Annotated in this window: 60 protein-coding genes and 1 pseudogene (1 of these 61 cut by a window edge); 31 read left to right on the top strand and 30 right to left on the bottom strand. The window is 66.1% G+C overall.

Annotated features, from left to right (window positions below):
• A protein-coding gene (locus ON32_RS10835) for an FAD-dependent oxidoreductase (protein WP_051133111.1) crosses the window boundary here: on the bottom strand, positions 1-352 show its 5' portion. 833 nt of this gene lie to the left of the window's left edge; only the first 352 of its 1,185 coding nucleotides appear in the window; it begins with the start codon at positions 350-352; its stop codon lies beyond the left edge, outside the window.
• A gap of 72 nt (positions 353-424) precedes the next feature.
• Here ON32_RS10835 and ON32_RS10830 point away from each other — a divergent pair, with 72 nt between their 5' ends.
• Complete coding sequence (locus ON32_RS10830) at positions 425-1,021, top strand: TetR/AcrR family transcriptional regulator (RefSeq protein WP_040790724.1); 597 nt, start codon at positions 425-427, stop codon at positions 1,019-1,021.
• A gap of 54 nt (positions 1,022-1,075) precedes the next feature.
• On the opposite strand, the gene ON32_RS10825 is transcribed toward ON32_RS10830, so the two are convergent.
• From ON32_RS10825 to ON32_RS10815, 3 genes are all read right to left on the bottom strand, one after another.
• Entirely contained in the window at positions 1,076-1,738 is a 663-nt protein-coding gene (locus ON32_RS10825) for an O-methyltransferase (RefSeq protein WP_040790723.1), read from the bottom strand.
• 139 nt (positions 1,739-1,877) lie between these two features.
• Positions 1,878-2,300: a tautomerase family protein gene (locus ON32_RS10820; RefSeq protein WP_040790722.1), complete on the bottom strand. Its 423-nt coding sequence runs from the start codon at positions 2,298-2,300 to the stop codon at positions 1,878-1,880.
• A 61-nt stretch (positions 2,301-2,361) separates the two neighbouring features.
• Complete coding sequence (locus ON32_RS10815) at positions 2,362-3,063, bottom strand: SDR family oxidoreductase (protein WP_040790721.1); 702 nt, start codon at positions 3,061-3,063, stop codon at positions 2,362-2,364.
• 87 nt (positions 3,064-3,150) lie between these two features.
• Here ON32_RS10815 and ON32_RS10810 point away from each other — a divergent pair, with 87 nt between their 5' ends.
• From ON32_RS10810 to ON32_RS10790, 5 genes are all read left to right on the top strand, one after another.
• Positions 3,151-3,813, top strand: a complete 663-nt coding sequence (locus ON32_RS10810; protein WP_245550946.1) for a TetR/AcrR family transcriptional regulator — start codon at positions 3,151-3,153, stop codon at positions 3,811-3,813.
• 118 nt (positions 3,814-3,931) lie between these two features.
• Complete coding sequence (gene ctaD, locus ON32_RS10805) at positions 3,932-5,689, top strand: aa3-type cytochrome oxidase subunit I (RefSeq protein WP_083874312.1); 1,758 nt, start codon at positions 3,932-3,934, stop codon at positions 5,687-5,689.
• A gap of 78 nt (positions 5,690-5,767) precedes the next feature.
• The gene (locus ON32_RS10800; RefSeq protein WP_040790720.1) at positions 5,768-6,673 is read left to right on the top strand and encodes an ABC transporter substrate-binding protein; all 906 of its coding nucleotides are present in this window, start codon (positions 5,768-5,770) and stop codon (positions 6,671-6,673) included.
• The gene (locus tag ON32_RS10795; protein WP_040790719.1) at positions 6,670-7,596 is read left to right on the top strand and encodes an amino acid ABC transporter permease; all 927 of its coding nucleotides are present in this window, start codon (positions 6,670-6,672) and stop codon (positions 7,594-7,596) included. Before ON32_RS10800 ends, ON32_RS10795 begins: the two co-directional genes overlap by 4 nt.
• Positions 7,593-8,372: an amino acid ABC transporter ATP-binding protein gene (locus ON32_RS10790; RefSeq protein ID WP_083874310.1), complete on the top strand. Its 780-nt coding sequence runs from the start codon at positions 7,593-7,595 to the stop codon at positions 8,370-8,372. Before ON32_RS10795 ends, ON32_RS10790 begins: the two co-directional genes overlap by 4 nt.
• A gap of 30 nt (positions 8,373-8,402) precedes the next feature.
• On the opposite strand, the gene ON32_RS10785 is transcribed toward ON32_RS10790, so the two are convergent.
• Entirely contained in the window at positions 8,403-9,707 is a 1,305-nt protein-coding gene (locus tag ON32_RS10785; RefSeq protein ID WP_040790717.1) for a serine hydrolase domain-containing protein, read from the bottom strand.
• Between the two features lie 48 nt (positions 9,708-9,755).
• Between ON32_RS10785 and ON32_RS10780 the strand changes: the two genes are divergently transcribed.
• The gene (locus ON32_RS10780; protein WP_040790716.1) at positions 9,756-9,944 is read left to right on the top strand and encodes a hypothetical protein; all 189 of its coding nucleotides are present in this window, start codon (positions 9,756-9,758) and stop codon (positions 9,942-9,944) included.
• On the opposite strand, the gene ON32_RS10775 is transcribed toward ON32_RS10780, so the two are convergent.
• A complete protein-coding gene (locus ON32_RS10775) occupies positions 9,941-10,594 on the bottom strand; it encodes an AIM24 family protein (protein ID WP_040790773.1) in 654 nt (217 codons plus the stop codon). The two genes, ON32_RS10780 and ON32_RS10775, sit on opposite strands and share 4 nt — an antisense overlap.
• 165 nt (positions 10,595-10,759) lie before the next feature.
• On the opposite strand from ON32_RS10775, the gene ON32_RS10770 reads away from it, so the two are divergent.
• Together ON32_RS10770 and ON32_RS10765 are read left to right on the top strand one after the other, a co-directional pair.
• Entirely contained in the window at positions 10,760-11,362 is a 603-nt protein-coding gene (locus ON32_RS10770) for a ClpP family protease (protein ID WP_040790715.1), read from the top strand.
• Complete coding sequence (locus tag ON32_RS10765) at positions 11,359-11,949, top strand: ClpP family protease (protein WP_040790714.1); 591 nt, start codon at positions 11,359-11,361, stop codon at positions 11,947-11,949. The genes ON32_RS10770 and ON32_RS10765 overlap by 4 nt, the downstream gene beginning before the upstream one ends.
• Positions 11,950-11,955: 6 nt before the next feature.
• Here the strand turns inward: ON32_RS10765 and ON32_RS10760 are convergent, their stop codons facing one another.
• Positions 11,956-12,348, bottom strand: a complete 393-nt coding sequence (locus ON32_RS10760) for a helix-turn-helix domain-containing protein (protein ID WP_040790772.1) — start codon at positions 12,346-12,348, stop codon at positions 11,956-11,958.
• Positions 12,349-12,580: 232 nt separating this feature from the next.
• Here ON32_RS10760 and ON32_RS10755 point away from each other — a divergent pair, with 232 nt between their 5' ends.
• Positions 12,581-13,969, top strand: a complete 1,389-nt coding sequence (locus ON32_RS10755) for an aspartate aminotransferase family protein (RefSeq protein WP_373284290.1) — start codon at positions 12,581-12,583, stop codon at positions 13,967-13,969.
• A gap of 184 nt (positions 13,970-14,153) precedes the next feature.
• Entirely contained in the window at positions 14,154-15,383 is a 1,230-nt protein-coding gene (gene speD / locus ON32_RS10750) for an adenosylmethionine decarboxylase (RefSeq protein ID WP_040790713.1), read from the top strand.
• Positions 15,384-15,443: 60 nt separating this feature from the next.
• Here the strand turns inward: speD and ON32_RS10745 are convergent, their stop codons facing one another.
• The 3 genes from ON32_RS10745 to ON32_RS30815 all read right to left on the bottom strand — a co-directional run bounded on the left by ON32_RS10745 (position 15,444) and on the right by ON32_RS30815 (position 18,699).
• Positions 15,444-16,184, bottom strand: a complete 741-nt coding sequence (locus ON32_RS10745; protein ID WP_040790712.1) for an SDR family oxidoreductase — start codon at positions 16,182-16,184, stop codon at positions 15,444-15,446.
• 251 nt (positions 16,185-16,435) lie between these two features.
• On the bottom strand, positions 16,436-18,226 hold the full coding sequence (locus ON32_RS10740; protein ID WP_040790711.1) for a thiamine pyrophosphate-requiring protein: 1,791 nt from the start codon (positions 18,224-18,226) through the stop codon (positions 16,436-16,438).
• 134 nt (positions 18,227-18,360) lie between these two features.
• Positions 18,361-18,699: a hypothetical protein gene (locus tag ON32_RS30815; protein ID WP_051133110.1), complete on the bottom strand. Its 339-nt coding sequence runs from the start codon at positions 18,697-18,699 to the stop codon at positions 18,361-18,363.
• A gap of 329 nt (positions 18,700-19,028) precedes the next feature.
• Here ON32_RS30815 and ON32_RS10730 point away from each other — a divergent pair, with 329 nt between their 5' ends.
• The 4 genes from ON32_RS10730 to ON32_RS10715 all read left to right on the top strand — a co-directional run bounded on the left by ON32_RS10730 (position 19,029) and on the right by ON32_RS10715 (position 23,952).
• Positions 19,029-20,180, top strand: a complete 1,152-nt coding sequence (locus tag ON32_RS10730) for an aminoglycoside phosphotransferase family protein (RefSeq protein ID WP_245550945.1) — start codon at positions 19,029-19,031, stop codon at positions 20,178-20,180.
• Between the two features lie 203 nt (positions 20,181-20,383).
• Entirely contained in the window at positions 20,384-21,643 is a 1,260-nt protein-coding gene (locus tag ON32_RS10725) for a cytochrome P450 family protein (protein ID WP_040790709.1), read from the top strand.
• Positions 21,644-22,096: 453 nt separating this feature from the next.
• Entirely contained in the window at positions 22,097-23,179 is a 1,083-nt protein-coding gene (locus ON32_RS10720) for an alpha/beta hydrolase (protein WP_306307653.1), read from the top strand.
• 197 nt (positions 23,180-23,376) lie between these two features.
• On the top strand, positions 23,377-23,952 hold the full coding sequence (locus ON32_RS10715) for a hemerythrin domain-containing protein (RefSeq protein WP_040790707.1): 576 nt from the start codon (positions 23,377-23,379) through the stop codon (positions 23,950-23,952).
• Between the two features lie 88 nt (positions 23,953-24,040).
• Here ON32_RS10715 and ON32_RS10710 read toward each other — a convergent pair whose 3' ends face one another.
• On the bottom strand, positions 24,041-24,718 hold the full coding sequence (locus ON32_RS10710; protein WP_040790706.1) for a winged helix-turn-helix transcriptional regulator: 678 nt from the start codon (positions 24,716-24,718) through the stop codon (positions 24,041-24,043).
• A 107-nt stretch (positions 24,719-24,825) separates the two neighbouring features.
• Here ON32_RS10710 and ON32_RS10705 point away from each other — a divergent pair, with 107 nt between their 5' ends.
• Complete coding sequence (locus ON32_RS10705) at positions 24,826-25,641, top strand: class I SAM-dependent methyltransferase (RefSeq protein ID WP_040790705.1); 816 nt, start codon at positions 24,826-24,828, stop codon at positions 25,639-25,641.
• A 65-nt stretch (positions 25,642-25,706) separates the two neighbouring features.
• Here ON32_RS10705 and ON32_RS10700 read toward each other — a convergent pair whose 3' ends face one another.
• From ON32_RS10700 to ON32_RS10690, 3 genes are read right to left on the bottom strand one after another with little or no spacing between them, the layout of a single operon-like run.
• Positions 25,707-26,732, bottom strand: a complete 1,026-nt coding sequence (locus ON32_RS10700; protein WP_040790704.1) for a sensor histidine kinase — start codon at positions 26,730-26,732, stop codon at positions 25,707-25,709.
• Positions 26,725-27,435, bottom strand: coding sequence for a response regulator transcription factor (locus ON32_RS10695; RefSeq protein ID WP_040790703.1), 711 nt, complete (start codon positions 27,433-27,435; stop codon positions 26,725-26,727). Before ON32_RS10695 ends, ON32_RS10700 begins: the two co-directional genes overlap by 8 nt.
• Before the next feature lie 5 nt (positions 27,436-27,440).
• The gene (locus ON32_RS10690; protein ID WP_085995166.1) at positions 27,441-28,784 is read right to left on the bottom strand and encodes a hypothetical protein; all 1,344 of its coding nucleotides are present in this window, start codon (positions 28,782-28,784) and stop codon (positions 27,441-27,443) included.
• Positions 28,785-28,908: 124 nt separating this feature from the next.
• Here ON32_RS10690 and ON32_RS10685 point away from each other — a divergent pair, with 124 nt between their 5' ends.
• From ON32_RS10685 to ON32_RS10665, 5 genes are all read left to right on the top strand, one after another.
• Positions 28,909-29,580, top strand: a complete 672-nt coding sequence (locus ON32_RS10685) for a glycosyltransferase family 2 protein (RefSeq protein WP_040790702.1) — start codon at positions 28,909-28,911, stop codon at positions 29,578-29,580.
• Positions 29,581-29,588: 8 nt separating this feature from the next.
• The gene (locus ON32_RS10680; RefSeq protein WP_085995165.1) at positions 29,589-30,335 is read left to right on the top strand and encodes a TIGR04282 family arsenosugar biosynthesis glycosyltransferase; all 747 of its coding nucleotides are present in this window, start codon (positions 29,589-29,591) and stop codon (positions 30,333-30,335) included.
• Between the two features lie 143 nt (positions 30,336-30,478).
• Positions 30,479-31,525 (top strand): molybdopterin-dependent oxidoreductase, encoded by a 1,047-nt coding sequence (locus ON32_RS10675; RefSeq protein WP_306307654.1) that lies wholly within the window; start codon positions 30,479-30,481, stop codon positions 31,523-31,525.
• A complete protein-coding gene (locus ON32_RS10670; protein WP_051133109.1) occupies positions 31,522-31,929 on the top strand; it encodes a hypothetical protein in 408 nt (135 codons plus the stop codon). Before ON32_RS10675 ends, ON32_RS10670 begins: the two co-directional genes overlap by 4 nt.
• Before the next feature lie 363 nt (positions 31,930-32,292).
• A complete protein-coding gene (locus ON32_RS10665; protein ID WP_169331609.1) occupies positions 32,293-33,981 on the top strand; it encodes a tetratricopeptide repeat protein in 1,689 nt (562 codons plus the stop codon).
• Between the two features lie 109 nt (positions 33,982-34,090).
• On the opposite strand, the gene thpD is transcribed toward ON32_RS10665, so the two are convergent.
• The 8 genes from thpD to ON32_RS10625 all read right to left on the bottom strand — a co-directional run bounded on the left by thpD (position 34,091) and on the right by ON32_RS10625 (position 40,265).
• The gene (gene thpD, locus ON32_RS10660; RefSeq protein ID WP_040790700.1) at positions 34,091-34,966 is read right to left on the bottom strand and encodes an ectoine hydroxylase; all 876 of its coding nucleotides are present in this window, start codon (positions 34,964-34,966) and stop codon (positions 34,091-34,093) included.
• Between the two features lie 19 nt (positions 34,967-34,985).
• Positions 34,986-35,381 (bottom strand): ectoine synthase, encoded by a 396-nt coding sequence (locus ON32_RS10655; RefSeq protein ID WP_040790699.1) that lies wholly within the window; start codon positions 35,379-35,381, stop codon positions 34,986-34,988.
• Positions 35,382-35,418: 37 nt separating this feature from the next.
• A complete protein-coding gene (gene ectB / locus ON32_RS10650) occupies positions 35,419-36,678 on the bottom strand; it encodes a diaminobutyrate--2-oxoglutarate transaminase (RefSeq protein ID WP_040790698.1) in 1,260 nt (419 codons plus the stop codon).
• On the bottom strand, positions 36,675-37,241 hold the full coding sequence (ectA, locus tag ON32_RS10645; RefSeq protein ID WP_051133108.1) for a diaminobutyrate acetyltransferase: 567 nt from the start codon (positions 37,239-37,241) through the stop codon (positions 36,675-36,677). The genes ectB and ectA overlap by 4 nt, the downstream gene beginning before the upstream one ends.
• 71 nt (positions 37,242-37,312) lie before the next feature.
• Positions 37,313-38,512 carry a HAMP domain-containing sensor histidine kinase gene (locus tag ON32_RS10640; protein ID WP_245550944.1) on the bottom strand — a complete coding sequence of 400 codons (1,200 nt, stop codon included), beginning with the start codon at positions 38,510-38,512 and terminating at the stop codon, positions 37,313-37,315.
• A gap of 4 nt (positions 38,513-38,516) precedes the next feature.
• Positions 38,517-39,227: a response regulator transcription factor gene (locus ON32_RS10635; protein ID WP_040790697.1), complete on the bottom strand. Its 711-nt coding sequence runs from the start codon at positions 39,225-39,227 to the stop codon at positions 38,517-38,519.
• Positions 39,228-39,385: 158 nt separating this feature from the next.
• Positions 39,386-39,697, bottom strand: coding sequence for a hypothetical protein (locus ON32_RS10630; protein ID WP_051133106.1), 312 nt, complete (start codon positions 39,695-39,697; stop codon positions 39,386-39,388).
• A gap of 145 nt (positions 39,698-39,842) precedes the next feature.
• Positions 39,843-40,265 carry a ChaB family protein gene (locus ON32_RS10625; protein ID WP_040790696.1) on the bottom strand — a complete coding sequence of 141 codons (423 nt, stop codon included), beginning with the start codon at positions 40,263-40,265 and terminating at the stop codon, positions 39,843-39,845.
• Positions 40,266-40,446: 181 nt separating this feature from the next.
• Between ON32_RS10625 and ON32_RS30680 the strand changes: the two genes are divergently transcribed.
• Positions 40,447-40,812 carry a membrane protein gene (locus ON32_RS30680; RefSeq protein ID WP_040790762.1) on the top strand — a complete coding sequence of 122 codons (366 nt, stop codon included), beginning with the start codon at positions 40,447-40,449 and terminating at the stop codon, positions 40,810-40,812.
• On the opposite strand, the gene ON32_RS10615 is transcribed toward ON32_RS30680, so the two are convergent.
• The 3 genes from ON32_RS10615 to ON32_RS10605 form a co-directional block, all read right to left on the bottom strand.
• Positions 40,806-41,945, bottom strand: a complete 1,140-nt coding sequence (locus ON32_RS10615) for a PP2C family protein-serine/threonine phosphatase (protein ID WP_051133105.1) — start codon at positions 41,943-41,945, stop codon at positions 40,806-40,808. The genes ON32_RS30680 and ON32_RS10615 overlap by 7 nt on opposite strands.
• A 132-nt stretch (positions 41,946-42,077) precedes the next feature.
• Positions 42,078-43,451: an FAD-dependent oxidoreductase gene (locus ON32_RS10610; protein WP_040790695.1), complete on the bottom strand. Its 1,374-nt coding sequence runs from the start codon at positions 43,449-43,451 to the stop codon at positions 42,078-42,080.
• A 117-nt stretch (positions 43,452-43,568) separates the two neighbouring features.
• Positions 43,569-45,119 (bottom strand): flavin-containing monooxygenase, encoded by a 1,551-nt coding sequence (locus ON32_RS10605; RefSeq protein ID WP_040790694.1) that lies wholly within the window; start codon positions 45,117-45,119, stop codon positions 43,569-43,571.
• 142 nt (positions 45,120-45,261) lie between these two features.
• On the opposite strand from ON32_RS10605, the gene ON32_RS10600 reads away from it, so the two are divergent.
• Complete coding sequence (locus tag ON32_RS10600) at positions 45,262-45,891, top strand: class I SAM-dependent methyltransferase (protein ID WP_051133104.1); 630 nt, start codon at positions 45,262-45,264, stop codon at positions 45,889-45,891.
• Here ON32_RS10600 and ON32_RS10595 read toward each other — a convergent pair whose 3' ends face one another.
• The 3 genes and pseudogenes from ON32_RS10595 to ON32_RS29990 all read right to left on the bottom strand — a co-directional run.
• Entirely contained in the window at positions 45,892-46,773 is an 882-nt protein-coding gene (locus ON32_RS10595) for an LLM class F420-dependent oxidoreductase (RefSeq protein ID WP_040790693.1), read from the bottom strand.
• Between the two features lie 88 nt (positions 46,774-46,861).
• Positions 46,862-47,587, bottom strand: a complete 726-nt coding sequence (locus ON32_RS10590) for a Rossmann-fold NAD(P)-binding domain-containing protein (RefSeq protein WP_373284289.1) — start codon at positions 47,585-47,587, stop codon at positions 46,862-46,864.
• A 172-nt stretch (positions 47,588-47,759) separates the two neighbouring features.
• Positions 47,760-47,948, bottom strand: a pseudogene (locus tag ON32_RS29990) (NAD-dependent epimerase/dehydratase family protein); the annotation flags it as partial.
• 49 nt (positions 47,949-47,997) lie between these two features.
• Between ON32_RS29990 and ON32_RS10585 the strand changes: the two are divergent.
• From ON32_RS10585 to ON32_RS10570, 4 genes are all read left to right on the top strand, one after another.
• The gene (locus ON32_RS10585) at positions 47,998-48,615 is read left to right on the top strand and encodes a TetR/AcrR family transcriptional regulator (RefSeq protein ID WP_085995162.1); all 618 of its coding nucleotides are present in this window, start codon (positions 47,998-48,000) and stop codon (positions 48,613-48,615) included.
• A 7-nt stretch (positions 48,616-48,622) separates the two neighbouring features.
• On the top strand, positions 48,623-49,762 hold the full coding sequence (locus ON32_RS10580) for an alkaline phosphatase family protein (RefSeq protein ID WP_083874306.1): 1,140 nt from the start codon (positions 48,623-48,625) through the stop codon (positions 49,760-49,762).
• 125 nt (positions 49,763-49,887) lie between these two features.
• The gene (locus ON32_RS10575) at positions 49,888-50,202 is read left to right on the top strand and encodes a hypothetical protein (protein WP_040790692.1); all 315 of its coding nucleotides are present in this window, start codon (positions 49,888-49,890) and stop codon (positions 50,200-50,202) included.
• A 476-nt stretch (positions 50,203-50,678) separates the two neighbouring features.
• Positions 50,679-51,083: a DUF779 domain-containing protein gene (locus ON32_RS10570; RefSeq protein WP_040790691.1), complete on the top strand. Its 405-nt coding sequence runs from the start codon at positions 50,679-50,681 to the stop codon at positions 51,081-51,083.
• 16 nt (positions 51,084-51,099) lie between these two features.
• Here ON32_RS10570 and ON32_RS10565 read toward each other — a convergent pair whose 3' ends face one another.
• Positions 51,100-52,653 (bottom strand): succinic semialdehyde dehydrogenase, encoded by a 1,554-nt coding sequence (locus ON32_RS10565; protein ID WP_040790690.1) that lies wholly within the window; start codon positions 52,651-52,653, stop codon positions 51,100-51,102.
• Between the two features lie 176 nt (positions 52,654-52,829).
• Between ON32_RS10565 and ON32_RS10560 the strand changes: the two genes are divergently transcribed.
• From ON32_RS10560 to ON32_RS10545, 4 genes are read left to right on the top strand one after another with little or no spacing between them, the layout of a single operon-like run.
• On the top strand, positions 52,830-55,247 hold the full coding sequence (locus ON32_RS10560) for a sensor histidine kinase (protein ID WP_040790689.1): 2,418 nt from the start codon (positions 52,830-52,832) through the stop codon (positions 55,245-55,247).
• Positions 55,248-55,670 (top strand): roadblock/LC7 domain-containing protein, encoded by a 423-nt coding sequence (locus ON32_RS10555; RefSeq protein ID WP_040790688.1) that lies wholly within the window; start codon positions 55,248-55,250, stop codon positions 55,668-55,670.
• A 16-nt stretch (positions 55,671-55,686) separates the two neighbouring features.
• Positions 55,687-56,061 carry a DUF742 domain-containing protein gene (locus tag ON32_RS10550; protein WP_040790687.1) on the top strand — a complete coding sequence of 125 codons (375 nt, stop codon included), beginning with the start codon at positions 55,687-55,689 and terminating at the stop codon, positions 56,059-56,061.
• Positions 56,042-56,665, top strand: coding sequence for a GTP-binding protein (locus ON32_RS10545; protein ID WP_083874304.1), 624 nt, complete (start codon positions 56,042-56,044; stop codon positions 56,663-56,665). Before ON32_RS10550 ends, ON32_RS10545 begins: the two co-directional genes overlap by 20 nt.
• 117 nt (positions 56,666-56,782) lie before the next feature.
• On the opposite strand, the gene ON32_RS10540 is transcribed toward ON32_RS10545, so the two are convergent.
• Positions 56,783-57,016: DNA mismatch repair protein MutT (locus ON32_RS10540; protein ID WP_040790685.1), on the bottom strand; the 234-nt coding region annotated here is incomplete at its 5' end.

Here is a 57,016-nt window from a genome sequence, read left to right as displayed (position 1 = left end):
GCAGGATGGTGAAGAGGTCGGATCGGGAGATCATCACCGTCGAGCCGTAGCGTCGGGCCATTTCGTCGGTATCGGTTCGGATCAGCCACCGACCTCGAGGGTCGCGAATACCGGCGGTGGTCTCCGTTATCGCACGCTCGCGCACCGCCGCCCCCAGGTCCATCGCGTCCAGGGCGCGCAGCCCGTTCGGCCACAATGTCAACCCCGAACCCGCTTCACCGACCGTATCGGCCCGTTCGAGGACCTCGACATCCCAGCCGCGCCGACTCAGCGCCACCGCTGTCGCCAGACCGCCGATTCCGGCGCCGGCGACAATCACCCGCCGCGGACCTCGGCCATTGCTCGCGCCCACGAAACCTCCACTACATTTGTAGTTGACAATAACTACAGTTGTAGTCAACCCGACCTACGAAAGGAATCACGGGTGACCGAAACCACCGATCGCCGCACTCTCCTGGCCGATGCGGCGATCGAGACATTGGCCGCGGCAGGAATGCGCGGTTTCACCCACCGCGCCGTCGACCGCACCGCGAATCTGCCGGAGGGTTCCTGTTCCAATGTGTTCCGCACGCGACAGGCGCTGCTGCACGCCACGGTCGACCGACTCACCGAACTCGACGCGCGCGAACTGACAGCGCTACCCGATCTCGCCACCGCCGACAGAGACACATTCGTCACGGCGGCGGTCGATCTCCTCCGACACTGGACCACAACCGGCCGCACCCGAATGCTCGCCCGCTACGAACTGGCCTTGGAATCGACCCGCCGTCCCGAATTGCGCATCGCACTGGCCGCGGCCGGAACACGCATCCGCGCCCTGGCCGAACACATGCTCGCCGCCGCCGGCGCCCCGGACCCGGCCGTCGGGGCCGAACTACTGGTCGCTCACCTCGACGGGCTCGTCTTCGACCGACTCGCCGGGGCGGGCGCCCTCGAACTCACACCCGAGCAACTGACCCCATATATCGGCCGCCTCATTCGGACGATGGTCACCCCGGATGAGCCACACGGCACCCCTTGACCCCCCGGTCACAAGGCGCACGAACGCCGCCCGAGGCGCTCGGATCGTCGTCGGTCAGACCACGACCGCGAAGGCGAATCCGTCCCATCCCTTCGAACCGACGGTCTGCAATACGGTGGCGTCCAGGCGCGGTTCGGCGGCGAGCAGTTCCACCAACTCACGACTCGCCTGCGCGGACGGATCGGCGGACTCCTCGTCGGCCAAGGCGCCTCGACGCACGACATTGTCGACCACGATCACCGAACCGGGCCTGGTCAGTCGTAGCGCCCAACGCACATAGTGCGAGTTGTTCACCTTGTCGGCATCGATGAACACCAGATCGAACGGCTCGGTGTGTTCCGCCTCCAATACCGGGAGATTCTCCAGGGCCGCGCCAACTCGAATCTCCACCCGGTCCCCCACACCGGCCCGGTCCAGGTTCTCCCGCGCCACCTGCGCATGTCGCGGTTCGTATTCGAGTGTGATCACCCGCCCCTTCTCACCCACCGCACGGGCCAGCCACAGCGTGCTGAATCCGCCCAGGGTGCCGATCTCGAGCACCCGCTCCGCTCCGGTCGACCTGGCGAGCAGATACAGGAATTTGCCCTGGGCGGCCGAGACGTCGATAGGGGGGAGGTCCGCGGCCGCGTTCGCCTCGAGTATCGCCGTCGTCGTCGGATCGGTCACCAGGTGATCCACCACGTAACGATCCACGGCCACCCAATCGGAGTGCGTCATATCAGCAGTCTGCCATTACGGTGCACGGCAGCGTATTTCCGCACGCGGCCTGTCCGCCGGAGCCGTCGCGGTGGCGAAGAGGTGGCACTCGCCGGCCGCGATCGGTTATGGGTCCACCCGGGGATACACTCCCCGGCTCTCAGTACGGTAGTGGCGCGTTCTCCCGGGCCCAGACCTTCTCGGCCTCGGTTCCGGGGCCGGGCGGGAACTGTCCGGCGATCATCCACAGATCTCGCGGCGACTCGTAGGTGTGGAACTCCCAGTGCAGTCCCCGGTCCCCGGTATAGGGAACCATGATCGAGTTGAGCCGCTCGGTCGAGCGTTTGCGCAGCTTCGGGTCCTCGAGATGGCGGGCGAGGTGTTCGACGACAATGCGCACGGTATTGCCGGAGGGTTTTCCACCGACGAAGAACGCGTTCTCCTCCACTTCCCGAAACAGGACCATCACATAGAACGCCGGTAGTCCGAACCCGGTATAGAACTCGGTGATATCTCTCGCGAAATCCTTTTTATCCTGGTCGGAGTAGGTGTTGACCGGATGGTAGATATGCCACAGCGGCATCGGGGCACCCCTTGTGTCTCGATGGTCGGGTTTGTCTCGACGGCCGGGAAAATGTGATGGGTCAGCGGGCGAAGGAGAGCGCAAGCCGTTCCACCGGTCCCGAAAGCGCCGCTTTCATCTCCCGGCTCACCTCGTCGACGAGGACCTCGTGTGCGCCGCGTTCCACCCCGTCGAAGACGGCGGCGGCGACTTGGGACGGTGCAATCTTGTCGACCGGAAGGTGCGTGACCATATCGGTGTCGGCGAATCCGAGATGCACGCCGACCACCTGGGTGCGTTGCGCGGCCAGTTCGACACGGAGGGAATTGGTGAGCGACCAGAACGCCGCCTTCGACGCCCCGTAGGCCCCCGCGCCGGCACCCCATGACAACACCGAATGGATGTCGACGAGGACGCCACCGCCATTGGCGGCCAGGATCGGCGCGAATGCCTGCGCGACGCGCAGGGGGCCGAAGACGTTCGTCTCGAAGGTGGTCATCACATCGGAGAGATCGGCGGTGAGCAGCGGGGCGGACAGAAGCACCCCCGCGTTGTTGACGACGATATCGACGTCGCCGGCCCGGTCCGCGGCGGCAGCGACGGAAGCGGGGTCGGTGACATCCAGCGCGAACTGCTCGACGCGCGGGTCCGCATCGGGTTCCGGTCGCCGACCGGTCGCGTAGACCTTGGCCGCGCCGCGACGCAGCAGTTCATCGACGAAAGCACGTCCGAGTCCACGTCGTCCGCCGGTGACCAGCGCGATCGCGCCTTCGATTTCGGTCATGTCTTCCCTTTCGATTCGCCCCCGCGTCGGGCGCTCGCCGGATCGGCCGGGGAGTCGGGAGCGGTACCGCTCGATACGTTTTAGATTATGAACATAATCTATTTACATGCGCAAGACTGGTACCGAACCCCGCGACCCACCGAGGGCGCGAATACGACGAAAGGGGACGAGGTGCCGCGAGCATCCCGAGCACAGGCGGAATCACACCGCAAACAGGTCCTCGACGCGGCCGCGGCGCAGGTACGCGAACGTGGGGCCGCGGCAACGACCGTGCCCGAACTGATGGCCGCCGCCGGCCTGACCCACGGCGGCTTCTATCGCCACTTCCGCTCCAAGGAAGACCTGATCACCCAGGCGTGCGCGGCCGCCTATGCCGAGAAGATCCGCGAAATGGACCAGATCCGCGCCGACAGTCCCGACGGACCGGCGGCGCGGCGGCGATTCATCGAACGCTATCTGTCACCCGAGCACCGCGACGCTGCCGGCCAAGGCTGCGGTATCGCGGCCTTGGCCTCCGACGTGGCGCGCAGCGAACCCAGCAGCCCACTGCGGCGGGCATACCTCGACGGTATCCACACCATGATCGACAAACTGGTCGAGTTCGGGGAATCCCCCGATGCGGGCGAACAGGAGGCTATCGTGGAACTGTCGGTGATGGCGGGTGCGTTGATGTTGGCCCGGGCCACCGCCGGCGACGCTCTCTCGGAACGGATCCTCGAGGTCGCCAAGAGCTTCCTCGCCGGAGATTGATCCCGCCCGGGCGGCACCTCGATACGGAACCACCTCAATACAACCACCACCCGCGTTCCGGGACGACGAGCGCGGGTGGCCATGCGGCGAAAACGAGCGGACCGGCCCTGGAGGAGCTATGACCGCAGCGCCAACTCAACGTGGTACCACGCTCACGGCATCCCGACCTTTCCCCGCCCGGGTCGGCCCGAAAGGTTCGGCCGTCTACAAGTTGGTGACCACCACCGACCCGAAGATGCTCGGCATCATGTACCTGGCATCGGCGACCGCGTTCTTCCTCGTCGGCGGCCTGATGGCGCTGCTGATCCGCGGGGAACTGGCCCGTCCCGGACTTCAGTTCCTCTCCCCGGAACAGTACAACCAGTTGTTCACCATGCACGGCACGATCATGCTGCTGTTCTACGCCACCCCGGTGGTGTTCGGATTCGCCAATGCCGTGCTACCCCTGCAGATCGGCGCACCCGATGTGGCCTTTCCGCGGTTGAACGCCTTCAGCTATTGGTTGTATCTGTTCGGCGCCACCATGGCGACCGCCGGGTTCGTCACCCCGGGTGGCGCCGCGGACTTCGGTTGGACGGCATACACCCCCCTCAGCGACGGATTGCACTCCCCCGGTGTCGGTGGTGACCTGTGGATCATGGGTCTGGCCGTCTCCGGTCTGGGCACCATCCTGGGTGCGGTCAACATGATCACCACGGTGGTGTGCCTGCGCGCCCCCGGTATGACCATGTTCCGGATGCCCATCTTCACCTGGAACATCCTGATCACCAGCATTCTGGTGCTGCTGGCCTTCCCCATTCTCACCGCCGCGCTCATGGCTCTGGCCTACGACCGGCACCTGGGCGGCCACATCTACGACCCGGGCACCGGCGGCACCATACTGTGGCAGCACCTGTTCTGGTTCTTCGGCCACCCCGAGGTGTACATCATCGCGCTGCCGTTCTTCGGCATCATCTCCGAAGTCATTCCCGTCTTCAGTCGTAAGCCGATTTTCGGCTACACCGCCCTGGTCTTCGCCACCCTGGCAATCGGCGCGCTGTCCATGGCGGTGTGGGCGCACCACATGTACGCCACCGGCGCCGTGCTGCTGCCGTTCTTCTCGTTCATGACCTTCCTCATCGCGGTCCCGACCGGTGTGAAGTTCTTCAACTGGATCGGCACCATGTGGAAGGGACAGCTGACGTTCGAGTCGCCGATGTTGTTCTCCATCGGCTTTTTGGTCACCTTCCTGTTCGGTGGTCTGTCCGGTGTCATCCTGGCCAGCCCACCGCTGGACTTCCACGTCACCGACTCGTACTTCGTGGTCGCGCACTTCCACTACGTGCTCTTCGGCACCATCGTGTTCGCCACCTTCGCCGGCATCTACTTCTGGTTCCCCAAACTCACCGGCCGGCTCATGGACGAACGACTGGGCCGCCTACATTTCTGGACCACCTTCGTCGGCTTCCATACCACCTTCCTGGTGCAGCACTGGCTGGGTGCCGAGGGTATGCCGCGCCGCTACGCCGACTACCTGCCCAGCGACGGTTTCACCGGCCTGAACACCATCTCCACCATCGGCACCCTCATCCTGGGCGGGTCCATGATCGCCTTCGTGTGGAACGTCTTCAAGAGCTACCGTTACGGCGAGGTCGTCACCGTGGACGACCCGTGGGGTTACGGCAACTCGCTGGAATGGGCCACCACCTGCCCGCCGCCGCGGCACAACTTCTACGAACTGCCGCGGATCCGTTCCGAGCGTCCCGCGTTCGAACTGCACTACCCACACATGTCGGAACGGATGCGCAAGGAGGCCCATGTCGGGCGCACGCATCTACCCGGGTCCGACGATCGTGCGGCCGCGGAGGTCGGTCCGACCGATACCGCCCAACGCTGAGGAGCACCTCATCCACTCCGGTCGCTTATTGTGACTTCACGGCTTTCCCGAATATCGGCGATCGGTAGTGGAGGCACGATGGCTGGTCGAGCACGCTCCGGTGCCCGAGCGCGGCTGTGGTCGGTACTCACCGGTGCACTGCTGTTGGCCGCCTGCGTGACCAATATCGAGGACACCGGTCCGATACCGGAGAAGGTTCCGGTGACGAAGGTGGAGGCGCTCGCGGCGCGGATACCGGCATCGATCGCCGCCGCCGGGGAACTGGTGGTCGGGGTGAACGTGCCGTATCAGCCGAATGAATACCGGGACCGACACGGCAATATCGTCGGATTCGACATCGATCTGATGGATGCCGTCACCGGGGTGCTCGGTCTCCGCGCCCGCTACACCGAATCGGCGTTCGAAAAGATCATCCCCGCCGTCCAGGCCGGAACCTACGACCTGGGCATGTCTTCGATCACCGATTCGCTCGAACGGGAGAAACAGGTCGATTTCGTCACCTATTTCCGCGCCGGAGTGCAATGGGCCCAGCGCACCGGCCGCGATATCGATCCCGAGCACGCCTGCGGTAAACGGGTCGCGGTCCAGGCCACGACGGTGGAACACACCGAGGAGGTACCGGCCAAGAGCGTGGCCTGCGTCGCCGCCGGCCACGACCCCATCATCATCGAGGCATTCGAGGAACAGAGCGCCGTCACCAATGCGCTGGTCCTCGGGCAGGTGGACGCCATGTCCGCCGATTCCCCGGTCACGGCGTACGCGATCAGACGAACCGAAGGCAAGATCGAACCGGCGGGACCGATATTCGATGCCGCCCCGTACGGGTGGGCACTCGCCAAGGGGTCACCGCTGGCGCCGATTCTGCGCGACGCCGTCCAACACCTCATGGACAACGGCGTCTATCGGCGGATTACCGAGAACTGGGGTGTCCAGGAGGGCGCGATCGACACCTCCGTCATCAACGGCGCGAGGAGCCGGACATGACCATCGAACCGAAATCCCTCGAGCAGGCCGAGCCCGAACCGATCCGGGCGATCCCGCTGCGCCGCCCCGGACGCTGGGTCGCCGCGATACTCATCCTCGTACTGGCGGGCCTGTTCCTGTACGGCGCGGCCACCAACCCCGCCTACCGCTGGGACGTCTATCGGCAGTATCTGCGTGATTCCCGGATCGCGGCCGGCGCCGTGGTCACCCTCGAACTGACCGTGCTCGCCATGGTGATCGCGGTGGTCCTGGGCACCCTGCTGGCGGTGATGCGGCTGTCGCCGAACCCGGTCTTTCGCGCCACCGCCTGGGTGTACCTGTGGATTTTCCGCGGCACCCCCGTCTATGTGCAGCTCGTGTTCTGGGGGCTGGTGCCGTCGCTGTACCAGCACATTGCGTTCGGAATCCCATTCGGGCCCCGCTTCTTCGAACTGGACGTGCAGAGCCTGCAAGCGGCGTTCGCGTTCGCGGTGATCGGACTCGGACTCAACGAGGCCGCGTACATGGCGGAAATCGTGCGGGCCGGGATCAACTCGGTCGGCGAGGGCCAGCGCGAAGCGTCCATCGCACTCGGTATGTCGTGGTCGCAGACCATGCGCCGGACCGTACTGCCGCAGGCGATGCGGGTGATCATCCCGCCCACCGGTAACGAGCTGATCAGCATGCTGAAAACGACCGCGCTGGTCACCGCGATCCCGCTGAGCACCGATCTGTTCGGCCGGGCCCGCGATATCTACGGGGTGAACTTCCTGCCGATTCCGCTGCTGCTGGTCACCGCCACCTGGTATCTGGCGATCACCAGCGTCCTCATGGTGGGCCAGTACTACCTGGAGCGGTACTACTCCCGTGGTATCTCCCGGCAACTGACCGCCAAACAACTTCAGGAACTGGCCGACGCACAGGGAGGGGCCCGCCCGGAATGAGTCGGGAAACGGTATCGACACCGATGATCCACGCCGACCGGGTCCACAAGAGCTTCGGCGCGTTGAAGGTCCTCAAAGGCATCTCACTGGAAGTGGGCCGTGGGGAGGTGCTGTGCCTCATCGGCCCCTCCGGTTCGGGGAAATCGACCTTTCTGCGCTGTATCAACCATCTGGAGCAGATCACCGCCGGCCGTCTGTATGTCGATGGCGAACTGATGGGCTATCGGGAGCGCAACGGACGCCTCTACGAACTGCACCCGCGTGAGGCCGCCCGCCAACGCCGCGATATCGGGATGGTCTTCCAACATTTCAACCTCTTCCCGCACCGCACGGTCCTCGGCAATGTCATCGAGGCACCCATCCAGGTGAAAAGGCTGCGTCGGGCCGCCGCGACCGCCCGGGCCGAAGAACTGCTCGAACGGGTCGGACTGGCGGACAAGGCGAACGCCTACCCGGCCCAGTTGTCCGGTGGGCAACAGCAGCGGGTGGCCATTGCCCGCGCACTGGCCATGGACCCCAAGCTCATGCTGTTCGACGAGCCGACCTCGGCACTGGACCCGGAGCTGGTGGGTGAGGTGCTGGCGGTGATGCGGGAACTCGCGGATTCGGGGATGACAATGGTGGTGGTCACCCACGAAATGGACTTCGCCCGAGAGGTCGCCGACCGGCTGGTGTTCATGGACCAGGGGATGGTCGTCGAAGCGGGGCCACCGGAGGAAGTCCTGTCCGCCCCGCGGCACGACCGCACCAAGGCGTTCCTGTCCCGCCTGCTGTAACCGAACCACCCGAACCGGTCGAGAAGTCGTTCACCGCGGCGTTCGCGTGAGGGGGTAGGTGGCCCACCGCATCCGAAGACCCGCTTCGGTGTGGGTCACCGTCAGCCGTTCGCCCTGCAACCATCCTTCGGCTGCCCGGAAGCGTCCGGGGCCTTCTTCGACGAAGCGGGTGTCGCTGGTATTCGGCTCACCGACGAGGCCGGCGTGCAGACCGTCGTCCTCCCAACGGAACACCATTTCGTCGGACTCGATCCACCACCTGCCCAGCAGTGGACGGATGCGGTCGGGACACGGTGTCGGTGACCGAGGGGGTATCGGGGTTTCCGGCTGCGCCGCCATGGCATCCTGCAGGATCTCGATGGCGAGGTCGCCCGGCCGAATCCCGCGGGTGGCGTTGGTCAACACGGCGACGGTGATTCCGGTATCACGGTCCATCATCAGGGCAGCCTGGAATCCTGATATGGCCCCGGTGTGACCTGCGAGAATATGGTCGCCGCAGCGGGCCAGAAGCAGGCCCGGCCCCCAGCCGCGTCTCCAGTGTGCGGTATCGGCCATGACCTGCAAGGTGTGCATCTTGTCGACCACGGTGGTGGGTAGGACGTTCGGCTCACCGCCGGTGAGAGCATGCCCCCAGCGCAGCAGGTCGCCGGCGGCGGACCATAGTTGGCCTCCCGCGCCGATCGCGCCCTGGTCCATCACCGGTTCCCGGTGCACCTCGTTGCTGTAGGGGTCCAACCGGTAACCCACTGCGGCGGTGTCGGGCGGTGTCCATCCGGTCTGTTCGAGATGGAGCGGGTCCAGCAGTGTGTGTTCGATCGCCGTTTCATAAGGCCGGCCGGTGACGGTTTCGATGATCCGACCGAGGATCGCATAACCCAGGTTGGAGTAGTGCCAGCGTAGGCCGGGCTCGGCGAGTAGTTCGACCTGCCGGAACGCCGTATGCAGTTCGGCGACCGATGGCCCTCGCCCGGTCTCCCACATTCCGGTGGGCACCTCGCGCGGCAAACCGCTGCTGTGAGAAAGCAGCATACGGACCGGTACATGCCCGAACGGCGTGCCGGGCAGGTACCGGTCCACAGTGCTGTCCAAAGACATCTCACCGCGGTCGGTGAGCAGCAGAATCAGCGCAGCGGTAAAGGTTTTGGTGATCGAACCGATCCGGTAACCGGTCGTCCCCGCAGCAGGATCGGCGCTTTCACAATCGGCGTAACCGGAGCAGGCCAGGGCACGCTGCACACCGCCGATACCCACAGCGACCGTCAGGCTCGGCACCCTGGTCATGACCCTGACTCGGGCGACACGTGCCCTCAGTGTCTTCTGGAATTCGGTATCCATGCGCCCCCTTCGTCACCCCGACACCGCACGCGGCTCTACCCATCTTCCGTGGGCAATACCTATGCCTACACCATACGTTTTCTCCGACACCTGTCCTTGCGGATCGAGTCGGAGACGGCGCCCGGCACCGAGGTTCGGTTCCGATATGGACCGCACGGAAAAGCCCTGGCCCGGCTACCCGGCCGACATATGGCGTATGCCGCCGATCTCTCGTTCGCCGAACTCGATGAGCGCTAGGCCTCGCTGGGTTGGACGATGACGAAACCCTCACCGTCCAGCCGGAGTTGGAACAACTCACCCGATCCTCCGCGGATCATGGATCCGAAGGACTGGGACCGGTTCAGTGATGTGTGCAGGTTCGCGCTCCAACCCACCACGGCGTCGGTGTCGACGAACACCGGGGCCTGGGGGTGGACCGGGATGATGATCGGCACGCCCGCACACACCAGACCGAGTCGGCCCTGCCCGGTGAACACACAGTTGAACAGCCCGCCACCGGCCATACCCGCTCCCTGAACCATGCGGATGTCGTATCGAAGACCGGGGTCGAAGACCAGAACATTGCGGCCGTTTATGGTGATCGCGTCGCCGGGTTCGAGATCGATGATGAAACAGTTACGGTCGAAGTGCGCGAACCATGCCTCACCTTGACCACGCACGACCATCAAGGGCACTCCCTCGCCGGTGATGGCCCGCTGCAGGAATTTTCCGATGCCCTGACCGTGCTTCTCGAATTGCAGGTTCCCGCGGAAGGCGACCATGGCGCCCTGCCGCGCATAGCATTCACCGTTCACTGCGTATTTGAGCGACTTGGGACTCTGCTGGGTCAATCCGGGTGCCGTCGCCGGTCGGGCCATGTTCTCTTCGGCGAACAAAATACTGTGCATATGCCGATACTGCCGCATTCCCGGCGAGAGGCTCGACGGAAAACACCAAGGAAACCGGCGTCTCCCCGGTGTGTATCCACTCGAAAAGACTTTCGCTGCTGTGAGCAGATCCGCTCACAGCAGTAGAAGGCGAAATACACAACCCCCTCGGGGCACGGTGGACGTATGGCTCACGACGACAAAACTCCGCTGTTCGATTGGCGGGCACGCGAACAACTGCTCGCTCGACGCATCGTTGTCCTCGACGGCGGACTCGACGACGACAACGGCACCCTGCTGATGACGCAGATACTCACACTCGCGGCGGAGAACCCGGACGCCGGGATCTCGCTGTGGATCCACTCCCCCGGCGGTTCGGTTCCCGCCATGCTCGCCATCCGCGATGTCATGCGGCTGGTGCCGTGCGAGGTCTCCACCCTGGCATTGGGTCTGGCCTGTAGCGCCGGTCAGTTCCTGCTGTCGTCGGGGGCACGAGGTCGGCGTTTCGCGTTACCGCACTCCCGGATCCTCATGCACCAGGGTTCCTCCGGGATCGGCGGCAGCGCGGTCGAGGTGGAGGCGCAGGCCGACGATCTGCGGCACACCGTGGAAACGGTGCTCGGTCTCATCGCCGAGGACACCGGCCAACCGTACGAGCGGGTCTACGAGGATTCGCTACACGACCGTTGGTTCACCGCCGAGCAGGCCAAGGAGTACGGGTTCATCGATCACATCGTGGATTCGTTCGCCCAGGTCGTTCCACAACGTCCGAAGGTCGGCATCGCATGAGCACCTACACCATTCCCAATGTCATCGCCCGACAGCCCGGCGGCGAGCGGATCATGGACGTGTATTCGCATCTGCTCACCGAACGGATCGTCTACCTCGGCACCCCGATCGATTCCGGGGTGGCGAACGCGCTCATCGCGCAACTGCTGCATCTGGAATCGGAGAACCCCGAGCAGGAGATCGACCTGTACATCAACTGCGAGGGCGGCGAACTGCCCGCGATGCTCGCGGTATACGACACCATGCGATACATCAAGGCACAGGTCCACACCACCTGCGTGGGCCAGGCCATCGCGGTGGGGGCGGTATTGCTGGCGGGCGGCGAACCGGGGAAACGTGCCATCCTGCCGCATGCCCGGGTGGTATTGCACCAGCCGGCGGCCCGAGGTCAGGGCGCGATCCCCGATCTGATCCTGCAGGCCGACGAGTTGGTGCGAATGCGCACGGAAATCGAAACGATCCTGTCGCGGCACACGGGCCGAAGCATCGAGACGCTGCGGCGCGATACCGATCGCGATCGGGTGTTCACCGCCGATGCCGCGGTGGAATACGGTCTGGTCGACCGGGTGCTGCACTCGCGGGGGTGAGAGCGGTCAGGCCGCGAGCAATACGGCCTGCGCTCCCGTTCGCGGGATGCGGGAGGGGGCAACGGCCGGCCGGGTCGAGGTGAGGCGCTCTCGACGCAATACCTCCGAGACCTGGCCGGTCAATTCACCCAACGAGGTGCCGAGCGCGCCCGCGAGCGCCGCGATCATCTCACTCGACGGTTCTTTGCGGCCGCGTTCCACCTCGGACAGATACTGCGGCGAGACACCGGCCCGGCCGGCCGTCTCCGCCAATGTTCGGCGCTGCTCCTGGCGCAACTGACGCAGCCGAAGCCCGAGCACTTCACGCCACAGGGGTTCTCGGATGGGTTGCGGCCGCGGTCGCCGGTGCCCCTCGTCGCGTCCACCGGGAATCGACTGCAACGTCGGATGCTCGCCCATGTGGCGGAGTGTACCGGCGCTGCCGGTCGCGCCGCGCCGCGTTCCGCTCTGAGCGGACATCCCGGCTCGGGACACGGCACGGCGCGGCCCTTCGGCCGATGCGATATCGGTGCGATCCCCCGAGGGCGGCGAGGGGACGATCATAGGGAGTTCCCTACTCACCGTTCGACGTCCCGGACTGCCAGCATTCGGTTATTCGCATATAACACACCGCAGGCCGGACCCGGCCCCGATACCCCGCAGGACAGCAACTGTGACTCTTCGCGATCGTGGCGAGAATCCCGCCTCCGAGCACTTGTGGATGCACTTCACCCGTCTCGCCTCGGGAGATGCTGCGGATACAGCGGTGATGGTACGGGGAGAGGGGCCCTACGTTTTCGACTCCACCGGCCGCCGCTATCTCGATGGGCTGTCCGGACTCTTCGTGGTACAGGTCGGCCACGGTCGGCCCGAGCTCGCCGAGGCCGCCGCCCGTCAGGCGAGCGAACTGGCGTACTTCCCCATCTGGTCGTATGCGCATCCACCGGCGATAGAACTGGCCGACCGGCTCGCGGATATGACCCCGGGGGACCTGAACCGGATCTTTTTCACAACGGGTGGTTCCGAGGCCGTCGAAACGGCCTGGAAGCTGGCCCGCGCTTATCACCGACGCACCGGACACCCACTGAAACACAAGGCGATATCCCGCTACGCCTCATATCACGGCACCTCGATGGGCGCCCTCTCGATCACCGGACTCCCCAGTGCGCGTGTCGATTTCGAACCCCTCGTACCCACACCCATTCGCGTTCCCAATACGAATTACTACCGCCGGGACAACCGAGGCCTCACACCGGGCGAATTCGGGCTGTGGGCGGCCGACAAGATCGCCGAGGCCATCGAGCAGGAAGGGCCCGAAACCGTAGCGGCCGTCTTCATCGAGCCGGTCCAGAACTCCGGCGGTTGTATTCCGCCACCTCCCGGCTATCTGCAGCGGGTTCGGGAGATCTGCGACCATTACAACGTCCTGCTCGTTTCGGACGAGGTGATATGTGGATTCGGGCGGCTCGGAGCGGACTTCGGCGCGATACGGTACGACTTCCAACCGGACATCATCACCTGCGCCAAGGGATTGACCTCCGGTTATGCTCCCCTTGGGGCGATGATCGCCCATGATCGGTTGGCCGAACCGTTCATGACGGAACGCGACTGGTTCGCGCACGGATTCACCTACGGTGGGCACCCGGTGGGCGCCGCCGTTGCGCTGACCAATCTCGACATCATCGAAAAAGAGCAGCTGAACGCCCACGTCGAGGCGAACAGCGGCCTCTTCCGGTCCTATCTCGAACGTCTCGCCGATCTTCCTCTGGTGGGAGATATCAGAGGCGACGGGTATTTCTACGGAATCGAGCTGGTGAAGGACAAGGACACGCGCGAGACGTTCGGCGTCGAGGAGAAAGAACGAATTTTTCGCGGATATGTTTCGAAGGCGCTGTTCGAAGGCGGGCTCTACTGCCGTGCGGACGACCGCGGCGATCCGATAATCCAATTGGCCCCACCGCTGATCTGCGGGGAGAGCCACTTCGCGGAAATAGAGGAAGTGCTCAGGACGGTACTCGACGAGGCCGCGAACCTGTTGTAAGGCCGGATTTCCGGCCGAATCGTTCACCGCACACGCGTTTCGCTGTCGGCCGAGCTGCGCCCGATACGTGCATCCCGGTTTCCGATACCGGCGCCTGTGCCGCGGGTCGCCATCCGTGTACTGCAATGATTTACCGCCCCTGACCATGCATGTCTCGGGCGTCGAGGGAGAGTGAGTTGGTGCCATGACGGCGGAATTCACCGGCCGGCACGTGCTGGCCGAGTTCAGTGGTGTCGACGCGGATCTGTGCAACGATCTGAAACGACTCGAAACAGCGTTGCGAGAATCGCTGGTGGGTGCCGATATCACCATCTGCGATATGGTGCACAAACAGTTCGAACCGCAGGGCGTGACCGTCCTGGCGCTGCTGTCGGAATCGCATGCCTCGATCCACACCTATCCCGAATCCGGCGATATCTTCGTCGACGTATTCACCTGCGGCAGTATCGGCTCCAAGGCCGAAAAGGCCGTGGAACTACTGCGGGACGCGTTGTCCCCCGAGGAGATTCGCATGTCCACGGTGCGTAGGGGTCGAGCGGGTCAACGGGTCGAGGAGCCGGTCGGCCCGGGTCTGACCCGAACCTGGAATCTGTCGGAGGTGTTGGTCGACACCCACACCGGCTTCCAACATCTACTCATCGCGCGGACCGAGCAGGGCCTCGGCCTGTTCTCCGACAACGACCGACAGTCCACCGAGTTCTCCCAGCTGACCTATCACGAGGCAATGATGGTCCCCGCCTTCGTGCTGGCCGAGAAACTGGACAATGTGCTCCTCATCGGGTCGGGCGAGGGAGTGGCCGCGCAGATGTCGGTGACGGCCGGCGCCACCCGGGTGGACCACGTCGATATCGACCGAACCGCGGTGCGGTTGTGCGCCGAATACCTACCCTACGGCTACACCCCCGCCGAACTGGCGGCCGCGGTAGAGGGTTCCGGCGCGATCCGCATGCACTATGTCGACGGCTGGGACTTCCTGGCCGAGGCCGAGGCGGAGGGCGTGCGCTACGACATCATCATGATCGATCTGCCCGACGAACGGACAGGGCAAGCCCAGCACAACCGGCTCTATGGGGCGGATTTCCTGCGGCGATGCCGTGCCCTACTCGCTCCCGGAGGCGTACTCGGCGCTCAGGCCGGCTGTGCGACCATGTGGCGCAACGAGACCTTGAAACGCTCCTGGCGGCGTTTCCACGAACAATTCGACACCGTGGTCCACTACGGCAGCGACGAACACGAATGGTCGTTCCTGTTCGGCCTGGTCGAGGCCGTCGATGATCCGGTCTCCCGTATGGTCGACCGCCTCGGGCGCATACCGTACGAAGCCGACACGATAGATGCGCGCGCCCTGATGCGCGGCACGATCGAACCGTATGCGCTGCGGAGAACACCCGTACCGTCCCGACAGCCGGTATGAGTGGCCGGCCGCGGTAGTGGTGCCATCACACGCGGCCGGTCGACCGGTGGTGATCCCGATTCACGAGGTTGCCCGGAGCCAGCTCCGATAGTGCGTGGAGGTCACGTGTGCGTCCGGTCCCGCCAGGAGCGCATCATCGGTGACGGCCGCGAACATACCGGCTGTGGCATCGGTGACGACGGTTCGGTCGTCGTTGCGGGCCGCGAGGGTGATCCTGCCGAGTTCATCGAGGGAGAAGATATCCGGACCCGCGATATCGCGGACGCCGTACAACGGGGCTCCGGTGGAGACCTCCACAACCGCGTCGACAACGTCATCGGCGGCGATCGGCTGGATACGGGTGGTGGGCAGATGGACGGTATCGCCGTCGGTGTTCCAGGACATGATCGCGTCCATGAATTCGAAGAACTGGGTCGCCCGCACGATGGAGTACGGCGTGGGGCCCTGCCGGAGCAGCTCCTCCTGCAAGGCCTTGGCCCGGTAGTAGTCCAACTGCGGCACCCGGTCCACTCCCACGATGGAGAGCACGACCTGATGCCGGACACCGGCACGTTCCCCGGCGGTGAGCAGGTTGTTCGTGGAGATGCGGAAGAAATCCAGAGAGGCCTCGTCGAAGGTCGGCGAGTTGGCCACATTGGTCACCACGTCGACACTCTGTAACGCCCGGTCCAGGCCCTCCCCCGTGATCAGGTCGACGCCGGTTGACGGTGCCGCGGCGACGGCCTCGTGTCCGGCCTCGGTCAGCTTTCGAACCACCCGCGAGCCGATCCGCCCGGTACCACCGATGACAGCGAGCTTCATGATCTCCCCTTTCCGGCGCGCCGTCCGGGCCGCCGAAGTCCCTAGAGGTCGGTTGCACCCGATGTCCACGCATCCTGCGTGCCGAAGAGTGATACAGCCGGGCCCCACGGGGCCGTGCCGGGGTGTACCCGTACCGTCGAGTACTACGCCGATTCCCACTCGGCTTCGGTGCGTCGGTCCGGGCCGGCGGTGGGTGCGGGCCACGCGAGGGTCACCGCCGATACCCGGATCCGACCTCCGGCCACCACGACTCATCGGCGGCCGGAGATGACCTCCTGAGCCTTGGCCTTCGCGCCCTGCGTCAGCAGATGCCAACCTTCGGGGTCGCCGCGCAGTACCGCCTCTGCAGTGGATTTCATCTGCTCCCAGGTGGCGTGCGGTGGAATGGGCGGCATCTCGGGATCACAGCGCACATCGAGGACCGTCGGCCGCTCGGCCGCCAGCGCTCGCCGCCATGCGGGTGCAAGTTCGTTCGGATCCTCGATCGCTATCGCGTCCAGCCCGCAGGTGCGAGCGAGGTCGGCGTAGGAAACCTCCGGGAGGGCCTGCGACTGTTCGAACTTCGGTGCGCCGCCCATCGAACGCAGCTCCCAGGTGACCTGGTTGAGATCGTTGTTGTGGAACACACATACCACCAACCGCGGGTCCGACCACTGTTCGCGGTATCGGTTGATGGTCAGCAACTCGGCCGCGCCGTTCATCTGCATGGCTCCGTCGCCGACGAGGGCGACCACCGGTCGGTCGGGGTGTGCGAATTTCGCGCCGATCGCATAGGGCACACCGCACCCCATGGTGGCCAATGTGCCCGACAGCGAACCGCGCATTCCACCGCGGAAACGCAGACAGCGGGCATACCAGTTGGTGGACGAGCCCGAGTCCGCGGTCACGATGGCATCGGTCGGGATCAGCCGTGACAGCTCCCATACCACCCGCATCGGGTTGACCGGCCTGGCATTCAACAACGACTGGCGTTCGACGGTGTCCCACCAACGGGCCACCTCGGCCTCGATGGTCTCGCGCCAGCTGCGATCGGATTTGCGGTACAGCAGGGGGAGCAGTTCGGTGAGCGTTTCCCTTGCATCACCGACCAGATTGACCTCGGTCGGATAGCGCATGCCGATCAGCGCGCCGTCGATATCGATCTGCACCGCGCGCGCCTGACCGAATTCCGGAAGGAACTGTGAATACGGGAAGTTCGATCCGATGATCAGCAACGTGTCACAGTCGCGCATCAGTTCATAGCTGGGGCGCGTGCCCAGCAGCCCGATCGATCCGGTCACATACGGCAGATCGTCGGGCAGCACATCCTTGCCCAGGAGCGCCTTGGCCACTCCGGCGCCGGTGATCTCGGCGACCTCCATGACCTGCTCGGCGGCGCCGCGGGCGCCCTGACCGATCAGGACCGCCACCCGGGAGCCGCTGTTGAGGACATCTGCGGCCCGTTCGATATCGGCGTGATCGGCGGTGCTCGTGGACCGGAGTTCGTCCGGAGGGCTGGAGGGAACCTGTTTGAACGCGTGCTCGGGCGGCTGGTAGCGCTCCTCCTGCAGATCGGAGGGGATGATCAGCGCCGTGGGGGCGCGGCGGGCCCGCGCGATACGGAAGGCGCGATCCAGCACATTGGGCAACTGGTCGGCGACGTTCACCTCGACCACGTAGTCCGAGGCGACGTCCTTGAACAGGCTTTGCAGATCGACTTCTTGCATATAGTTGCCGCCCATTGCGCTGCGGGCGGTCTGTCCGACGATCGCCACCACGGGAACATGGTCGAGTTTCGCATCGTAGAGCCCGTTGAGCAGGTGGATCGCACCAGGACCGGAAGTGGCGACGCAGACGCCGACCTCCCCGCTGAACTTGGCATAGCCAACCGCCTCGAAGGCGGCCATTTCCTCGTGGCGTGCCTGGACGAAGGCCGGGTCGTTGTCGGCGCGCCCGAAGGCCGCGATCAACCCGTTGATGCCGTCACCCGGATAACCGAAGACGTGCCGCACCCCCCACTCACGCAGTCGTCGCAGGACATAGTCGGCGACCTGATCAGCCATATCGTCCTCCTGTCCGCCTCCGATGGGTCGTCTCCGGCGCGCATACCCGAACGATCGCGTTCCAATCCCACGAAAAGGGGTACCCGGCTTCCGCCGGTCTTCGGGGATGCGCTATCGGCATGAGGTCGGGACGCTCACCGAATGAACACGGCCGTCGGCGCGATCCTTGCGAACATATGCGTAGGAATCGATGAATGGCCCAACGGGTACCGAGGCCATTCGGACCGATCGCTGCCCAGGATGAGGTCGACGAAGTCGAAGCGGACGAAGGAGTCGTCGAAACGCGCCGACACATCGGCGTTCACTGTGGCGAAGGTGGTGTCCGGGCGATGCCGCATACCGTCCGCGAAAGCCCGGAGAATGTGCTGTTCGAAATGCGGTCGAGGATGCGCCGTCGTGATGGACTCGAGAGCTTCCGGAGACAATTCGTCGCGGCCGATGCCCAGCACATCGGTGGCGACACTGCGCCGCACGCTTCGCCCACCGGGATTCGAACATCCGTCGCGTCCCTGTTCCCGGCCTGCGGGCTCGCGGCGTAGACCGGACGGCCGCGTCGACAACCCGGATGCGCCGAAGGCGGCGATATCGCCGATGGATCCGATCTCACCGCCGGAACGACGCGCCCGGCCTCTCCACCGGCGTCAAACGTCCACAATCGCCGTTTTCTCGCGAAATACATTGGATGGCTGTACGATTCGGTGCCGATATGGCCTGCATGGCCGAAATTCCAGGGTCGGCCAACCCTAGGCAGTTTCGCCGTATCCGGAATCGAGGCAGGAAGATGAACCACAAACTCTGGCTGATGGGACGCTCTGTCACGGTCGGGGGCCATATGCTCCGCGAATCGATCACCCGTCCCAAGGCCCGCACCATCGACGATGTCCCGGTCTCGGGTGAGTCGCTCACCCCCGAGTGGTTGACCGCCGTCCTGTGCCGTGATGTCCCGGACGCCGAGGTGCTCTCGTTCTCCACCACCAACGGCAGCCGCGGCACCTCCACCCGGGTGGCGATTCGGGTCGAGTACAACGAGGCAGGTGTCGAGGCGGGGCTGCCGACGGCGCTGTTCGCGAAGACCACGACGGCCTTCTCCCAGCGCATCCTGCTCGGCGGTGGGAAGATGATCGACGGTGAGACCCGCTTCTTCCGGGACTTCCGACCCGAGGTCGAGATGGAGGCGCCGATCGGCTACTGGGGGGCGGCCGACCCCGCATCGTGGCGATCGATAGCCCTGATGGAGGATATCGCCGAGACCCGCGGCGCCGAATTCGTCGAACCGAACGCGCCGATCGCCCGCGACCAGATGGAAGATCTGGTGCGCAATCTCGCCCGGCTCCACGGCACGTTCTGGGAGCACCCGTCCATCAAGGTCCTCAAAACCACGAACGAGGCGCTCGAGGCGTATCTCGCCGCGATCGATATGAAGAAACGCTGCGAGGTGGGTCTGCGGCGCGCCCAAGAGGTCATCCCCGAATCCCTACACGGCCGCAGCGACCGATTGTGGGCGGGCGTCGCCCGGGCCGTCGATCTCGCGACCAACGGTCTACCGCAGACCCTGCTGCACGGCGACCCGCATATCGGGCAGACCTATGTGACCGCCGACGGACGGATGGGATTCGTCGACTGGCAGGTGGTGATGCGCGGTGGTTGGGCGCACGATTTCGCCTACACCGTCAATTCCGGTTGCGAACCAGAAGACCGCCGGGCGTGGGACCGTGATCTGCTGACGGCCTACCTGGACGAGTTGAAACGTGTTTCAGGACAGGCGCCGTCGTTCGACGAGGCCTGGCTCGCCTATCGTCAGCAGTCCATGTTCGCCTACGCGGCCTGGGCGTTCACCATCGGTCGGGCCTCCTATCAACCCAAGATGCAATCCGAGGAGACCTGTTTGACCTTGTTGCGTCGCATTACCACCGCCATCGACGACAACGATTCACTGGGGGCGCTCGAGGTCTGAACCCGTATATTCCACACGGTGACGGGCGTACCCGAAAAAGATTCGGCAGAGCTGGTTTTCGCTCTGGTTCTCCGTTCGGGGTAGATCGCTATACCATCGATCGGTCCCCGCCGGGCCGGGGCGAGGCGCTCTCCGGAGTAGTGACCCGGCGTGGGGCGGCAAGTCCGAAAACTACTGCCACACAACATTTTTGGAGTCCTCTTTTGAGTACGCCCCCAACCTGGGCGCAGGATCACGCGTGCCCGGTCGTCCATGGTTCCCCCATCGATTCCGACGGTCCGCGAGTACCGCTGTACACGCCGGAGTTCGCCGCCGACCCACACCGCTTCTACCGCGAGATGCGAAGTCGCTTCGGCTCCCTGGCGCCGGTGGAACTGGCTCCCGATGTACCCGCCACCCTGGTGATCGGGTACAGCACCGCTGTGCGGATCCTCAACGATCCCGAACATTTCCCCGCAGATCCCCGGATATGGCAGAAGGACATTCCCGCCGACTGCCCCATCCTTCCGCTGCTGGAATGGCGCCCCATGGCGAGCCGAAACGCCGGGGCGGACTTCGTCCGCTACCGGAAGGCCATCACCGCGAGTATCGACGCGGTGGATCTCTACGCCATGCACGATGTGGTGGAACGCATCGCCACTCCGCTGATCAACAGCTTCTGTCAGGAAGGTCGCGCAGAACTGATCGGTCAGTACGTCTTTCCGCTGACCTTCGAGACCGTCAATGTCATGCTCGGCTGTCCACCGGAAATCGGCCGGCAGGTCGCCGCCGGCACGGCCGCGCTGCTCGAGGGTGTCGACGCCGAGGAGGGCAACCGCCTACTCAACGAGGCACTGGCGAAACTGGTGGCGCTCAAACACGAGGCACCCGGAAACGATATAACCTCCGTACTGCTGCGACATCCGTCCGAGCTCGACGATGTGGAGGTGTCGCACCACGTCTCCCAGGTCTACGGCACGGGAATCGAGTTCGAGCTGAACTTGATCGTCAACACGCTGCTGCTCATCCTCACCGATCACCGGTTCGGCGACAGCGTGTTGGGCGGCAACCTGTCCTCCCGCGACGCCCTCGACGAGGTTCTGTTCAACGACCCCCCGTTGGCAAATCTGCTGATCACCTATCCGCGGCAACCGATCCTCGTCGACAATGTCTGGCTGCCCGCCCATCAGCCGGTGGTGATCAGCATGGCCGCCTGCAACAACGATCCCACCATTCGCTCCTCCGAGCTCGCGGGCAACCGGTCCCACCTGGCCTGGGGCATCGGCCCCCACGCGTGTCCGGCGCAATCCCTGGCCTATCTCGTGGCCCAGGGCGCCATCGACCAGCTCCTCGACGCACTACCCGAGATGCGTCTGGACCTACCCGACGACACGCCCGTCTGGCGGCCGGGACCGTTCCACCGGGCCCTGACCGCCCTACCCGTCGTCTTCCCGCCCTCCGCTCCGTTGAACACATCGGCCTGATCGGACGGCCGGACTCGGCGGCCGTAGGTCTTTTCCGACCTCCCCGAATTGTGGGAGCCCGGTGAAGCGCTCGACGGGGATGTCCCACCGGGCACCGATACCGCCCCGGGTAGCCGGGATGCGGCATTCCTCGAAGCAGCGCCGATCGAAGGAAAGACGGGTCGACAACGGGGTCGACTCGTTTTTCATCGGCGACGGCAGGATTGTCGAACGAACCGTCCGTTGCCCGGCGCGCCATGAACGGACACGTGTCGATCGACCCGGGTGGTCGACGCGCGATGTGATCCGACACCGCGGCCGTCCTAACCACGTTGTTGTCACCGATACCAGGCGGCGACGCGACCGGCCGGTATCCGTACCAAAAAATCCCGACCACGCCACACCCTCGAATGTTCTCGCCTACCCTCGCCTCGACCGGACCGATCCCGTTCGAATGAGAGGTACGAGGTGGCCGTGGCGACCGAACGGGGCACACGCCGCGCGATATCGGTGATCGTATCGGTGTTGATCGGGGCGCTGCTGAGCACGGGCCATCCCGCCCCGGCCGCCCGGCCGGATTCCGGGGCACCACCCGCGGTACTCGCACAACGATCCGCGCGTCCCGCCCCCGACGGTTCTCGAATTCTCGCGGTGACCCAGGGACCGGGACGAGTACTCGAATTATCGGTGCATTCCGCGGCGATGCGGCGGTCGATATCCGTCCAGGTCGTTCCCGCCCCGGACGATTCGTCCCCGGCTCCCGTGCTGTATCTGCTCAATGGAGTGGACGGCGGCACCGCGTCCGAGGGATGGCGGGCCGGGAAGAACTGGTTCACCGAAACCGATGCGATCGACTTCCTCGCCGACACTCAGGTCACCATGGTGATGCCGGTCGGCGGCGCGGGTTCCTTCTACGCCGACTGGCGAGCCGACGACCCTGTGCTGGGCCGACAGCGCTGGACCACCTTCCTCACCCAGGAACTGCCGCCGATCATCGACTCCGCGTTCCGCGGCACCGGGGACAATGCCGCCGTCGGTCTGTCCATGTCGGGTGCGGCGGTATTACGGCTCGCGACGGCCGCACCCGATCGGTATCGGGGGATCGCATCCTTCAGCGGCTGTGTGCGTACCGGCGATGCGCCGGGTATGGCCCTGGTGCAGGCCATCGTGGCCGGTCATCACGGCGACCCGCGCAATCTGTGGGGCCCACCCGACGACCCCGCCTGGTCCGCCAACGACCCCTACCTTCATGCCGACCGGCTTCGGGGCACCACCGTCTACGTGGCGACCGGCACCGGACGCCCGGGACCCTACGACACCCCGGACGGCCCAGGGGCCCGGAAAGACCCATTCGAACTCGCCGATCGACTCGTCGTGGGCGGGGCGCTGGAAACCGTCACCCACCTGTGCACACGACAGTTGCGGGATCGATTCGCGGAGCTCGGCGTCCCCGCCGTTTTCGACTTCCGGGCCACAGGAACGCATTCCTGGCCCTATTGGCAGCAGGACTTGCACAATGCCTGGCCGGTGCTCGGCCGCGCACTCGGTGTCGGGTAGACGCCGCGGGTGCGGCCCGCCCGGTCGTCCGTACCTCGCCTCTGTTTTCACCTCACCGGTTTGGACGGTTCCGGGCCGGGTAGGCGCTGGGCGGACAGTCCATGGTTCGAACACTGATCGACGCGGGAAGCAGCGGATCGCTCGACCGCCATCGGGTTCGGCAACGAACCCGCCATCGAACGTAGTGAGGAGTTCCCATGACCGCCCAGTCGCCCGACGTGATCGATATCCTCACCCACGATCACCGTGAAGTGGAGCGCATGTTCGCCGAGCTGGAGACCCTGTTGGGGTCACAGAGCACGGAGGCCCGCGACCGGTGCAAGGATCTGACCGAGCAGGTCACCATCGAACTGGTACGACATTCCGTCGCCGAGGAGGCCGAGGTTTATCCGGCGGTCAAGAAGAAGGTGAGTGAAACGGAGGCCGAACAGGCCAAACACGAGCACGCCGAAGCGGAAGAGACGATGAAGCGGCTGGAACGGCTGCAACCGGACGATCCGCGGTTCGAAGGCGAGTTGATGACGCTGATGCAGGAGATCCGCACGCATGTGGCGGAAGAAGAACAGGTGATGTTCCCGCATATGCGCAATATCTTCACCCCTGCCGAGCTCGTCGAACTCGGGCAGCGGGTGGAGCGGATCAAGCGGGTCGCGCCGACCCGACCGCACCCGGCGGCGCCGGATGCGCCACCCGGAGACAAGATACTCGGTCCGGTGACCGGTCTGCTCGACCGGATGCGCGACGCGGTCACCCACCGCGGCACCGACGGCTGAGCATCGTCGGCGTGACGATATCGAGTTCGGTCGGATACCGTGACCGGTTCGGCCGGTGGACCGGTGAGCTATCCCGGCCCCGGCAGGATCAGCGGGGGCGAGGCACGGCCGCCAGGGTCGATTGGCCGATCCACACCGGCACCTCCCGACGGACCGAAACGGGACCGATCACATCGATCGTCCGCTGTTGCAGGGCGCCGGCCCAACTCCTGATCCCGCACCAGACCTCGGTGAGGGTGCGCAGCGAGGTCCGCACCGTGGCCGTGATATCGAAACCGGGGTCGTAGTCGCATATCTGCGCCCGACCCTGGTCTACCACGATCCACCAGCGGGACGCCCGGCCTCCCACATCCGAGAACTCGAGGGCGAGCACCGTGCGTCCGGACGGCCACGCGGTCACCGGCATGGTGCGCCGGATATCCCACAACAGCAGATGGGGGTCCAGATCCTGGGAACCGAGTTCACCGATCCACCGGGTCGCCCAGACACCGAGGGCCTCCACGACGGTCGAGAGTTCCTCACCCGCAGGCGTCAGCACATAGGCGGTTCGGCCGGTCGGATCGACTTCGCGGCGCAGCACCCCGGCCCTCTCCAACGACCGCAACCGACGGGACAGCAGCGCGGGCGACATTCTGGGGTTGCCGCGTCGCAGCTCGTTGAAATGCCGGCTGCCCAGCAACAACTCTCGCACGACGAGCAGCGTCCAACGCTCGTCGAGCACCTCCAGAGCCTTCGCGACCGGGCAGTATTCCCCGTAACCGGACACAACACCAGTACACCACCACGGGTACGAGCGGTACAGATATTGAACTGGCGGGCGCCACTCGCGGCGGCGGATTCTGAGTTATCGGCCCTACCGAGAAGGAGTATCCGATGGCCCGGACCGCCTCCCCCGATATCAAGAGCAAACACCGCGCCATGTGGGCGTTGGGCGACTACCCACGTGTGGCCGACGTCGTGATACCCGAGCTCGGCCGCCGTCTCGTACAGGCCTGTTCCCTCGGCCCGGGGCTGCGGGTGCTCGACGTCGCGGCCGGCAGCGGGAACGCCGCCATTCCCGCCGCCGAAACCGGCGCGGACGTGGTGGCCAGTGACCTGACCCCGGAACTGCTCGAGGTGGGACGCCGTATCGCGACCGGACGCGGCGTCGAACTCACCTGGCAGCAGGGCGACGCCGAGGCCCTGCCCTACCCCTATGCCGATTTCGATGTCGTCATTTCCTGTGTGGGCGTCATGTTTGCACCGTTCCATCAGGCTGCCGCCGACGAACTGCTCCGGGTCACCCGACCGGGTGGCACCATCGGGCTGATCAACTGGACACCCACCGGTTTCATCGGCCGGATGTTCGCCGCGATGAAGCCGTACGCTCCACCACCACCGCCCGGCGCGCAACCACCCCCGCTGTGGGGCGAGGAAAACCATGTCCGCGAACTACTGGGGGATCAGGTCACCGATCTCGAATTCCGGCGCGAGCACGCGGTCGTCGATCGTTTCGCCAATGGCGACGAGTTCCGCGATTTCTTCAAGACCAACTACGGTCCCACGGTCGCCGTATATCGCTCACTGGCCGACCAACCCGAACGCACCGCCCGGCTGGACCGGGAGCTCACCGACCTCGCCCACACGCACGATCTCGGCAATGGCCGAATGGAATGGGAATATCTGCTGGTCATCGCGCATCGCGCCTGATTCCGCGCGGTAACCCGCGGTAACCCGCGGTAACCCGCGGTAACCTTGGCCTTGGGAATCGACACTCACCTCGGACCCACCGGTAATCGGATCTCGAAGCGGCAGCCGACCGCGCGATTGGCCGCGGTCACGGTCCCGCGATGGGCCGCCATCAATCCGGCCGCTATGGCCAGGCCCATACCGCTGCCGGTGGGCACACCATTGTCCGCGACGGGTGAGCGGGCCGCGGTTCCGCGATAGGCGATCTCGAAGACGCGCGGCAGATCGGCCTCGGCGATACCGGGACCGGTGTCGTCGACCCGAACCCATACGTATTCGTCGTCACAACCGGCGGAGATGATGACCCGGCCACCGGGAGGAGTATGGGCGACGGCATTCGTCACGAGATTGGTCAGCACCCGAACGAGGGCGTGATCGTTGGCCCATACCTCGAGCCGGGTCGGGGGCTGCTCGGCGATCAACTCCACCGCGGCGCGGTCGGCGGACGCGCGAGTGGCGGCATATACCTCGTCCACGAGTTCACGCAGGTCGACGGACTCGAAGTCGAGTCGCAGCGCCCCGGCGGAGATCTTCGACATTTCGAACAAATCGTCCACCATACGGGACAGGCGATGAGTTTCCCGACCGATCCGCTCGGCGTAGCGCGCGATATCGGACGGATCGGCGACCACTCCGTCCGACAGGGCCTCGGTCATGGCGCGAATACCGGCCAGCGGGGTGCGCAGATCATGGCTCACCCAGGCGACCAACTCACGTCGGGATTGTTCGGCCGCCCTTTCCTGCTCGCGGGCCTGTTTCTCCCACACCGTCTTTCGGGCCTGATCCCGGCCGAGCAGGATGGCGGCGGGCACGGTGACGGCGGCCACCACGATCAACACGATGGAGGTGCGCCGGAATTCCGCGGTGAACATCAGACCGCTCACACCGGTGATCCCGGCGAGGGTGGCGAGGGTGGGGATGAGAACGAGAACCGCCATGCTCGCGGTGAGGGAACGGTCCCGCAGGGCATTCAGGGCCAGGGCGCCGAGGATCACCACGGGCAGACAACACACGAGGGTGAAACCGATGACCTCGGCGAGATCCTCAGGCATCGGACGTCCCGGTCACCGACTCCGTACGGCCCCATACGTAGCCGCGCCCCCACACCGTGTCGATACGGTGCCGACCGCCGAGTTTGGCGCGCAAACGTTTGATGTGCACGGTGACGGTGGACAGATCACCGAAATTCCAACCCCATACCCGTTCCAACAGTTCCTCTCGACCGTAGACCTGTCCGGGGTGGCGAAGTAGATAGGCCAGCAGGTCGAATTCGCGCGGGGTGAGCGATACGGGCGCGCCGTCGACCAGTACCAGGTGGGCGGCGGGGTGCAGCTCGATCGCGCCGTCGCGGAGTACGGCGGATTCCGGCGCGGGTGCGCGACGGGCGCGGCGCAGGACCGAGGCCACCCGCAGGGCCAGCTCACGAGGGCTGAACGGTTTGGTGACATAGTCGTCGGCGCCGGCCTCCAAACCGAGCACTCGGTCGTCCTCGTCGCCGAGGGCGGTGAGCAGGATGATGGGAATGTCCGGACGAACGCTCGAGCGCACCATCCTGCAGATATCGATACCGTTCGGCTCCGGCATCATCACATCCAGAACGGCCAACTCCACCTGTTCGCCGGAATCTCCTCCGGTCAAGGCGGCGACAGCCGCTGTTCCCTCACCGGTTTCCACCACGCGCAGACCGTCGTGTTCGAGGTAGCGGCGGACCACTTCCCGCACCACCGGGTCGTCGTCGGCGATCAGAATGGACATCGACCTCACCAGTTCGTCATCAGCAGGTGAACGAGTACCAGGGTGCCCAGTGCCTGTACCGCGAGCCAGACCCGGGTATCGCGATAGGGGAGAAAACCCGGCGCCGCGAGCAGCCACATATCGAACGGAAGCCAGATGCGCTCGGTCTCGGCTTTGCTGAGCCCACTCGCATCCGCGAGCAGGATGGCGCTCACACCGGCGGCGACCAGGAGCGCCGCCGGATCGAGGCCACGCAGCCGGGCCGGCCGGAGGGCACGGGGCACGGCGGCGGCCACCGCGAGACCGACCGCGCACACCGTGGCGGCGAGATTGCCCCACCACCAGTAGCCGAACGGCCTGGTCTTCGCTATGCCCTGGTAGTAGCGCTGCACCACCAGGTGATATCCGTCGAACCACCAGAATCCGGCCGCGGTGAACACCGCGACCACGAGCAACGCGCCGAGCACCGCCGGCAGCAGGGGACGCCACGTCCGGGCCGCGACGAGAACGGCCACGGCCGGTAGCGCCATCAATACCAGCCCGTAGCTGAGGTAGATGCCCAGACCGAACAGGGTCCCGGCGGCCACGGCGAACGGCACCATCGCTCTCGTCGCTCGGGTGGCCATGGCCAGCAGGGCAACCGCCCAGGTGGTGACCCCGGCGAACATCGCGTCCGCGGAGACCGCGATCCAGACGGCGGCCGGAGCCAAGGCCAGGAACGGTAGGGCGGCCCGAGCATGCGCCTCGGCACCGAGCGCCCGCAGGGCAACCGCAACCGCGACAACGGCACTGCATCCGATCAGCGTGCACACCACCCCCGCCCAGGTGGCTCCTCCGAGACCGATCCGGTCGAGCAGCACGAAGAACAGCAACGCCCCGGGTGGGTGCCCGGACACGTGGGTGGTCCAGGAATCGGGCCGGAAATCCAGGATCCGATCGGCGAAACCGCGCAGCATGGCCGGGATATCGGTGACACCACCGACCTCGAACAGATACTCGTTGGGATCCTCGAATCGGTGAACGAACCCACGCTCCCACCCGTCCACCAGGGCCAGGGAGAAGGTCCAGGCGAGCGCCACGACATAGGCGAGACCCAGCAGGGGACGCCAGGCAAGTCGGGCCGCCACCGCCGACCCCGAGGTCACCACGGCCACCGCCACCCCGACGGCGGGGACCGACCCCCAACCGATATGCGGCAGCCAGTGCCCGAAGATCGGTGCGGCGGCGGCGTACAACGATTCGCGCCAGTGTTCGCCGGCCGTTCGCGGGACGACGAATGCCACCGCGACCAGCAGCGCTGCCGCCGCCGCGCCGATCAGGTCGCCGCGTATCCGAGATCGCGGTCTGGCCGTGTCGATCAACTCCTGCACATCGGTCACCCTAGGTCGCGTCGAGGGGAGAAAAACCCGAATACGTGCCCGTTCGCGACGATGTCATGGTTTCGTCACAAGTTTTTCCGGCATTCCGCGGCTGCGGGAGCCTAGCGTCTCCACCATGACCACGGACAACTCCGAACCAGGCGAGGTGACCGTCGTGATTCCGTGCCGCAACGAAGCCGAGGCGTTGCCAGGGGTCCTCGCGGCCATCCCGGACGGATACCACCCACTCGTTGTGGACAACGGATCGACCGACACCACCGCGACCGTGGCTCGGGCCGGCGGCGCCACCGTGATCGCCGAGGACCGACCCGGATACGGTGCGGCCGTTCAGGCCGGGGTGGCGGCGGCGCGCACCGAACTGGTCGCGGTGCTGGACGGGGACGGCTCGATGGATCCCGCCGATCTACCGAAACTGGTGGCGGCGGTACGCGATGGGGCCGATCTGGCGGTGGGTCGGCGGCGACCGGCCGCCGCGGGGGTGTGGCCGTGGCATGCCCGTTTGGGTAATCGGCTGGTCGCGCGGCGGCTGCGGCGACGGTACGGGCTACCGGTCCACGATATAGGCGCCATGCGGGTGGCGGCGCGGGAGCGGCTGCAGTCGTTGGGACCGTTGCACAATCGATTCGGCTATCCCCTGGAGCTGCTCATGCGGGCCTCGGCTGCCGGATGGGTGGTGGTCGAACGCGATATCGACTACCGCCCCCGGGCCGGTGGGGTGTCGAAAGTATCCGGATCGTGGCGTGGTTCGGTACGCGCCACCCGGGATTTCCTGGCGGTACTGCAATGAGTGGTGGTATGCGCCCCGACAGCGGACCTCATCGGATCGGGGCCGATATCGACAATGCCGCACCCCAACCGGTGACGATGCTCGTCGTGGCCAAGGCGCCGGTCGCCGGTTTCGCCAAGACTCGGCTGACCCCGCCGCTCACCCCCGTGCAGGCGGCCCGGCTGGCCGCGGCCTCACTGCTGGACACGCTCGACGCGGTACGGCGGTGCCGGGTCGAACGACGGGTGGTGGCGCTCACCGGCGATCTCACCGACGCCGAATACGGCCGGGAGATCGTCGAGAAGTTGGCCGATTTCGAGCTGATTCCCCAGCGCGGCACCGGGTTCGCGACCCGGTTGGCCAATGCGCACGCCGACGCGGCCCGCGCGGGATTGCCGGTACTGCAGATCGGAATGGACACCCCGCAACTCGGCCCGCGCGATCTCATGGCCGCGGCACGGGCGTTGTCTCCGGACGGTGACGCGCTACTGGGTCCGGCCGAGGACGGCGGTTGGTGGGGTATCGGCCTTCCCGATCCGCGGGCCGCCCGCGCCCTGGCCGAGGTGCCGATGTCCACCGAACACACCGGCGCGCTCACTCGAATGGCGTTGCGGCGCTGCGGTTATCGGGTGCGTTCGCTGCCGCGGTTCGCCGATGTCGACCATTTCTCCGACGCGCTGCGGGTGGCGGCCGCCTGTACCGGCCGGTTCGCCGCGGAGGTCCGAGGACTCATGCAGCTGCGTGATTTCGACTTCTCGGGGCCGGTGTCCCGGTGAACACCGACCCGGAGTCGAGGCCGAATCGCCGCGCATCCATCGAGCGGATCGGGCACCGCATCCGGCTCCCATTGCCGGGCAGGGGCGCGAGCGGGCGCGGCCCGTATGTGGCGAGCCGAGTGGGGGTGTTTCTCGGAATCGCGATCGCGGTGTGTTTTTCGACCGGGTTGATCGGTCACTGGATTCAGCACCCACCAGGGTGGTTCTTCTGGCCTGCCAACCCGGTCTGGCTGTACCGGTGCACCCAGGGGCTGCATGTGCTGAGCGGTATCGCGGCCGTACCGCTGTTACTGGTCAAGTTGTGGGCGGTATACCCGCGGTTGTTCCAGCGACCGGTGCTCGGTTCACCGCTACGAGTCCTCGAGCGGGGATCGATAGCCGTACTGGTCGGAGCGACACTGTTCCAACTGTCCACCGGGCTGTCGAATATCGCCCAGCTCTATGCGTGGCGATTCTTCTTCACCACCACCCACTACGCGATGGCATATGTGGCGGTGGGGGCGTTGGCGGTGCATCTGGCGGTAAAGCTGCCGGTGATTCGGGAAGCGCTGCGCCGGCCGCGGCCGGAGGCGCCGGATCGCCCCGCCGACCCGGCGGCCGTTTCCCGGCGCGCCGCGCTCGCCGCCGCGGGAACGGCGACCGTCGTGGCGACACTCGCGGTCGCCGGGCAGACGGTTCCGTTCCTGCGTCGGATATCGGTGGCGGCCCCGCGCAGCGGCGAGGGTTCCCAAGGTGTTCCGGTCAACCGCACGGCCGCCGCGGCCGGGATCGCCACGGCGGCCCGCTCCCCCGACTACAGACTGGCGGTGACGGTCGACGGGCGCACTCGCCTGTTCGCTTTCGAAGAGCTGCTCCGGCTGCCGCGTACGAGCGCTCGCCTGCCCATCGCCTGCGTCGAGGGGTGGAGCGTCGACGCCGAATGGGCCGGGGTGCGACTGGTGAACCTGCTCGACGCGGTGGCGCCGTACCCGGGTGGGGACGTGCGATTCGAGTCATTGGAAACCGCCGGCCTGTATCGCACCTCGGTACTCCCCCGACGCCATGTCGTCGACGCGCAGACCTTGATTGCGCTCGAGGTCAACGGTCATCGGCTCGACCTCGACCACGGTTATCCCTGTCGGCTCATGGCCCCGAATCGTCCCGGTGTACTCCAGACGAAATGGCTGTCGCGGATCGAGGTGCTGTCGTGACCGTCGCCCGGGGACTACTCCTGATCGTCGGTCTCGGTCTGCTCGGCCACGGGCTGCGACTGCTGTGGACGTTTCCGATACCCGACCTGCGTTCGATCGCGGCATGGTTCGTGGCCGGGATACTGATCCACGATGTGGTGTTCGCTCCGCTGTGCGCGGCGGCCGGATTCGTGGCGAGTCGGGTGATCCCCCGTAATTGGTGGGGGGTGAGCGTCTGCGGTGCGGTGTGCACGGTCGTGTTGATACTGATCATGGCGCCGGTTGTGACCCGCGGCGGCCGGGCCGCCGATATCGGTCTGCTCGACCGGAACTATCCGGCCGGGCTCGTGACCGCCATCGCCGTGGTCTGGGTCGTGCTGCTGCTCGTCCGGCTCGTCCTGGGCGATCGCGCGGCGAGGCGATGAACGAGATATCCGCCCGTACCGCTGTGGTGTGTCCGCATTCCCGTTGGGGCCCTACGCGGTACGGTCGCGGTATCCCGCCTTCCGGATCCGAGGATCGGCCGGCGATGCCCGAATGCCGGAACGGGATCCCGCGGCACGCGACGTGTCGGCATCCCGGAATCCGTACGATCCCGGCCTTCTCGGCTAGTACGGTATAGCCGCGTGTAGCGCGGGCAGGGTTGGGCATCGGCGGGAAAGGCGGGGAAGCACATGAACGAACCGGTTTCATCCCGAACGGGCGCCGTTCGGTCGCACACCGGAACGACGTCGATACGGATCGACTCCGAATCGACAACGGCCGGCCCCGGATCGCAACTGTCCTGGGTGGAGACGCTACCGGCCTGTTTCGGCACCCCCACCTCTCGCGGCGGCACACCGTCGACCGGGATCCCACTCGCGGAGACCGCGTTGGTCGAGACGTCTCCCGCGGCCGGGTCCTCCGGTCGGGCCGCACGGTTCGACCTGCTCGGCAACAATGTTGTCGAGCACGACCTTTCCGGAGGAACTTCCGAAAATCGTTGGGACGAGACCCCCTTGGCCGAGCGCTATCGAAGCGCCGATCCGATCGAATGGCAGGGCACCCCGGTGTATCCGATGTATGTCGAGCAGCTGCCGGGCACCACCGCGAAACTCACCATGGTCCTGCTGTCGGCGGCCCCCGCCACGGATCTGCGTGGTTTCGGTATGGGCCTGTCGACGATCGACGGATACATCGGTTTCGGTCACCGATACCTGACGGGGGTGGACGTCTGGCAGGACGCCCTGGAACGTGGGACCACCCTCGAACTGACGGCCACCACACGCGATGCGCTGTTCACCCTGACTCCGGTGTGGATGGTCGAGGACGGCCGGCCGTGCTCGTGGACGGGCAACTACGGCATTGTCGTCGAACGCTCCGAACCGGGTCGCACCGTATTGTGGTGCAGTATGGGTGAGGGCCCACCCAACTTCACCGATCTCGTGGTGGAGGTCCGCACGGTCGCCACCGCCGCACAGACCATGGCGCAATCACCGGCCACCGCCTTTCCGGTGGACGCGGACGACACCCCGGGGCCCGGCTTCGAGCACCGGGGAGCGCGCGGACCGATACCCGTGATATCCGTGCCGCCCGACCGGAGAGCGGCCGCCGAGCCGGACTCCACGGCCGATGCGCATATCGAATCGCCGGTCGCCGACACTCGTCTCGGTGTGAGCGACGACCTCGACGACTGCCTCGCCATCACCACTCCCCTCGACTACGATCCGCGTGAACTCGACGCCCGCCCGCTCGGACTCGATACCGCGCGCCTCGTCGACCGGGCCCCTCATCACCGTATCGACGGCGCGTACCGATCCGGCGGGGCGGTGCGGCACGACAACGGCGAGGATCCCCACCACGACACCTCACCATTCTCCGACGGTGCCCCGGACCGGGACGAGAGCACCGACCCGCCGATCACCGACGAGGCCCGAAACACCCCCACGGGATTCGAATCGATATCCGCCTCGACATCCGCCGCTCCCGCTCCGACGGAACCCACACCGATGCCCGACAGCGACCAGGACGAAGACCCGTCACAGGCATCCCCCACCGTGGGTGCTCGGCAACCCGCCGATCCCGCCTACCGTCGTGCCCTTTATGGACTGGGCGTGGCCATGTACGGCCTGGGCGATGACGAACGGGCCCGGATGCTGTGGTCTCGGGCCGCCTCGGTCGGACACGCCGGGGCAGCCTACGACCTGGGTGTCCTCCATATCCGGCGTGGGGAGCCGGCGGAGGCGGAACACTGGTGGCGTATCGCCTCCAACCGCCGGGTGGTACGTGCCATGACCGACCTGGCCGAGCTGTTGGAGCATCGGGGCAAGTACGGAGAGGCCCGGCTCTGGCGCACCCAGGCCGCCGCGGAGCACGCCATCGCCGCCGGAATCCGCCGGCGCAATCCGGCGCTTTCCGACGCGATGAACTCCACCGGGGTCCGGGCGGATCATCAACGGCTGCCGGCGGTCGGCGGAACGGCCGCGCGAAAAATGTGAACGGCGCCGAAAACGAGCACTCCAAATATCTCGATATTCCGAAATACGAACGGCGTCGGAAACGAATTCAATTCGTTTCCGCCGCCGTCGCGGCACGATATCCGCCCGCTTACTTCACCGGAGTGAAATCCCGACTCGCAATATATGTCGGACGCCGCGCCGGGGCGGCGAAAGGTTCTTCCAGAGCATTCTCGACACTGTTGAACACCAGGAAGATATTCGAGCGCGGAAACGGTGTGATGTTGTTCGCCGAGCCGTGCATGATGTTCGAATCGAACAGCAGCGCGGAACCGGCCGCACCGGTGAACTGGGCTATGCCATATTTATGCGCCAATTCATCGATATCGGCCTGCGTCGGCACCCCGATCTCCTGCTCGCGCAGCGATTCACGGTAGTGCTCGGCCGGGGTTTCACCCTGGCACGGCACGAAGGTGCGATGCGAGCCCGGCATCAGCATGAGGCTGCCGTTGTAGGGGTAGTTGTCGGTCAGCGCGATGGACAGGCTCACCGCTCGCGGCGATGGCATCCCGTCCTCGGCGTGCCAGGTCTCGAAATCGGAGTGCCAGTAGAAACCGGTACCACCGAATCCGGGCAGATAGTTGACCCGACTCTGGTGAATGTAGACGTCGGAACCCAGCACCTGACGGGCCAGGTCGATCACCCGGGATTCGCGCACCAGATCGGCCACGGCCGAACTGAGCCGGTGCACCTCGAATACCGAACGCACCTGGTGGGAGGTTTTCTCCACGATCAGCCGATCGTCACCCTGCAGGTTCGGGTCCTTGGCCAACCGTGTGATCTCGGCGGCGAACTCGGCCACTTCTACCGGGGTCAGCAATCCTTCGAGAATAGCGTACCCATCGGTATCGAACGCGGCCAACTCCGCGGTGTCGATCCGACCCCAGACCGTGGCATCATGCCGCTCCTGATGCGGCCGCTTGTCGGTGGTGCGGGTCGGATAGCGATCGATCCGATTCTGAGCCAACTCCTACCGTCCTTCCCTCTCAGTTGGCGGGAACGGCGACCAACGGATAAACGCCGTTCTCGTCGTGGACCTCCTGCCCGGTGACGGGCGGATTGAACACACACAGCATCCGCATCTGTGTCCGGGCCTCGACCTGATGCCGTTCGTGACCGTTGAGCAGGTACATGGTGCCCGGGCCGAGCTCATAGGTGCGGTCGTTGTCGAAATCGGTGAGGGTGCCCTCGCCCTCGACCAGCCACACCGCCTCCACATGGTTGAGGTAGTGGAAGACGTGCGTGGTGCCCGCCTCGATGGTGGTCTCGTGGAACGAGAACCCCACCCGGTCACCGCCCAGCACGATGCGTTTACTGCGCCAGCCCGGGCCGGCCACGTCCCGGTCCGTGCCGGTGATCTCCTCGGTGGTTCGCACAATCATTCGTTGTTCTCCTCTCGATCTCGGTTCGGTCCCGGCCTCAGCCACAGACCGTGGCCACCGCGCCGGTCAGGATCTGCAGCCCGTGATCGAGCTCGTCCTCGGTAATGGTGAGCGGCGGCAGCAGCTTCACCACCTCGTCGGAGGCACCCGATGTTTCGGCCAGCAGACCGCGTTCGAACGCGACCTGGCACACTTTGCCCGCCCGTGAGGCGTCCTCGAAGACCAAACCGTGCACCAGCCCCCGTCCCCGGGTGGAGATACCGGAGAAGGACTGCGAGATATCGGTGAGTGCCCGACCCACCATCGCTCCCTTGGCAGCGGTCGACTTCTCCAGTTCATCGTCGGACCAGTAGTGCTCCAGCGCAACCTGCGCGGTGACGAAGGAGGGGTTGTTACCGCGGAAGGTGCCGTTGTGCTCACCCGGCGCCCACTGATCCAGCTCCGGCTTGAACAGCACCAACGCCATCGGCAGACCGTAGCCACCGATCGACTTGGACAGGGTCACGATATCGGGGGTGATACCGGCCTCCTCGAAGGAGAAGAACGGTCCGGTACGACCGCAACCCATCTGCACATCGTCGACGATCAGCAGAATGCCCCGGGCCGCGCACAGCGAGGCCAGATGCCGCAGCCATTCGGCGCGCGCCACGTTCACCCCGCCCTCGCCCTGCACGGTCTCCACGATGACCGCGGCGGGACGATCCAGACCGGACGACGAATCGTCGAGCACCCGTTCCATCCACTGGAAATCGGCGGTGGTGTTGTCGAAGTAGCCGTCGTAGGGCATGGGGGTGGCGTGATTGAGCGGCACCCCGGCGCCGGCGCGTTTGGCGGAGTTACCGGTGACGGAGAGCGCGCCCAGCGTCATACCGTGGAAGGCGTTGGTGAAGCTGAGCACGGTCTGGCGACCGGTGACCTTACGGGCCAATTTCAGCGCGGCCTCGACGGCGTTCGCGCCGGTGGGGCCGGGGAATTGCACCTTGTAGTCCAGGCCGCGCGGCGCCAGCAGGGTGTCGCGCAGGGTCTCCAGCAGTCGGCGTTTGGCCACGGTCGACATATCCAGACCGTGGGTCACGCCGTCGGAGGCGATGTAGTCGATGAGTGCGCTCTTGAGCAGCGGGTTGTTGTGCCCGTAGTTCAACGCTCCCGCGCCGGCGAAGAAGTCGAGGAAGTCCTTGCCGTCCTCGTCTCGAATCCAGGCTCCCTGCGCGGTCTCGAAGACCGTCGGCCAGGAGCGGCAATAGCCTCGGACATTGGATTCGAACTCGTCGAAGATCGTCGTGCCAGGGGTAATCATCGGTGATCCCTTTCGGTGTTACGGGCGATCGGCGAAATGTGGTATAGGTCCTCGGCGGCGTGGCTGTCCGGGAACACATCGGGCTCGAACAGCTCGCTCTTGGTCATCTGCGCGCCGCGGCGACGGGCCAGCGACGCGAACATGGCGACCGAGGCGGTGTTGTCCGGGGAGACGGTGGTCTCCAACGAACGGACTTTCCCGCCGAGTGGGTGGGCGGGGTCGGTGACGGTATCCGCCAACCACTCCAGCATGGCGACGCCGATACCGCGGCCGCGTTGGTCCGCATCGACGGCAACCTGCCAGACGAAGAAGGTGGCGGGTGCTTCGGGTCTGATATAGCCGGTGATGAAACCGACCATGCGGCCGCCGACCTCGGCGACCACCGAGGTGGCGGCGAAATCCCGACACCACAGCAGATAGGCGTAGCTGGAGTTGACATCCAGCACCTGCGAATCGTCGGCGATCTGCCACATCCGCGCCGCGTCCGCGATTCGCGGTGCGCGCAGGGTTATGGCGGTCGCGGCGGTGTCGGCCGCCTGCGTGGACAAGCTCTGCAATGACATACAACTCCGATGTCTGCGTTCGTACTCTCCCAGGCTTGCCAATGAACTTTGAGTTGACCTGGGCGAGTTCTTTACGATCGTGTTACGGGCTTGTGACGCCCCTCTCTGTCAATGGGCGAAATACCCTTTTTCTCTTGGCTTTCCCCGCCGGAAGCGGAGGGCTCGGTCACATCCGGAAGATCGACGGCGGGCAGACGAACACGGAACCGCGCTCCCCCACCGGGGCGGTCGGTGCATTCCACCGACCCCTGGTGCGTGGCCACGGTCTCGGCGACCAGCGCCAGCCCGATACCCGTGCCGGTGCCGGCGGTGGCCGAGCGCGGAATCGCCCGTGAGGTGGCGAAACGTTCGAAGATACGGTCGCGGTCGGCGGCCGGCACCCCCGGGCCCGCATCGTCGACCTCGACAACCGCCGAATCACCGATGCGGCGCACGGTGACCGCGACCACCCCGCCGCCGTGCCGATCGGCGTTCGACAACAGATTCACCAGGGCTCGTTCGAGCTCCAGTTTGCGGCCGAGTACGGCCACGTCCTCGGCGACGGTCAACAGTTCGACCGGGCGATGGCTGTCGCGCAAGGTATGGGCCACCAAATCACCCAGCGAGACCGGTTCGGCGTCGCCATGGTGCATACCCGCCTCCACCCGGGCCAGGGCCAGCAGGTCGTCGAGCAGACGACGCATATGGCGGACCTCCGCGGTGACCAGGTCCAAGGCCTTCCGGGACCGCTCGGGCAGATCGTCGCGATACCGGTTGAGCACATCCACACCGGTCGTGAGAGTGGTCAGCGGGGTGCGCAACTCATGGCTGACATCACCGAACAGGCGATGTTCTCGGTCGATGCGTCGCTGAAGCGAATCGACCATTCGGTTGAACGAGTCCACGGTACCGGCCAGGTCCTGGTCGCCGGTTTCGGGCATCCGGATGCCCAGTTCCCCGGAGGCGATCCGAGCAGCGGTCTCGGCGACCTCGCGCAGCGGTTGGAGCACCCGCCTGCCCACCCATACCCCCACCGCGGCGCCGACCAGGGTGGCGGCAAGCCCGCAGATGATCGGCAGGGTGGGACGGTGCATGATCCGTTCGCCGAGCGTGCGGTCCTCGTCACCGAGAACCGCAAACAGCGAAAGCACCAGGATCAGGCCCATCAGCCCCGATGCGGCGGCGAAAGCGGTGGTCACGCGGCCGCGCAGACTCCATCGACCCGGGCCGAGGAGAGTCGACAAGCGGGTTGTGGAGTCGACATCGCCACCGGCGAGTCGAGCATCACTCATGGATTCAGCGCTGGGCGTCCAGCCGATAACCGAGGCCCCGAACGGTGACCACGATCTGCGGATCCGAGGGATCCCGCTCGATCTTGGTGCGCAATCTGCGCATGTGCACATCCACGATGCGTTCGTCGCCGAAAAAACCGCGGTCCCATACCCGCTCGAGCAGTACGGCGCGGCTCAGCACGCGACCGGGACTGTCGGCCAACTCACACAACAGGCGAAACTCCGTCAGGGTGAGATTGATCTCCTCGTCTCCGCGCCGCACCACCCCGGCCTCGGGCGTGAGGATCAGCGGACGTTCCGGATCGGCGTCCAATACGATCTCCACCGGGGCCTCCCGCTCGGCCGACTGGCGGGCACGCCGGCGCAGGGCCCGCATGCGGGCGGTGATCTCTTTGATCTCGAAGGGTTTGGTGACGAAATCGTCGGCGCCGGCCTCCAGCGCGGCGACGACATCGTGGGTGTCGTCACGGGCACTGACCACGATGATCGGCACATCGTGATCGCGGCGAATCTCCCGTATACAGGTGAACCCGTCCATACCGCCCAACATCAGATCGACGATCATCACGTCGGGCACACCGTTGTCACGCAGCTGTGTAAGCGCGGCCTCGGCCTGTTCTGCCTCTGCGACGTCGTAGCCCTCGTCCTCCATGGCCAGGCGCAACGCGCCACGGACCCGGTCGTCGTCTTCCACGATCATCAGGTTCGCGCTCAATTTTCTTATTCCCTTGCAGACACACGTGGCGCGCCTCGCGGTGCGGGTTTCGCATCCCCATACCGACGCGACATCCCGCTTTCTTGCTTACTCGAGCAACCCTTCGGTTAAAGGAATAGCCGGATCGACCGCTCGGTAAACCTGTAGAGTGAAATGGCTCACGTACGCCCGTCGTTCGCCCGTTCGAGGCGAAAAAAATTACTCGGCGTACCGTCTTCGCGTAACTCCTGGTAACGGAAGCTCAATTTACGAGCATCGAATGTGGCGAACCAGTCGTCCCAGTCCACCGGCTGTAGCACTGCACCGCCGTAATGAGGAAAATCCAAGCGCAGTACTCCGACCTTACCATCGTCCTCACTACCCGGGGTGGTGGCGGGATTCGCACCGCGTCTTTCGGCCCACCGGCGAATGACCTCGTGATCCGTGGTGACCATTATCTCTCCGGGAGCGGTGGATAGGCCACCTTTCATGACGAACCTCCTTGCGGTAGGTGCGTACGGGTCACCGGCCGGGTGAGTGAGGACCCGCACCGTCTTCTCCGCTTTGTACCCGCCCGCGCAATAGTGCAAACCATGGACAATCGAATGTCCATCATCGCCCGGCCCCAGGTGGTGCTCACCGATGAGCGCGGTCGGCGCGGCGGTTCGCCCGACGGATCGCGGAGATCAGCTCGTGCTTGGTCATCTTCCATCGACCGCGGATCGATAACCGACCCGCCACCTCCAGCAGATGCCGCTTGGATGCCTTCGCATCAACCCCGGAAGCGGTCGCACCCGTGGCATCGGGACCGCCGTGTTCGGCTCGTTCATCGGAAGGCCCCCTACCTTCCTTCTTGGCCTCCCAGTGATCGCCCACCTTCTCGTAACCGTGCTTCAACGCGTCGTAGGCGACCCGGTGGGCGCGGGACTCACTGCCGTACTGTTCGAGTGCGGAGTCGTGCGCCTTGGCGAAGGTGCGCTGCGCTTTCTCATCGGAGCGCTTCAGCGTGTCGGGCAGCTCGGATTTCACGACCGAACCTCGCTGCGTGGTCTTCGGCATCCCTGACCTCCTTCGATCGCTCGGGAAGCGTTTTCTGCGGTCTCCGTCGCACCGCCCGGACAACCGTGTCCGTCTCCGGCGGATACCCGGGCATCGGAAGGCCAATCACGTGTGCCCGGGGGGATTGGTCTCGCCGCACCCGGGTATTCGCCGCGAAAACAGCGAACGGAAAGGACACCCCATGGCTGCCGGAGCGAACGATCCCATCCGGGCTTCCGGCGCGAACGACCCCAACCGTCCCCACCGCGAGGGCGGCGCCCCGTTACGCGCTCACAGCTTCCCCGACGAACCGCGAACCACTCGCTCTCATGCCGGCGAGACCATCGAGGACACACGCAACTGGCCGGGCATCATCATGGTGGCGCTGGGACTGATAGGTCTGGCCCTCACCCTGACCGCCGCCGGTTACGGATTCGAAGGCTGGGCGATCATCGGCGGAATCGCCACCGCGGTGCTCCTGATAGGGGGCGTGGCGATCGTGCTCGCCGAACACCGCCGGGTCAAGATGCGGGAGGGCGCCTCACTCTTCGACCAGCGCGGTCACTGAGCGGTGAGACCGGGCGAGGGTATCGGCGCGAGGGCGACGGTGATGTTGTCGTTGCCACCGGACACCACGGCGAAGTCGACGAGCTCCCGGGCGGCTTCGGCCGGTGGAGAGGCCAGTGCCCGCCGCGCCAGGGCGGCCGGATCCGATAGGTAGTTCCACAACCCGTCGGTGCACAGCAGCAGCGCGCCGGAACCCGTCGGGTGGTAGGTCCGAATACTGCTGGCCGACCACGGCTGAGGGCCGGCATCGGCGCCCAACCAGCGCATGAGGGTATGGGCGCGGGGATCGGCCATCGCCGTCTCCTCATCCATGGCGCCCGCGTCGACGAGGGCCTGGGCCCAGGAGTCGTCGACGGTGAGCCGGCGGGAGGCGACAGCACCCTCGGGCTCCCCGGCGACCACCCGATCGGTCGGCGGCGCGGCATTCGGCGCTACGTTCCCGGCCGCCAACCAGTAGGCGCGACTGTCCCCGACATTGGCCACGGTCACGGTGGTCCGGCCGGTGAAATCGGTGAGCACGATCGCCGACACATAGGTGCACGACGGCGCGTCGCTCTCGGCCGGAGCCAGGTTGCGCACCGCCTCGGAGGCGGCGGCCAACCCCGCCGCGGTCGCTTCCTCGGGGGTGCGGCCACCGGCCAGCGCCGACAGACAGGCCTCCACCCCGGTGCGTACCGCGGTCGCGGACGCCACCTGCGGTTCGGGTGAAGAGGACACTCCGTCGGAGACGGCGAGCACGGTGATCGACCGTCTCGCGGCGGAATCGTTGAACACAGCGGCGGCCACCGCGTCCTCGTTACGGGAGTGCACGACGCCCCGGTCGGTGACCAGAAAAGCCGCGCCCAGGTCGGCGTCGAATCGATCCTGCACTCGGTGCGGGTGGTCGCAGTTCGGGCAGCGCGGACCGCGCGCCTGGGTCCCACAGTTCACACAGACCACATCGGAGCGTGTGTCGTCGGGCAGGGCCGCGCGGTGAATAACCGGCCGAGTGACGTCCACCGGATCCACTCCCGTCGAAAAGATCGGTGCCTCACCGACCATACGGTTACCGGACGGAACGGCGATGGGTTCGGTCGCCGTGTCGAATGGGTGCGCTCCGGGCTCCGCGTGCCCGGAATTCATCTCGGAACTCATCCGACCGCCGTGTTCCTCCGCTGTTCCCGATAGGTGTCGAGCACCGCCCGGCGGGTCCGCACACCGCCCCCTGTATCCGGGGCCATTCATACTATCGATCGACGATAGTACGCCGTGGTGGCGCAAGCCGACTCACCCGCGTTCCCACACCGCTCGCGCCGTTTTCCGGGCGGCCACCAGTACGGGATCCCACACCGGAGAGAACGGCGGCGCATACCCGAGGTCCAGGGCGGTCACCTGTTCGACGGTCATACCGGCGGTGAGCGCGACGGCCGCGATATCGACGCGCTTTGCGGCCCCTTCCCGACCGACGATCTGCACTCCCAGCAATCGCCCGGTTCGGCGTTCGGCGATCATTTTCACCGTCATCGGGGAAGGATTGCGGTAGTAACCGGCGCGACTGGTGGATTCGATGGTGGCGGTGACGAATTGCAGTCCGGCGGCGTGGGCATCCTTCTCCCGTAGCCCGGTTCGGGCCACCTCCAGGCCGCAGACCTTGCTCACGGCGGTGCCGACGACACCGGGGAAGGTGGCATATCCCCCGCCGATATTCGACCCTATGACCTGACCGTGTTTGTTGGCGTGGGTGCCGAGTGGGATATGTCGTCGCATCCCACTGACGAGTTCGAGCACTTCCACACAGTCGCCGCCCGCCCAGATATCGTCGTGGCCGCACACCCGCATGGCGCTGTCGGTGAGCAGGCCGCCATACGCGCCGATCGGCAGCCCCGCGGCCCGCGCCAGATCGGTCTCCGGGCGGACACCCATGCCCAGGACCACCACGTCCGCCGGGTATTCCCGCCCCGCGGCGACGACCGCGCGGGCCCGGCCGGTGTCGTCGGTGCGGATCTCGGTCACCTCGGCGTCGCCGACAACCCGCACCCCCATATCGCACAGCGCGGTGCGCACCAGGGCCCCCATATCCGGATCCAGGGTCGCCATCGGTTCCGCACCCCGATAGACCATGGTGACCTCGAAACCGTGGCGGATCAGCGCCTCCGCCATCTCCACCCCGATATATCCCGCCCCCACGACCACGGCGCGCCGGCCGTCGGTCGTGGTGAGCGTATCGAGCAGCGCTTCCCCGTCGTCGAGGGTCTGCACCCCGTGCACGCCGAGAGCATCGATACCGGGCAGCGGCGGACGGATCGGGCGCGCGCCGGTGGCCAGAACGAGTTCGTCGTAACCGATTCGGTTCTCGGCACCGGTGTTCCGATCCCGGGTGCGCACCCACCGGCCCGCGATATCGAGTTCGATCGCCTCGGTCCCCAACCTCACATCGATGTGCCGGGACCGATGCTCTTCGGGTGTGCGCGCTATGAGCCGGTCGCGGCTTTCGACATCACCGGCGATCCAGTACGGGATGCCGCAGGCCGAATACGAGGTGTGTCGGCCACGTTCGAACACCACGATCTCCAGTTCGTCGGGGCCACGCAGCCGGCGCGCCTGGGATGCCGCGGACATTCCGGTCGCGTCGCCGCCGATGATCACCAACCGCTCGGTCATATCGCCACGCTACCGAGCCGGGCGCACGAATCGGACCCCGGTGCGGATATCGGGACCACGCTGCTCTCCGGACGTTGTGGGAGAACGGGACCCGAGCCGTGAGTGGCGGCCCGACGCTCAGTCGAAGCGGGCGCCGATGAGCGGCAGCCGGACGGGCATCTTCCGTCGCGGGGCTCCCGTCGTCTGCGCGCCGTGAGCGTCGGTGAAGGTGAGTATGCCGTCCTGGATCGGGCTGTTGCGCAGATAGGTTCGATCGCGAAAGTAGCTGTTGACCACCTTCCACGGCCCCCCGGTGCCCTGCCGGGGCATCACCGCGTCGCCCCGCTCGATATAGCCGGAGGTCAGCGCTCCGCCCATTACCGATTCCGTCGAACGGTCGCGGTCGCGGGCTCGGGCGACGAAACGGGTGAATCCCTTGTCGCGCATCAGGTTCAGCACCCGACAGAAATACTCCGCGGCCAGATCGGCCTTGAGTGTCCAGGACGCGTTGACATAGCCGAGGACCATCATGGCGTTGGGGATTCCGTCGACCAGGGCGCCCTTGTACATGACCCGCTCCCGCATGACGACCGGTTCGCCGTCGATATCGACGGTCGCGCCGCCCAGGATCTGAATGGTCAGCCCGGTGGCGGTGACGACGATATCGGCGGGTATCTCCATTCCGGCGGCCACCCGGATACCGGTTTCGGTGAAGGTGTCGATGTGATCGGTGACGACCGAGGCGTCCCCACGGCGCAGCGCCTCGAACAGGTCTCCGTCGGGCACCACACACAACCGCTGGTCCCAGGGGGCGTAGTTCGGCGTGAAATGCCGCATATCGATATTCGGGCCGACCGCCCGGCGCACCCAGTTCAAAAACAGCCGCCGGGTGAACTCCGGTCGGCGCCGTGACAGCTGATAACTGCCCTGCTGCAGGGCGATATTGCGGGCCCGACCCAACCGGTAGGTGAACTGCGCCGGCGCCCGGATGTTCACCAGCCCCACCGCGACCGGATCATCGGCCGGGATGGAGACGATATAGCTGGGCGACCGCTGCAGCATGGTCACGTGTTCGGCTTCATCGACCAGGGACGGGATCAGCGTGACAGCGGTCGCCCCGCTGCCGATCACCACAACCCGTTTACCGCGGTAGTCCAGGTCCGGCGGCCAGTGCTGAGGGTGGACGATCCGTCCGCCGAACTTCTCCTCCCCCGCGAATTTCGGCCGATAACCGTTGTCGTAGTCGTAGTAGCCGGTGCAGCCGGCCAGGAAATCGGCGGTCCAGATCTCCTCCTCGCCGCTCTCCTCCTCGCCGTCCTGTTCGATCACCGCGCGCACCGTCCACCGGTTGTCCGCGCTGGACCAACTCGCCGACACCACCCGCCGGCCGAAACGAATATGCGGAGTGACCCCGTATTCGTCGGCGGTTTCCCGAATATAGCGGCGAATACTCGCGCCGTCGGCCAGCATTTTCGTGCCCCGCCAGGGCCGGAAGCCATAGCCGAAGGAATACATATCCGAATCGGAGCGGATACCCGGATAACGGAACAGATCCCAGGTGCCGCCCATGGCGGTGCGCCGCTCCAGGATGGCGTAACTGCGCCCGGTTCGCTCCTTCGTCAGGTGACAGGCCACATCGATACCGGACAGGCCGGCCCCGATTATCAGTACGTCGACATGTCGCGCCATCTGCGCTCCCGTCTGTCGCATCGGTGCCCGGGCACGCCGAAAGCACCTTTGCCTGTGACCGAGGGTTCATACTAATCGATCCGCAGGCGGGCCGTCGGATCACGCCCACAACGGGGCCACACGGTCTCGGTACCGTGTCCGAATGAGACGCGACCCGTACTGGAACCACAACACCCACTATCACCCGTGGCTGCTGCGACAGCTTCCCGATTCGGTCGCCACCGCATTGGACGTCGGTTGTGGCGACGGCCTGTTGGCGCGCAAACTCGCCACGCGCTGCGAGTCCGTGCTCGGCGTGGATTCCGACGCCCAGGTCCTCGACCACGCCGACCCCGCGCCGCAGGTGCGGTTCCGGCAGGAGGATTTCCGCCGGACAACCGGCACATTCGAGGTGGTGACCGCGGTCGCCGTCCTCCACCACGTTCCGCTCGTCGAAGGCCTCACCGCGCTGCGTCGGCTCGTCGCTCCCGGCGGACTGCTGCTCGTGATCGGGCTGTGGAAGTCGACCCCGCGCCACGATTTCGGCTACCTACCACTGTTGCCCGCGACCTCGGTGGTCCAAGCCCTGCACCGCCACCGCCGCGGCGACCCGGACGTGACCCTGCGCGATCCCGTCGAAACCATCGGGCAGATCCGCACGGCGGCGGCCGAGATCCTGCCGGGGGCGCGGATCCGCCGACGGCTGATGTGGCGCTACACTCTGCGCTGGCGCAACCCCGCCCGGCGACCGGCCGATCGGATAGGTTCGGACCTGGCGATATCGGCGCGGTGATCAGCGCAGCAGCTCGATGACCGGCGCGAATGCCTCCATGCTCGACTCGAGCACGGTGATGTAGTCGAAGCCGAACCGTTCCCGGTTCGCGCGCAGCCGATCGGCGATCTCCTGCGGGGTGCCCAGCAGTATCGTCGGTAGTTCGTCCAGGTTCGCCAGTGTTTCCGGTGCAACCTTGGAGCCGTATTCGTCCAGGAAATCGGCGCGCTGTTCGGGCGGTACCACGGCCTGCACGAGAATGTTCAGTTCCACCTCGTGTGCGCGCTGCCCCAGGGCCTTGCGCACATGGTCGACCCGATCGTCGATCTCGTCGGGCGTCGCGAACCGCAGCGTGCCCGCGGAGGTCGACGGCGCGCCCGTGAATGCCACCACCGAGGCATATCGGGCGGCCAGCCCCAGCAGTCGATCACCCCAACCGGCGATGAGCAACGGCGGCCCGCCCGCCTGCGCTGGGCGCGGCTCGTGGTTCGGATCCGTGAACAACCTGCGCAATGTGGTCACGGTGTGCTCCAGCTGCTCGACCCGTTGCCCGCCCGTACCGAACGGGATCCGGGCGGCGTCGAATTCCTCGCGGACGTATCCCGCGCCGAGTCCCAGCTCCAACCGTCCGTCGACGAACAGATCGGTTCCCGCGGCCTCCCGGGCCAGCAGAACCGGGTTGTAGAACGGCGCGTTGAGAACGAAGGTGGTCAACCGCACCCGTTCGGTGGCCTCGGCGGCCAATACGATCGCGGGAAACGGCGGAACCAGACCGAGGTGATCGGCCACCCCGATGACGTCGTAGCCCAGGGCTTCGGCGCGCCGGCATTTGTCCACCCACTGCTTGCGCGATTGCGGAAGCAGCATATTGACACCGAATCGAAAACCACGCTCTGCGTTCACAAATTCTGTCTACCGGTCCCCGGCTCCGGATACAACGACCCTATGCGGCACGGAGGGCCGGGAGGTGACCACCGGCATATCCGGTCGCTCACGCCTCGATGGTTTTCGCCGCTCCCGGATACCGGCCGAACCGCACCCCGGCCTTCACTCTCGGCGCGGCCACCACTTCGTGTCGGAGCAGGCTGTCGGCGGTATCGCGCAGAGTCTCTCGCACGGGACGCATCGTCCACCCCAGATCACGCCGCGCCTTGTCGGCACCGAACCGTTCCACCCGTCCCAAGGTGGGCACGGTCAGCCGCAGGTCGCGGTCCACGAGCGCAACCGCGCGCACCAACAGGTCGGGCAGACCGCGGGTGGGTATGCGAAAACCGCGGGGGTCGAACTCCTCGGCCGGCACCTCGGCCATCTCTCGCATCCAGAGGTGCTCGCCGGCGCAGATATAGCGATTCCCGGCCGCCTCCGGTGTCTCCATTGCGAGCCGGTGCGCCACCGCCAGATCTCGGACGTCGACCACCGCCCACCCCACTCGCGGCACACCGGGGGCCGCGCCCTCGAACAGGCGGCGTACCGGTTCGTGTGAGGTGCTCGTCTCCGGTGACAGTATCGGCCCGAGGACCATACCCGGGTTGGCCACGACCAGCTCCAAACCGCGATCGACGGGCAGGGCGGCGATGAAATCCCACGCAGCGCGTTCGGCCGGCGTTTTGCTCTGCGGATAGGCGGGGCTGCGTTCCACGATCGTCCAGTCCGCTTCGGTGCGCAGCGCGTCGTCGTGTCCGTATGCGATCGCCGCGACCGATGAGGTCACCACCATCCGACGCACGTGGTCGGCCGCGGCGCAGGCCCGCAATACCCGCAGGGTGCCGTCGACGGCGGGGGTGGATCAATTCTCGGGCGTCGTTCGGCGGGGTCGACGGAAACGGTGGGGCGATATGTAGCACATGCTCGCAGTCCGCGACAGCGTCGGACCAGCCCTCGTCGCGATCGAGGTCGGCGCCGACGATGGCGAGTGCGCCCCCGACGCGGGAGGCGTGGTCGACCAGATGTGCGTATTTGTGGGCATCACGTGGGTTTCGGACGGTGCCACGCACCGCGTAACCGTGGTCGAGAAGTTCGACGATGACATGTCCGGCGACGAAACCCGCTGCGCCGGTGACGAGAACCCGGGTGCTCATATTTCTTCCATCTCTTCCGCGGGTGCCGATGCGAGCGAGCATCTGAACACTGCCGGCCGCCTGCCTGCGGCTGATCGAAACCGAGGGCATCGCAGCGGTGAGCCTGCGCCGGGTCGCCCGCGAGGCCGGGGTCAGCTCCGGCGCGCCCTATCACCACTTCACCGACCGCGCCGCCCTACTGGCCGCCCTGTCCACCGAGGGATTTCGCCTCCTCGCCGCGGATCTGACCACCGCTGGAAATACGGCACCCACCCCGGTCGCCGCGCTGACCGCCATGGGCGCGGCCTATGTGCAATTCGCCATCCATCGTCCCGGCTATTTCCGGTTGATGTTCCGTCCGGAACTTTCGCAGCCCGACAAACACCCGGACACCCGTGTGGCCGGTGAGGCCGCGTTCGGTGTGCTCACCGACGCCGTCGCCGACTGCGTCGCGGCAGGAGACCTCGCGGCCGACCGCGCCGAAACGGTCGCCGTCACGGAATGGGCCCTCGGTCACGATATCGCCGCGCTGTGGTTGGACGGTCAACTCGACAAGCGCAGCGCCATGTTCGGCACCTCCGCAACCGAACTCGTCGACTCCGTGCTGGGCACCATCACCGGGCCCCTGTCCGCCCCGCGCCGACCCGACGGGTGGGCTTGTCCGAACCATCGCCACGGCGCATGCTGATTCCGTGATGATCGCGCCCCGATACGGTACGGGCTCTCTTGCCGATCTCCTTCCCTCACTGCTCGGGTGCTTCGACGTACCCGGAGAGCACGACCGTCTCGGATTGGCGCTCGACATCACTCGGGTATGCGTATTGCTGGTGGACGGCCTGGGCGCCGACGCGCTCGCCGCGCACCCCGAGGCGGCACCATTCCTGACCGGGACGGCACCGCGGCGGCTCACCGCGGGATTTCCCACCACCACGGCCACGAGTCTGAGTTCGTTCGGCACCGGACTGCCGCCCGGCGAACACGGAATCATCGGCTATCTCCTGCGGCTGCCCGAATACGACCGAATATTCGATCCGTTGGGCTGGCGACTGCACGGCACGCACCGAAAGGGCGAACTTCTCGAGCAGCTGCCGCCCGAGAAGTTCCAACCGCATCCGACGGTTTTCGAGCGGGCAGCCGCACAGGGAATATCGGTGACCCACGTGGCCCCGCGGCAGCTGGCCGGGTCGGGATTGACCCGACTCGCCTTGCGTGGAGCGGTTTTCCGACCGAACACCTCCATCGGTGACCTCGTGGCCGGCATCACCGACGCGCTGCGCTCCGCCCCGCGCACCCTGGTGTACGCCTACCACGCCGATCTGGACACCACCGGACACGTTCGCGGACCATCCGCTCGCTCGTGGTTGCTGGAGTTGGGGCACGTCGACCGGATCGCCGCCGATATCGCCGCGCAGCTGCCGCCGGATGCCGCGCTGATCGTCACTTCCGACCACGGCATGGTCGAACTGGACCGACGAATCGATTACGACACCCACGACGACCTGCGGGCCGGCGTCCACGCACTCGGCGGCGAGGCGCGAGCCCGCCACGTCTACACCGTCGAAGGCGCGACCACGGATGTCCGGGCGGCGTGGACGCAACTCCTCGGCCCCGATTTCCTCGTTCTCACCCGAGCCGAGGCGATCGAACGCGGTTGGTTCGGCCCCCGGGTGCACCCCCATATCGTCGAACGGATCGGCGACCTGGTCGTGGTGGCCCTCGGGGCGGGAGGGATCACGCGATCCACGGTGGAACCGGTGCAGTCTACATTGGTGGGACAGCACGGCTCGCTCACCTCGGCGGAGATGAACGTGCCGCTGTGTGTGTTCACCCCGTGAGCGCGGGCGGCGTCCGTTCCCGGTGACGTCCCCCACCGAATGGCCTTCCGGCATGGACTCGGGCATAGTTTGACAGGTACACGGCCGGCATCGACGCCCGCCGAGCCGACCAGGAGGAACATCGAATGAAAGCCATGGTGACCCGGACCGGCCTGATCGTCGCGGCCGCCGTATCGGTCCTGGTCGGCTGTAGCGAGATCGAGACCGCCCTCAACAAGGGGGGCGACACCCCCTGCCGGGAGTACGTGAAGCAGGACCCCGACACCAAGCGGGTCACGATAACCAAATTCATCAAGGAACAGAGCAACAGCGATCACGAGCCACCGGGAACCCAGGTCGACGCGGCCATCGTTTCCGTCGATCTGCTGTGCAATGTCCAGGCCAATGCCGACACTCCCATCGAGCGGGCGGATATCGCCGGTATCTTCATCCGGAAATAAGCACTCGCCGATTCCCTAGGCCGGTCATACCGCGAGGCGCCGATTCCTCCTGTTTCCGCGGCGGTGACCGGAGATATCGGCGTGGCGGCGCACCCGCGCGGATCGAGACCTCTTACGCAATCGGGCGCATGCCCGGAGGGCGCAGCCGCGGATCGTCGGCCACCATGGCCGGTCGGCGACAGAGGTGCGTATCCGCATTCCGATGCTCGACCCGCCGACCGGGCCCGGAATCCGGTCGAGCTGGTGTTATATGGTCGAGCGAATGGTCCGCGTGGGCAGCGTGGTTCCCGTACGCAATAATGTGAACGCAAGTAGGCGAGGGCGATGCGGATGTGCCGAGCGATTCGCCGACCATCGGCGACACCGCGCTCGAGTGGGGGAACAACCGTCGACGAGCAGTACGAGGGAGCCGGTGTGATACACCAGGTCAGTTCGAGGCCGTCCGTGGTGGGCGGCGGTGCCGGGCAGGAAACCTGATGGCATACCGCAGGGACCGGGTCGCCACAACCGATCGGGCACGAGACGCGCTACGGGACCTGATCGAACAGCACGGCCCCATATTGCTCTATCTATCCGAGAGCAGCACCGGCGATCATTCACCGCACTGGTTGCTCATCCGGGATTTTCGGGCCCGCGAAGGCGATGCCCTACTGGGCCGGCTGGCCTGGCACACCGAATTCTGGGTGAGCGCCGAGCACTATGCGACATATGCGCGTAAACACGTCACCGTGGACGTCCAGGACGACACCGCCCCGGCGGATCCCCCCGCACCCGGCCGAGGCGTACGCTTTCGGCTGCGCACCCGGCAGCTCAGCGCGGCGGAGGTGGCCGCACTCGAGACCACCCCGCGCACCGGAAACGGCTCCCGCCGCAAGAAGTAGCACGGCGCCGCCGCGGTCAACGACCCGGTAGGAAACGCAGGCCCCGCGTGATCGCCATCAGCACCCGCTGCCAGAGTTCCTGAGGGACCAGTGGGGGCGGATCCAGGTTCAGGAAACGGGTGACCACGACGGTTTGCGGTTCGGTGAACTTCAACAATCCATCAGGACCGTGTCTGCGTCCGACACCGGAAATACCCATACCGCCCATCGGCGCGGCCGTGGTGCCCCATGCCGGCGCATAACCCTCGTCCACACACACCGTGCCCGCACGCAGCCGACGCGCGATCCGTTCCCCCTCGGATTTGCTCGCCGCCCACACACTGGCGTTCAGACCGTATTCGGTGTCGTTGGCTCGGGCGACGGCCTCGTCCACACTGTCGACCGGATAGATCGATACCAGCGGACCGAAGGTCTCGTTACGGGCACATTCCATCTCGTCGGTGACTTCCGACAGCACGGTCGGTTCGAAGAACAGCGGTCCCAGGTCCGGACGTGGATTACCACCGGTGAGCACCTTCGCGCCCTTGGCGACCGCATCGGCGAGATGTTTGGTGACCGTCTCCAGCTGCGACTCGGAGATCAACGACCCGATATCGGTGGAGTAGTCGTAGGCAGCGCCGAGTTTCGCCGATTCGACGGCAGTGACGAACCTGTCGGTGAACTCGTCGGCGATCTCACGTTGGACGTAGATCCGCTCGATGGAGATACACAACTGACCGGCATTGGAGAAACAGGCCCGCACCGCCGCCTTGGCGGCCTTGGCGAGATTCGCGCCCCGGGCGACGATCATCGGGTTCTTCCCTCCGAGTTCGGCCGAGAAACCGATCAACCGCTCACCACACTGTTGGGCGAGCACCCGTCCGGTGGCCGAGGAACCGGTGAACATCAGATAGTCGCAGGCGTCCACCATGGCGCGACCGACCACGGGGCCGGGCCCCGGCAGGACGGCCAGCAGATCACGCGGCAACCCGGCGCGGTAGAGCAGATCGGCGCCGGCCAATGTCGAGAACGGGGTCCGACTGTCGGGTTTGACCAGGACCGCGTTCCCCGCCAAAAGGGCGGGAATCGCATCACCGATCGACAGCAACAGGGGATAGTTCCACGGCGCCACGACCGCTACCACCCCTTTGGGCTGCGGGCATACGGACGCGCGGTTGAGCACGGGGAACGCCCCCGGCACCCGATGTTCGTCGAGCAGTTTCGGCGCCAGGCGCGCGAAATAGCGGGCCGCGAAGATCAGGCCCATGACCTCTTCCTGCGCCGCCCACCGGGCCTTGCCGGTTTCGGCCTGGATCACGTCCATGAGCCATTCCCGACGTGCCACGACCAACGCCCGGAACCGCTCGAGGACGGCGGCACGATCGGCGGCCGAGCTGTCCGCCCAGTGGGTCTGCCGGTTCCGGGCCCGGACCGCCGCCTCGGCCACATCGATGGCTGTCGCCACCGGAACCGAACCCAGTGGGCGTCCGGTGAAGACCTCGGAGATGGTGCGAGTGGAGCGGACCTCGGCGTCCTCGATCGCGGCGAGCTCACTCAGACGTTCGAAAACGACGGCTTCCGGCGCGGGCATCCTGGCCTCCTACCTTTGAGTAACTCCCTTTGAGTAACTCGCGGTACTCACAATCTACCCAGATCACCTCGTCGAGGCGACGCTCACCAGCACCGATACCCCGGCAGGTGTCAAATCGAATCCCGATCAACGGAACCCGATATTCGTCGGACATGTTCGTCGTTTAAGTTGTGCCGATGCTCAGAGTACGGCTCGGTGTCCGCACCCGGATCCTGACAATCGCGCTCATCCCGAGTCTGACTCTGTTGGTCGCCGGCGTCGGCACGGCGGGATATCTGATCGACGAAGCGCGCCACGACCGCGAGTTCACCGAGGCGTCCCAGGCCGTGATCGAGCCCACCCGCGTCCTGCTCGAGGCGCTTCAGCAGGAGCGCCGCCTCACCCTGAACCACTTGGCCGGTGATGCGGAGGCAACCACCGCGCTGCCCGGCGCACGGGCCCACACCGATCGCTCGATGCAGCAGCTGTCCGTCGAGGTACAGACCATGCTCGAGCTCGAACCGGACATTCTGACCCGAAACATCGGCGATTTCACCGCCCTGTATCTACAGCGCGAGGTGGTTCGCACGAACACCGACAACCGCACCGTGACACCCACCGACGCCTACACGTTCTATTCCCGCTTGCTCGATGTGGTCGCGGCGGGGACCCAGGTCACGACGCGGCTGGCACTGGACACCGAGGTCGCGGTCGAACTCGGAATCGCCGGCCGACATATCAATGTCATCGAGGCGCTGTCGCGGAGCAATGCGCTGACCGGCGCCGCCCTGACCGCGCACCGACAGATCCTGCTACCGGAGGACTATCGGCAGCAGACCGGCCATTATCGCACCGAAATGAGCAAACTCGCCGAAGATTTCGGTCCCCGCTTCCGGGAGCGAGCTCGGGCGCTGATCACCTCACCGGCCTGGAAACAGCTGGCCGTCATGGAGAATGCGTTGTTCGAGCGCAGCGCGAACCTTCCCGAAGGCACCGTCGCCGCACCGCTTCCGATGACCGCGGACGAATGGGAGGCCGCCGCCGCGCAGGCCGAACACGAACTGGTGGAACTGTGGGACGACCACAACACCGCCATCCAGCGACTCGCACACGACAAGGCCACCGACGCCGCGACCCGGTCGTTGCTGATCGGCCTGGCGGTGCTGGTGCTCAGCGCCGCCGCCTTCGCCGTCTCCCTGGTGCTGGCCAATCGATTCATCCGCAGGCTGGAACGGCTCCGCGATCAAACCCTCGCCCTCGCCGACGAACGATTGCCGGACATGTTGGAACGGCTCCGCGCGGGCGAACAGATCACCCCGGAGGAGCAGGCGCCGCGATTGGACTTCGGTCACGACGAGATCGGTTCGGTGGCCACCGCGTTCGAACACGCGCATGCGGTGGCGATCAATGCGGCGATCACCGAGGCCCGCACCCAGGAGGGTGTGAAAGCGGTGTTCCGCAGTATCGCCCACCGCAGCCAGATGGTGGTGCATCGCCAGCTGGAGATACTCGACGAGGCGGAAAGCCGCGAAGAGGATCCGGCCCTGTTGGAGACGCTGTTCCGGCTCGACCACCTGGCCACCCGGGAACGCCGCAATGCGGAGAACCTCATCATCATGGCCGGTGGCCGTCCGGGCCGGCAGTGGCGCAATCCGGTCCCCTTGGTCGACCTGGTCCGCAGCGCGATCGGTGAAACACTCGACTACGCACGAGTGCAGCTGGCCAGGCTGCCGGATCTGCGCATTGCGGGCAATATCGTCGGCGACCTCATCCACCTCCTCGCCGAACTGATGGACAACGCCGCCTCCTTCTCCCCACCGAAATCGCAGGTGCACGTCTCCGCCTCGATCGTGGGCAAGGGGGTCGCCATCGAGATCACCGACCAGGGCATGGGCATGACCGCCGCGGATCTCGAGCGACTCAACGAAACCCTGCGCAACCCGCCCGATTTCGGGATCGCCGCCCTCTCCGCCGATCCCCGGCTCGGCATCTTCGTGGTGGCGCATCTGTCCGCCCGGCACGGAATCACGGCGCGGCTCGGCGAATCGGACTACGGCGGTATCCGAGCGGTGGTGCTCGTCCCCGGAAACCTGCTGACCGATCCGGCCGACGCACCGACCGAAGTAGGTGCCCTGCCGGTGCTTTCCCCGCCACGTCCCGCCACGAGCGACACGGGGGCGGTGAAGGCGGTGAACAACCACACCGCTGCGACCACGCTGCTCGCGGAACCACCCGAGCCCCCGGCGACTTCGCCTGCCGCGAACGGTTCTCCCACCGCGAACGGTTCTCCCACCGCCGACGATATCCCCACCGACCAGCACGTCCCGCTGCCCGGGACCGCCCCGGAACCGAAACCGGAGCTGCTGCCCGACGGTCGACCCGCTTTACCCCGGCGCAGCAGGCAGGCTAATGTCGCACCGCGACCGGCGAATTCGGAGGACACCGCACCGCACCTACCCCCCGCGGCCCCGCCACGTTCACCCGAAGAGGCCAGAGCCGTGATGGCAGCGATCGATATGGGCACCCGAAAGGGGCGCAGAGCACTGCCGGACAACGACTCCGGCGCGGTGACTCCGCCGCCGGTCGGGATGTCCCCGGATGAACAGGAAGGCTAAGTGTCCAGTTCCACCTCTGGTGATCTGAATTGGCTGCTCGACGATCTCGTGGAGCGGCTCCCGGGCGTCCGGCAGGCGGTCGTACTGTCCACCGACGGATTGCTCCTCGGCCACTCCACCGCCATGGAGCGCACGGACGCCGAACATTTCGCGGCGATGGCGTCCACCTTGTACGGGCTGGGACGTAGCGCCGGCGGCCGATTCGGTGGTGGCGGAGTGCGGCAGGCGGTGATCGAGCTGGAGCAAGCGGTACTTTTCGTGACCTCGGCCGGATCCAATGCCTGCCTGGCATTACAGGCAGCCGAGAACGCCGATCTCGGCCTGGTGGCCTACGAGATCAACCTGACCGTACAGCGGGTCGGCAATTTCCTGTCGACCACCCCGCGCACCGGCTCTCCCGAGGTTGCGCCGCAACGATCGTGAGTTCCGGTGAAATATCATGACGCGTAATGGTGAGCAATGGATCGACGATGCGGCCGGGCCGCTGGTGCGGCCGTATGCCCTCACGCGGGGACGCACCATGGGCGCGGCACACGACTTGGATATGCTCACGGTCGTGGCCACTGCCCGACCGGCACCCGTATTACGTCGGGTGGAGCCCGAATACGCGGAGATAATTCGTCTGTGCGCCGACTCACAGTCGGTGGCGGAAGTGGCAGCCGCCTTGAAACTGCCACTGGCGGTGACCAAGATTCTCGTCGGAGATCTGATCGGTGACGGCCATCTGATCTTCCGGGCACCGACGCAGTCGGAGTCCGGACCCGGCGACCTCAATGTATTGCGAGCGGTACTGGATGGAATCCGAAAAATTTGACCCTGCCCGCCTCGACCCGAACGGGCCCGCCACCCTTGCCGCCTCGGTCAAGGTGCTTATCGCGGGTGGTTTCGGCGTAGGTAAGACGACCATGGTGTCGTCCATCAGCGAAATCCCACCGTTGCGCACCGAGGAGATGATCACCGAGGTCAGCGCCGGGGTGGACGATCTGTCCGGTGTGGAGTCCAAGACCACCACCACGGTGGCACTGGACTTCGGCCGAATCACCATCGACTCCGAACTGGTGCTGTACCTGTTCGGCACCCCGGGCCAGGACCGGTTCTGGTTCCTGTGGGATGAACTCGCCCGGGGCGCACTGGGTGCGGTGGTGCTGGCCGACACCCGCAAACTGGGCAGTTCGTTCGCCGCCATCGACTATTTCGAGCGCCGCGGACTCCCGTTCCTGGTCGCGGTGAACTGTTTCGACGGTGCACCGCGCTACACGACCGAGGAGGTCCGCGACGCGCTCGATCTGGATCGGGCGGTACCGGTGCGGCTGTGCGATGCCCGTAACCGTCAGTCGGCCAAGGACGTGCTGCTCAATCTGATCGAATACCTCATCGATCGGGTCACCAATCCCAAGCTGGCCACCGAACGCGGTTGAGCGCGCCGCCACACCCCGCCGACCATCGTGCGGTCGGTCGGGTGATGAGCCGCGCGCTCGGCCGGTAACCGCGCCACAGTCCGGGGCCGCCCTCGCCCGGGGCGGCCCGATACGACCTCAGCGCAGCAGTCCCGCCGCCCGCAGTTCGTCGAACAGCAATTGATCCACCGGGGGGACGTGCGCGCGACGGTCGTAGCCGAACCAGGCCAACTCCTCGATTTCGCTGCCGGCGGTCAGCACCCCGTGATAGTCGGCGGTATAGCAGCTCATCCGCACCCGTGCGTCGGCGTGCGCGGCCTCGTAGACCCCGACGTGCCGGACGGTATCGGGAAGCAGGGCGACGGTGAGTTC

This window comes from Nocardia paucivorans NBRC 100373 (assembly GCF_000308675.1).
Taxonomy (GTDB): domain Bacteria; phylum Actinomycetota; class Actinomycetes; order Mycobacteriales; family Mycobacteriaceae; genus Nocardia; species Nocardia paucivorans.
This window is presented reverse-complemented; position numbering and strand designations above follow the sequence as displayed.

Coding starts and splice junctions, on each gene's coding strand:
- ON32_RS10765 (WP_040790714.1), top strand. CDS start 11,359: ATGAGCACCTACACCATTCCCAATGTCATCGCCCGACAGCCCGGCGGC.
- ON32_RS10745 (WP_040790712.1), bottom strand. CDS start 16,184: ATGAAGCTCGCTGTCATCGGTGGTACCGGGCGGATCGGCTCGCGGGTG.
- ON32_RS10605 (WP_040790694.1), bottom strand. CDS start 45,119: ATGGCGCGACATGTCGACGTACTGATAATCGGGGCCGGCCTGTCCGGT.
- ON32_RS10700 (WP_040790704.1), bottom strand. CDS start 26,732: ATGCCTGAGGATCTCGCCGAGGTCATCGGTTTCACCCTCGTGTGTTGT.
- ON32_RS10545 (WP_083874304.1), top strand. CDS start 56,042: ATGGAATCCGAAAAATTTGACCCTGCCCGCCTCGACCCGAACGGGCCC.
- ON32_RS10590 (WP_373284289.1), bottom strand. CDS start 47,587: ATGGTGGTGACCTCATCGGTCGCGGCGATCGCATACGGACACGACGAC.
- ON32_RS10625 (WP_040790696.1), bottom strand. CDS start 40,265: ATGCCGAAGACCACGCAGCGAGGTTCGGTCGTGAAATCCGAGCTGCCC.
- ON32_RS10800 (WP_040790720.1), top strand. CDS start 5,768: ATGGCTGGTCGAGCACGCTCCGGTGCCCGAGCGCGGCTGTGGTCGGTA.
- ON32_RS10655 (WP_040790699.1), bottom strand. CDS start 35,381: ATGATTGTGCGAACCACCGAGGAGATCACCGGCACGGACCGGGACGTG.
- ON32_RS10730 (WP_245550945.1), top strand. CDS start 19,029: ATGGGACGCTCTGTCACGGTCGGGGGCCATATGCTCCGCGAATCGATC.
- ON32_RS10695 (WP_040790703.1), bottom strand. CDS start 27,435: ATGTCCATTCTGATCGCCGACGACGACCCGGTGGTGCGGGAAGTGGTC.
- ON32_RS10680 (WP_085995165.1), top strand. CDS start 29,589: ATGCGCCCCGACAGCGGACCTCATCGGATCGGGGCCGATATCGACAAT.
- ON32_RS30680 (WP_040790762.1), top strand. CDS start 40,447: ATGGCTGCCGGAGCGAACGATCCCATCCGGGCTTCCGGCGCGAACGAC.
- ON32_RS10685 (WP_040790702.1), top strand. CDS start 28,909: ATGACCACGGACAACTCCGAACCAGGCGAGGTGACCGTCGTGATTCCG.
- ON32_RS10715 (WP_040790707.1), top strand. CDS start 23,377: ATGACCGCCCAGTCGCCCGACGTGATCGATATCCTCACCCACGATCAC.
- ON32_RS10640 (WP_245550944.1), bottom strand. CDS start 38,512: ATGAGTGATGCTCGACTCGCCGGTGGCGATGTCGACTCCACAACCCGC.
- ON32_RS10565 (WP_040790690.1), bottom strand. CDS start 52,653: ATGCCCGCGCCGGAAGCCGTCGTTTTCGAACGTCTGAGTGAGCTCGCC.
- ON32_RS10760 (WP_040790772.1), bottom strand. CDS start 12,348: ATGGGCGAGCATCCGACGTTGCAGTCGATTCCCGGTGGACGCGACGAG.
- ON32_RS10775 (WP_040790773.1), bottom strand. CDS start 10,594: ATGCACAGTATTTTGTTCGCCGAAGAGAACATGGCCCGACCGGCGACG.
- ON32_RS10740 (WP_040790711.1), bottom strand. CDS start 18,226: ATGGCTGATCAGGTCGCCGACTATGTCCTGCGACGACTGCGTGAGTGG.
- ectA (WP_051133108.1), bottom strand. CDS start 37,241: ATGTCATTGCAGAGCTTGTCCACGCAGGCGGCCGACACCGCCGCGACC.
- ON32_RS10705 (WP_040790705.1), top strand. CDS start 24,826: ATGGCCCGGACCGCCTCCCCCGATATCAAGAGCAAACACCGCGCCATG.
- ectB (WP_040790698.1), bottom strand. CDS start 36,678: ATGATTACCCCTGGCACGACGATCTTCGACGAGTTCGAATCCAATGTC.
- ON32_RS10610 (WP_040790695.1), bottom strand. CDS start 43,451: ATGACCGAGCGGTTGGTGATCATCGGCGGCGACGCGACCGGAATGTCC.
- ON32_RS10795 (WP_040790719.1), top strand. CDS start 6,670: ATGACCATCGAACCGAAATCCCTCGAGCAGGCCGAGCCCGAACCGATC.
- ON32_RS10550 (WP_040790687.1), top strand. CDS start 55,687: ATGACGCGTAATGGTGAGCAATGGATCGACGATGCGGCCGGGCCGCTG.
- ON32_RS10570 (WP_040790691.1), top strand. CDS start 50,679: ATGGCATACCGCAGGGACCGGGTCGCCACAACCGATCGGGCACGAGAC.
- speD (WP_040790713.1), top strand. CDS start 14,154: ATGACGGCGGAATTCACCGGCCGGCACGTGCTGGCCGAGTTCAGTGGT.
- ON32_RS10560 (WP_040790689.1), top strand. CDS start 52,830: ATGCTCAGAGTACGGCTCGGTGTCCGCACCCGGATCCTGACAATCGCG.
- ON32_RS10810 (WP_245550946.1), top strand. CDS start 3,151: ATGAACATAATCTATTTACATGCGCAAGACTGGTACCGAACCCCGCGA.
- ON32_RS10815 (WP_040790721.1), bottom strand. CDS start 3,063: ATGACCGAAATCGAAGGCGCGATCGCGCTGGTCACCGGCGGACGACGT.
- ON32_RS10575 (WP_040790692.1), top strand. CDS start 49,888: ATGAAAGCCATGGTGACCCGGACCGGCCTGATCGTCGCGGCCGCCGTA.
- ON32_RS10770 (WP_040790715.1), top strand. CDS start 10,760: ATGGCTCACGACGACAAAACTCCGCTGTTCGATTGGCGGGCACGCGAA.
- ctaD (WP_083874312.1), top strand. CDS start 3,932: ATGACCGCAGCGCCAACTCAACGTGGTACCACGCTCACGGCATCCCGA.
- ON32_RS10820 (WP_040790722.1), bottom strand. CDS start 2,300: ATGCCGCTGTGGCATATCTACCATCCGGTCAACACCTACTCCGACCAG.
- ON32_RS10630 (WP_051133106.1), bottom strand. CDS start 39,697: ATGAAAGGTGGCCTATCCACCGCTCCCGGAGAGATAATGGTCACCACG.
- ON32_RS10825 (WP_040790723.1), bottom strand. CDS start 1,738: ATGACGCACTCCGATTGGGTGGCCGTGGATCGTTACGTGGTGGATCAC.
- ON32_RS10790 (WP_083874310.1), top strand. CDS start 7,593: ATGAGTCGGGAAACGGTATCGACACCGATGATCCACGCCGACCGGGTC.
- ON32_RS10615 (WP_051133105.1), bottom strand. CDS start 41,945: ATGAGTTCCGAGATGAATTCCGGGCACGCGGAGCCCGGAGCGCACCCA.
- ON32_RS10600 (WP_051133104.1), top strand. CDS start 45,262: ATGAGACGCGACCCGTACTGGAACCACAACACCCACTATCACCCGTGG.
- ON32_RS10580 (WP_083874306.1), top strand. CDS start 48,623: ATGATCGCGCCCCGATACGGTACGGGCTCTCTTGCCGATCTCCTTCCC.
- ON32_RS10785 (WP_040790717.1), bottom strand. CDS start 9,707: ATGGATACCGAATTCCAGAAGACACTGAGGGCACGTGTCGCCCGAGTC.